The organism is uncultured Albimonas sp. (assembly GCF_963977235.1).
In the GTDB taxonomy this organism is placed as follows: Bacteria; Pseudomonadota; Alphaproteobacteria; order Rhodobacterales; family Rhodobacteraceae; genus Albimonas.
This window is the reverse complement of sequence record NZ_CAXBOD010000029.1, coordinates 1-56,823: the sequence shown is the minus strand read 5'-3', so window position 1 is coordinate 56,823 and position 56,823 is coordinate 1. Positions and strand designations below refer to the sequence as shown.

40 protein-coding genes and 1 tRNA gene are annotated in these 56,823 nt (G+C 72.1%); 21 read left to right on the top strand and 20 right to left on the bottom strand.

Annotated features, from left to right (window positions below):
- Positions 1-216: 216 nt before the first annotated feature.
- From AAC134_RS14120 to AAC134_RS14110, 3 genes are all read left to right on the top strand, one after another.
- Positions 217-291, top strand: a tRNA-Gln gene (locus tag AAC134_RS14120).
- A gap of 1,034 nt (positions 292-1,325) precedes the next feature.
- A complete protein-coding gene (locus tag AAC134_RS14115; protein ID WP_339949745.1) occupies positions 1,326-2,819 on the top strand; it encodes a DUF1254 domain-containing protein in 1,494 nt (497 codons plus the stop codon).
- A gap of 128 nt (positions 2,820-2,947) precedes the next feature.
- Entirely contained in the window at positions 2,948-5,356 is a 2,409-nt protein-coding gene (locus AAC134_RS14110) for an arylsulfatase (RefSeq protein WP_339949743.1), read from the top strand.
- On the opposite strand, the gene AAC134_RS14105 is transcribed toward AAC134_RS14110, so the two are convergent.
- Both AAC134_RS14105 and AAC134_RS14100 read right to left on the bottom strand, forming a co-directional pair.
- On the bottom strand, positions 5,296-6,018 hold the full coding sequence (locus AAC134_RS14105; protein ID WP_339949742.1) for a hypothetical protein: 723 nt from the start codon (positions 6,016-6,018) through the stop codon (positions 5,296-5,298). The two genes, AAC134_RS14110 and AAC134_RS14105, sit on opposite strands and share 61 nt — an antisense overlap.
- A gap of 128 nt (positions 6,019-6,146) precedes the next feature.
- Positions 6,147-8,141 carry an alpha/beta fold hydrolase gene (locus AAC134_RS14100; RefSeq protein ID WP_339949741.1) on the bottom strand — a complete coding sequence of 665 codons (1,995 nt, stop codon included), beginning with the start codon at positions 8,139-8,141 and terminating at the stop codon, positions 6,147-6,149.
- 176 nt (positions 8,142-8,317) lie between these two features.
- Between AAC134_RS14100 and AAC134_RS14095 the strand changes: the two genes are divergently transcribed.
- The 4 genes from AAC134_RS14095 (at position 8,318) to AAC134_RS14080 (ending at position 17,254) form a co-directional block, all read left to right on the top strand.
- Positions 8,318-15,295, top strand: a complete 6,978-nt coding sequence (locus AAC134_RS14095) for a calcium-binding protein (RefSeq protein WP_339949740.1) — start codon at positions 8,318-8,320, stop codon at positions 15,293-15,295.
- 52 nt (positions 15,296-15,347) lie between these two features.
- Complete coding sequence (locus tag AAC134_RS14090) at positions 15,348-15,917, top strand: hypothetical protein (RefSeq protein WP_339949739.1); 570 nt, start codon at positions 15,348-15,350, stop codon at positions 15,915-15,917.
- A 26-nt stretch (positions 15,918-15,943) separates the two neighbouring features.
- Complete coding sequence (locus AAC134_RS14085) at positions 15,944-16,456, top strand: hypothetical protein (protein ID WP_339949738.1); 513 nt, start codon at positions 15,944-15,946, stop codon at positions 16,454-16,456.
- A gap of 84 nt (positions 16,457-16,540) precedes the next feature.
- Positions 16,541-17,254: a hypothetical protein gene (locus AAC134_RS14080; RefSeq protein WP_339949737.1), complete on the top strand. Its 714-nt coding sequence runs from the start codon at positions 16,541-16,543 to the stop codon at positions 17,252-17,254.
- Positions 17,255-18,077: 823 nt separating this feature from the next.
- Here AAC134_RS14080 and AAC134_RS14075 read toward each other — a convergent pair.
- From AAC134_RS14075 to dctP, 3 genes are all read right to left on the bottom strand, one after another.
- A complete protein-coding gene (locus AAC134_RS14075) occupies positions 18,078-19,421 on the bottom strand; it encodes a TRAP transporter large permease subunit (RefSeq protein ID WP_339949736.1) in 1,344 nt (447 codons plus the stop codon).
- Complete coding sequence (locus AAC134_RS14070) at positions 19,418-19,963, bottom strand: TRAP transporter small permease subunit (protein WP_339949735.1); 546 nt, start codon at positions 19,961-19,963, stop codon at positions 19,418-19,420. The genes AAC134_RS14075 and AAC134_RS14070 overlap by 4 nt, the downstream gene beginning before the upstream one ends.
- Before the next feature lie 125 nt (positions 19,964-20,088).
- Positions 20,089-21,123: a TRAP transporter substrate-binding protein DctP gene (dctP, locus tag AAC134_RS14065; protein WP_339949734.1), complete on the bottom strand. Its 1,035-nt coding sequence runs from the start codon at positions 21,121-21,123 to the stop codon at positions 20,089-20,091.
- A gap of 199 nt (positions 21,124-21,322) precedes the next feature.
- Between dctP and AAC134_RS14060 the strand changes: the two genes are divergently transcribed.
- The 4 genes from AAC134_RS14060 to AAC134_RS14045 are packed head-to-tail and all read left to right on the top strand — an operon-like array spanning position 21,323 to position 26,409.
- Positions 21,323-23,236 carry an NAD(P)/FAD-dependent oxidoreductase gene (locus AAC134_RS14060; RefSeq protein ID WP_339949733.1) on the top strand — a complete coding sequence of 638 codons (1,914 nt, stop codon included), beginning with the start codon at positions 21,323-21,325 and terminating at the stop codon, positions 23,234-23,236.
- 43 nt (positions 23,237-23,279) lie between these two features.
- A complete protein-coding gene (locus tag AAC134_RS14055; RefSeq protein WP_339949732.1) occupies positions 23,280-24,047 on the top strand; it encodes an SDR family oxidoreductase in 768 nt (255 codons plus the stop codon).
- Entirely contained in the window at positions 24,044-25,666 is a 1,623-nt protein-coding gene (locus AAC134_RS14050; protein ID WP_339949731.1) for an AMP-binding protein, read from the top strand. Before AAC134_RS14055 ends, AAC134_RS14050 begins: the two co-directional genes overlap by 4 nt.
- A 35-nt stretch (positions 25,667-25,701) precedes the next feature.
- The gene (locus tag AAC134_RS14045; protein ID WP_339949730.1) at positions 25,702-26,409 is read left to right on the top strand and encodes a TetR/AcrR family transcriptional regulator; all 708 of its coding nucleotides are present in this window, start codon (positions 25,702-25,704) and stop codon (positions 26,407-26,409) included.
- A gap of 412 nt (positions 26,410-26,821) precedes the next feature.
- On the opposite strand, the gene AAC134_RS14040 is transcribed toward AAC134_RS14045, so the two are convergent.
- The 4 genes from AAC134_RS14040 to AAC134_RS14025 form a co-directional block, all read right to left on the bottom strand.
- Entirely contained in the window at positions 26,822-28,000 is a 1,179-nt protein-coding gene (locus AAC134_RS14040; RefSeq protein WP_339949729.1) for a M20 family metallopeptidase, read from the bottom strand.
- Positions 27,997-29,667 (bottom strand): hydantoinase B/oxoprolinase family protein, encoded by a 1,671-nt coding sequence (locus tag AAC134_RS14035; RefSeq protein ID WP_339949728.1) that lies wholly within the window; start codon positions 29,665-29,667, stop codon positions 27,997-27,999. Before AAC134_RS14035 ends, AAC134_RS14040 begins: the two co-directional genes overlap by 4 nt.
- Positions 29,664-31,673, bottom strand: a complete 2,010-nt coding sequence (locus AAC134_RS14030) for a hydantoinase/oxoprolinase family protein (RefSeq protein ID WP_339949727.1) — start codon at positions 31,671-31,673, stop codon at positions 29,664-29,666. Before AAC134_RS14030 ends, AAC134_RS14035 begins: the two co-directional genes overlap by 4 nt.
- Positions 31,674-31,737: 64 nt before the next feature.
- On the bottom strand, positions 31,738-31,905 hold the full coding sequence (locus AAC134_RS14025) for a hypothetical protein (protein ID WP_339949726.1): 168 nt from the start codon (positions 31,903-31,905) through the stop codon (positions 31,738-31,740).
- Positions 31,906-32,057: 152 nt separating this feature from the next.
- Here AAC134_RS14025 and AAC134_RS14020 point away from each other — a divergent pair, with 152 nt between their 5' ends.
- Positions 32,058-32,891 carry a polysaccharide deacetylase gene (locus AAC134_RS14020; protein ID WP_339949725.1) on the top strand — a complete coding sequence of 278 codons (834 nt, stop codon included), beginning with the start codon at positions 32,058-32,060 and terminating at the stop codon, positions 32,889-32,891.
- Between the two features lie 34 nt (positions 32,892-32,925).
- Here the strand turns inward: AAC134_RS14020 and AAC134_RS14015 are convergent, their stop codons facing one another.
- The 10 genes from AAC134_RS14015 to glmM all read right to left on the bottom strand — a co-directional run bounded on the left by AAC134_RS14015 (position 32,926) and on the right by glmM (position 45,138).
- The gene (locus tag AAC134_RS14015) at positions 32,926-33,714 is read right to left on the bottom strand and encodes an IclR family transcriptional regulator (RefSeq protein WP_339949724.1); all 789 of its coding nucleotides are present in this window, start codon (positions 33,712-33,714) and stop codon (positions 32,926-32,928) included.
- A 50-nt stretch (positions 33,715-33,764) separates the two neighbouring features.
- On the bottom strand, positions 33,765-34,502 hold the full coding sequence (locus tag AAC134_RS14010) for an ABC transporter ATP-binding protein (protein WP_339949723.1): 738 nt from the start codon (positions 34,500-34,502) through the stop codon (positions 33,765-33,767).
- Complete coding sequence (locus AAC134_RS14005) at positions 34,499-35,479, bottom strand: branched-chain amino acid ABC transporter permease (RefSeq protein ID WP_339949722.1); 981 nt, start codon at positions 35,477-35,479, stop codon at positions 34,499-34,501. Before AAC134_RS14005 ends, AAC134_RS14010 begins: the two co-directional genes overlap by 4 nt.
- On the bottom strand, positions 35,476-36,354 hold the full coding sequence (locus tag AAC134_RS14000) for a branched-chain amino acid ABC transporter permease (protein ID WP_339949721.1): 879 nt from the start codon (positions 36,352-36,354) through the stop codon (positions 35,476-35,478). Before AAC134_RS14000 ends, AAC134_RS14005 begins: the two co-directional genes overlap by 4 nt.
- A gap of 205 nt (positions 36,355-36,559) precedes the next feature.
- A complete protein-coding gene (locus tag AAC134_RS13995) occupies positions 36,560-37,789 on the bottom strand; it encodes an amino acid ABC transporter substrate-binding protein (RefSeq protein ID WP_339949720.1) in 1,230 nt (409 codons plus the stop codon).
- A 113-nt stretch (positions 37,790-37,902) separates the two neighbouring features.
- The gene (locus AAC134_RS13990; RefSeq protein WP_339949719.1) at positions 37,903-38,655 is read right to left on the bottom strand and encodes an ABC transporter ATP-binding protein; all 753 of its coding nucleotides are present in this window, start codon (positions 38,653-38,655) and stop codon (positions 37,903-37,905) included.
- A gap of 428 nt (positions 38,656-39,083) precedes the next feature.
- Positions 39,084-39,497 (bottom strand): RidA family protein, encoded by a 414-nt coding sequence (locus tag AAC134_RS13985; protein ID WP_339949718.1) that lies wholly within the window; start codon positions 39,495-39,497, stop codon positions 39,084-39,086.
- A gap of 92 nt (positions 39,498-39,589) precedes the next feature.
- Positions 39,590-41,380, bottom strand: coding sequence for a DUF898 family protein (locus tag AAC134_RS13980; RefSeq protein ID WP_339949717.1), 1,791 nt, complete (start codon positions 41,378-41,380; stop codon positions 39,590-39,592).
- 281 nt (positions 41,381-41,661) lie between these two features.
- Positions 41,662-43,296: a long-chain-fatty-acid--CoA ligase gene (locus AAC134_RS13975; RefSeq protein WP_339949716.1), complete on the bottom strand. Its 1,635-nt coding sequence runs from the start codon at positions 43,294-43,296 to the stop codon at positions 41,662-41,664.
- A gap of 492 nt (positions 43,297-43,788) precedes the next feature.
- A complete protein-coding gene (gene glmM, locus AAC134_RS13970) occupies positions 43,789-45,138 on the bottom strand; it encodes a phosphoglucosamine mutase (protein WP_339949715.1) in 1,350 nt (449 codons plus the stop codon).
- A 214-nt stretch (positions 45,139-45,352) separates the two neighbouring features.
- Between glmM and AAC134_RS13965 the strand changes: the two genes are divergently transcribed.
- The 3 genes from AAC134_RS13965 to AAC134_RS13955 all read left to right on the top strand — a co-directional run bounded on the left by AAC134_RS13965 (position 45,353) and on the right by AAC134_RS13955 (position 48,664).
- The gene (locus AAC134_RS13965; RefSeq protein WP_339949714.1) at positions 45,353-45,670 is read left to right on the top strand and encodes a DUF2849 domain-containing protein; all 318 of its coding nucleotides are present in this window, start codon (positions 45,353-45,355) and stop codon (positions 45,668-45,670) included.
- Between the two features lie 95 nt (positions 45,671-45,765).
- A complete protein-coding gene (locus AAC134_RS13960; RefSeq protein ID WP_339949713.1) occupies positions 45,766-47,421 on the top strand; it encodes a nitrite/sulfite reductase in 1,656 nt (551 codons plus the stop codon).
- The gene (locus tag AAC134_RS13955; RefSeq protein ID WP_339949712.1) at positions 47,408-48,664 is read left to right on the top strand and encodes a phosphoadenylyl-sulfate reductase; all 1,257 of its coding nucleotides are present in this window, start codon (positions 47,408-47,410) and stop codon (positions 48,662-48,664) included. Before AAC134_RS13960 ends, AAC134_RS13955 begins: the two co-directional genes overlap by 14 nt.
- A 360-nt stretch (positions 48,665-49,024) precedes the next feature.
- On the opposite strand, the gene AAC134_RS13950 is transcribed toward AAC134_RS13955, so the two are convergent.
- Positions 49,025-49,453: a rhodanese-like domain-containing protein gene (locus tag AAC134_RS13950; protein ID WP_339949711.1), complete on the bottom strand. Its 429-nt coding sequence runs from the start codon at positions 49,451-49,453 to the stop codon at positions 49,025-49,027.
- A gap of 110 nt (positions 49,454-49,563) precedes the next feature.
- On the opposite strand from AAC134_RS13950, the gene ftrA reads away from it, so the two are divergent.
- The 6 genes from ftrA (at position 49,564) to acnA (ending at position 56,695) form a co-directional block, all read left to right on the top strand.
- Positions 49,564-50,544, top strand: a complete 981-nt coding sequence (gene ftrA / locus AAC134_RS13945) for a transcriptional regulator FtrA (protein WP_339949710.1) — start codon at positions 49,564-49,566, stop codon at positions 50,542-50,544.
- Positions 50,545-50,734: 190 nt separating this feature from the next.
- Positions 50,735-51,238, top strand: a complete 504-nt coding sequence (locus AAC134_RS13940) for a YbjN domain-containing protein (protein WP_339949709.1) — start codon at positions 50,735-50,737, stop codon at positions 51,236-51,238.
- A gap of 69 nt (positions 51,239-51,307) precedes the next feature.
- Positions 51,308-52,144, top strand: a complete 837-nt coding sequence (proC, locus tag AAC134_RS13935; protein ID WP_339949708.1) for a pyrroline-5-carboxylate reductase — start codon at positions 51,308-51,310, stop codon at positions 52,142-52,144.
- Positions 52,145-52,571: 427 nt separating this feature from the next.
- Positions 52,572-53,027, top strand: coding sequence for a TIGR01841 family phasin (gene phaP, locus AAC134_RS13930; protein ID WP_339949707.1), 456 nt, complete (start codon positions 52,572-52,574; stop codon positions 53,025-53,027).
- 170 nt (positions 53,028-53,197) lie between these two features.
- Positions 53,198-53,572 (top strand): tRNA-binding protein, encoded by a 375-nt coding sequence (locus AAC134_RS13925; protein WP_339949706.1) that lies wholly within the window; start codon positions 53,198-53,200, stop codon positions 53,570-53,572.
- 357 nt (positions 53,573-53,929) lie between these two features.
- Positions 53,930-56,695, top strand: coding sequence for an aconitate hydratase AcnA (gene acnA / locus AAC134_RS13920; RefSeq protein ID WP_339949705.1), 2,766 nt, complete (start codon positions 53,930-53,932; stop codon positions 56,693-56,695).
- Positions 56,696-56,823 lie beyond the last annotated feature (128 nt).

Below are 56,823 nucleotides of genomic sequence, written 5' to 3'. Positions count from 1 at the left end.
TTCGAACCTCCGACCCCTGCCTCCCGAAGACAGTGCTCTACCAGGCTGAGCTACACTCCGAACCGAGCGGCGAGAACCATGCGTCCCCGCTGCGGCGCCGGAGGTAGCAGGGCGCCGTGCCGGGCGCAAGGCGTTTCCGCTGTCGCAGGGCGCCCGCGTTCGCGCCGCGCAGGGCCTTGCCGCTCCGCGCGCTCGCGGTTAGGTTCCGCCGCGCTTTGGGGCGTCGCCAAGTGGTAAGGCAGCGGTTTTTGGTACCGCCATTCGCAGGTTCGAATCCTGCCGCCCCAGCCAAGATCGCTGACCCTGCGTTTGCAGCGCCTTGATCTGGTATTGAGATCGAGTGTCGAGACGCCTGCTCATTCGAGCCGACACCTGCTCGTGAGGTCTGTGCGTCAATGGCGAGCGGGTCCATCCGAAGGCGACCGAGGCCCACCTCCGACCGGGTTGCTCTCCAGGCGAGTCAGGCACGGCTACGGCGAGCGGACGCGTCGCTAGACTGCCGAGGCTCGCCGGGAATCGCGATGCGTTGTTTGCAGGAGCGGTCGCGCAGGCGAAAAATCGCGCCCACGCGGAATGCGGGGCCATTCTTGACGGCGTCGCCGCTTTTGACTCGGTTTCGGATTGGTGGCCGGCATCTGCCGCGCAATCAGTTTATTGGGCGTGGGCATTCACGGAATATGCTCACGACATCGGGCAGCGCGCCGGCTCAGGATCTGATACGTCACATCTACATGATCGGGGCGCCCATATTCATGGCGCACCTCGTGCGGAGGGCGCCTGGTCGAAGCGCAAGCAGGCCGGGCTCGCATCCCGTGAAGATGGCTCAGGACGACCTTCCGCGCCGCAGGTCTTGCGCCTGCTCGACCGGATCGGCCGCGAGGTCGCGGCGCAGGGCGCCGCCGGTTTCCCAGCTCCCGATTCCCTGATCGAGACAGATCGATGTTCGCCGCCCGCCCCGGGAGGACAGCCTGGACGGGCGATGAAGCAGAGGAAGGGACTGAAGGCGCCGGCCGTCGTCAGCAGGTCCGGCCGCCCCACGGCCAACCCATTCAGGCCGCCCGGCCGATCGTCGAGGGAACGGAGGTTTTCGCCCCGCCTGCGGGTCCGAAGCTCGCAGACGTCGAGAAGGCGTTCATGGACCGCCTTCGGCTGCTTTGGCAGCCAGCCGTTCCGCCCGCCACCCGGCGGGCCATTTGAATGAACAAGAATAAATCTTTGAGAATGCACGCTGGCGGGCTGTTTGGCGCCGAAACTTCCTTTACGAAAGTAACCCGTGCAGGCTCCCGCGTCGGGGCCTTCGCCGACTGAGAGAACTGGAGGGCGTGGTGAGTTTGGAACGTGTGACGAAGGGTCTCCTCGCAGCCGTGTTGGGTGGGGGCGTCGGCCTCGTCCAGGCGGCGCCGGCCGCCGCGCAGGAGGCGCTGCCGGCCGATTTCTCGCCCGAATACCGGCTGGGCGTGCCGACCGACGACACCGCCCGGAAGATGCTCGACGAACTCGACTACCAGCGCGCGGTCCAGGTCTACCTGTGGGGGCTGCCCGCGGTCGGGATGCAGCAGTACCGGATGTCCAACGCGCAGGGCATGGGCGGCGGCTCGGACCAGTGGAAGGTCGGGTATCTGGGCGATCTGATGAGGGTCAACGTCGGCCACCTGACCGGCAATCCGGACTCGATGTATGTCGACTATTTCTTCGACACGCAGGACGGGCCGATCATGGCGGAGGTTCCCGCCGCCCTGCCGGGTTTCATCGACGACATCTGGGAAAAGCCCGTCGTCGACGTGATCCCCGCGGTCTCGGCCAGCGGGCGCTACCTGATCGTGCCGCCGGGGTGGGAGGGCGAGGCCCCCGGGGACACGGTCGTGGTCCGCCCGGCCACCTACGTCAGCTGGATGCTGCTGCGCGGCAATGTCGAGCGGACCGAGGACGGGCCCGACACCTCCGCCGCCGTCGCGCTGATGGAGGAGGAGCTGAAGATCTATCCGCTGAGCGCGATGGACGATCCCTCGGCCCGCCCGACGCTCGAATTCTTCAACATGAGCGGCATGGATCTGGACCGGATCCCGCCGGAGGGGCTCGCCTACTGGGAGCGGCTGGCCGAAGTGGTGAGCGAGGAGCCCGGCACCCAGACCGACGCCTTCGCCATGGGCCTGATGAAGGCCATCGGCCTCGCCCCCGGCCAGCCCTTCGAGCCCGACGACCGGATGCGGAAGATCCTCGAGCGCGCGGCGGTCACCGGCCAGGCGATGGCGCGCTCGATCGCGTTCAAGAGCGACGGCCCCCCCGAGCGCTGGCACTGGCCCGACCGCTTCTACAGCGAGGCCTACATGGGCGGCAGCCCCGCCTTCGAGATCGACGGCCACGTGAACCACGATTCGCGCACCCAGTTCTTCTACCTGGCCTGCGGAACCAGCCAGCTGATGAACTCGACCACGCCGGGGGTCGGGCAGGCCTATCCCTGGGGCACCCGCGACGCCGAGGGCGCGCAGCTCGACGGGGGCCAGAGCTACCGGATGCATCTGCCCGCGGACATCCCGGCGAAGCTCTACTGGTCGGTGACGGTCTATGACACGCAGAGCCGCTCGCAGCTCGACAACGGCTCGGACTTCGCGCGGATCTCGACCTTCACCCAGCCGAAACAGAACGCCGACGGCAGCACCGACCTCTATTTCGGACCCGAGGTCCCGGAGGACGAGGCGGCGAACTGGGTGAAGACCGTCCCCGGTAAGGGCTGGTTCTTCCTGTTCCGCCTCTACGGCCCCGAGCAGGCGTATTTCGACCGAAGCTGGAAGCCGGACGACCTGGTCCGGCTCGACTGAGCCACCGCCCTGCGCCGGCCTCGGCTGGCGCAGGGCGTCCCGAGATCCTTGATTTCAAGTGTATTCCGCTGCGTAATGACCTGGTCGGCCGCCCCGCGCGTCCGACGCCGCTGAGAAGGATGCGCATCATGTCGCCGACCCCAGAGGCCAGGCCCGTCCTCGCCTTCCGCCCGGCCCCCGCGCCGACTTTCCCGCGCGTGACCGCGGCGATCGTGGCGCTCGTCGCCCTCGCCGTCGCCGCTCCGGGCGCCCAGGCGCAGACGTCGGCCGCCTGGCCCGACCGCTCCGCCCTGCCGCAGCCGCTGGAGCCCTTTACGGGCGAGATCGGCCGGACCTACCAGGACTCGACCCCGCACTGGCAGGCGCCGATCGCGGCGCCCGAGGGCGCGCCCAATGTGGTGATCGTCCTGCTCGACGACGTCGGCTTCGGGCAGACCGGAACCTTCGGCGGCCAGATCCCCACGCCGGCGCTCGATCAGCTGGCCTCCGAGGGGCTGTCCTACACCCGCTTCCACACCACCGCGATCTGCGGCCCGACCCGGGCGGCGCTGCTGACCGGGCGCAACCATCACGTGGCCGGCAACGGCTTCCTGATGGAATGGGCGACCGGGTTCCCCAACTACTCGACCATGATCCCCAAGAGCACCGCGACGCTCGGCAAGGTGCTCAGGGAAAACGGCTACGCCACCTGGTGGTATGGCAAGAACCACAACACCCCGGACTGGGAGACGACGGTCGCGGGCCCCTTCGATCGCTGGCCCACCGGCCTGGGCTTCGACTATTTCTACGGGTTCAACGCCGGCGAGACCGACCAGTATTACCCCGTCCTGTTCGAGAACACGCTGCCGGTCGAGCCGGAGACCACGCCCGACGAGGGCTATCACCTGCTCACCGACATGACCGACCGGGCGATCGAGCGGATGGCGTTCTTCAAGTCCGTAGCCCCGGACAAACCCTTCTTCATGTATTTCGCGCCGGGCGCGATGCACGCGCCGCACCAGGCCCGGGCCGAATGGCGCGAGCCCTTCAAGGGCGCCTTCGACGACGGCTGGGACGCCTATCGCGACGCCACCTACCGCCGCCAGCTCGAAAGGGGCCTGATCCCCGAGGGCACGGAGCTGACCCCGCGCCCCGAGTGGGTTCCGGCCTGGGACACGCTCGACGACACCCAGAAGCGCGTCTACGCCGCGCTGATGGAGAACTACGCCGGCTACATGGCCTTCACCGACCATGAGGTCGGCCGGCTGCTGGCCGCGGTGAAGGCGTTGCCCGACGCCGAGAACACGATGGTGATCTACATCGTGGGCGACAACGGCGCCTCGTCCGAGGGCGGCCAGGACGGCACCTTCAACGAGATCGCCTCGCTCAACGGCATCCAGAGCTCGCTGGAGGAGATGCTCCCCGAGCTCGAGACGGTCGGCCAGCCGGGCTCGGAGCCGCATTACCCGATGGGCTGGGCCTGGGCCGGCAACGCTCCCTTCCAGTGGGTGAAGCAGGTCGCCTCGCACCTGGGCGGCTCGCGCAATCCGATGGTGGTCAGCTGGCCGGCGCGGATCCAGCCCGACGACGCGCCCCGCCAGGCCTTCCTGCACGTGATCGACGTGTTCCCGACCGTGCTCGAGGCCGCGGGCATCCCCGCGCCCGAGACGGTGGACGGCATCGAGCAGAAGCCGGTCGAGGGCGCCTCGTTCCTCGCCAGCTTCGAGAACCCGGACTTCCCGGGCCGCAGCAGCCAGCATTTCGAGATCCTCAGCAACCGCTCCTTCTACAAGGACGGCTGGAAGGCGAACGCCCAGCACACGCTGCCCTGGCGCCAGGATCTCGCTCCGGGGAACTGGGATGCGGACGTGTGGGAGCTCTATTACCTGCCCGACGACTTCTCCGAGGCCAACGACCTGGCGGCCGGGAACCCCGAGAAGCTCGAGGAGCTCAAGGCCGGCTTCGAGGAGGCGGCGCGCCGTCACGCGGTGCTGCCGCTCGACGACCGCGGCGCGGCGCGCCTTGCGGTTCCCAAGCCGCCGGCGCCGGGCGCCGACGCGTCGGGGAAGACCTTCACCTACCACGCCGGCGCGATGCGCATTCCCGAACCCGCGGCGCCGCCGATGAAGAACAACGCCTGGACGCTGACCGCCACCATCTCGGCCGAGGGCGAGGCGACGGAGGGCGTGGTCATGGCCTTCGGCGGGCTGGCGGCGGGGCTGACGCTCTACCTCGACCAGGGCGTCCCGGTCTTCGTCTACAACTACTTCGGGGACCGGACGGTCCTGCATGGCACGGCGCCCGTGTCGGGCGAGGCGACGCTCGAGGTCGACTTCGCCTACGAGGGCGGCGACGCCCCGGGCGCAGGCGCGACCATCACTCTCTCCGTCGACGGCGAGCAGGCCGCCCAGGCGCGGCTCGAGGCGACGGTTCCCGGCCGGTTCGGCGCCGACACCTTCGGCGTCGGCGAGGATCCCGGTCAGCCGGTCATTCCGGACTACCAGGCGCCCTTCGCGTTCACCGGCGAGATCGACACCGTGACGATCACGATCCGGTAGCGCCCGGGTCCTCTGCGACCGGCGCCGTCACAGGTCGGCGCCGGTCGGTTGATCGACCGGATCGCCGAAGCGGTCGATATCCGCAGGCTCACGGCGCCGGCGAAAGGCAGCGCGGCCGTGGCTGAGGCCCGCCGTTCCGCGACGACGCCTCTTGGCTGGAGATCGCCTTCGCCAATCTCGGCCCCGTCGCCGCGAACCTGTCCCTGACCGGGGTCGAGCCGTCCCGCCAGCGGGCGGGCATGGACAAGGTCGTCCCCTTCGACGCCCTCCCCACCGACGACGGCGAGAACGTCATCGCCCCCGCGAACCACCGCCTGTTCGGCAAGCTGACGGGCGCGCCCGACCGCGAGGATCGGGGCCGGGACACGGAACTCTCCGGCAACGCCGGCCGCGCAGAGCGCCGCACCTCGTCCGCGCCCCTGATGATCGAAAGCGTCCGCTGGTTGAGGTGCATCCCGGTCGCGAGCCCCGCCCAGTCTGGCGCGAACGGGGCATCCTCCTCCGGCAGGCGCAGGGTCATCGGGCTCGGCGTCGCCGGAGTCATCGATCGTCGAGGATTGCCGCCAGGCTCCCGTCCGCCCATCGCCAGCCCCGATGACCCTGCCGTGCCCGAGCCGCGCAGCCAGCCCGGACGAGCTGACGCGGTTGGACGCGCGCGCCATGGCGGGTCGCGGAGCGGACGCCGCGCGCGCCGCGCCCCGATCCTGCGAGTGACGCTGAGACGGACCCGCTCGCCGCCCGCCTGCGCAGGGGGGATGGAGACCCCTTCTCCCGCCCCGACGCGGCAGGCTCACAGGCGGCGGGCGATGACGTCGGGGTGGGTGTGCAGGATCAGCTGGGCGCCGTCGGGGATCATCTCCAGTTGGCGGAGGGGGGAGCGGGCGGCGAACGCCTCGACCGTGTCCAGGCGCACCACCGGGTCGTGGGCGCCGTGGATCAGGATCTGCTCGCAGCGCGCCGCGTCGGCCGCGTCGGACCAGTCGCGGGTGACGTGGATCGCGTCGCCGGCGAAGGCGGCGGGACCCTGGGCGACGGAGGCGTGAAACCCCGCGTAGAGGATGGCGCGGATCTCGGGGTCCTCGGCCGTGCGCCGGTCGCGGCTGTCGTCGGGGTAGAGGCGGCGCAGGAAGCGATCCTCGCGCCCCGAGCGGATCATCGCCACCCCGCCGCGCACGATCAGCGGCAGCACGTTGGGGGTGAACCGCGCCGTCCAGGCCATCACCCGCTGGCGCGCGGACATGATCCGGAATTGCCGCGCGCTCTGGATCGGCACGCCCCCGGAGACGCAGACCAGCCGCGTCACCCGCTCCGGCAGGCGCCGCGCCGCCTCGTAGCCGTAGAGCGAGCCGGCCATGTGACCCAGGATCGTCACCGCCCCCAGCTCCAGCCGGTCGAGCACCTGGGCGAGGTCGGCCGCCACCGTCGCGGGCAGCGTCTCGGGCGAGGGGGCGGGGCTGGCGCGGCCAAAGCCGGGGCGCAGCGGGACCACCAGGCGCAGGCCCCGCTCCGACAGGCGCCGCGCGAAGGCCTCGGTGACCCGGCCCTCGTCCAGCATCCCGTGCAGCAGCAGCACCGGGCGGCCGTCGGGCGGACCCTGCAGGGCCACCGGCTGGCGGCGCCCGTCGTCGAGCGTCAGCTCCTCGACCCGCCGGGCCTCGTCCCCGGGGCCGAGGCGGCGCGGGGCGGTCTCGGGCGCCGCCCCCGGCTCGGTCGGCAGCGCCAGCGTCGCCACATGGCGCACCACCTCGACCTTGGAGCGCATGCCCATCTTGCGCAGCAGCGTCTTGATCTGCGTCTGCACCGTCGCCAGCGAGGAGCCGCGCCGCGCCGCGATCGCCGCCGGCTCCCGCCCGAGGGCCACGCCCTCCAGCACCTCCAGCTCGGCCGGGGTCAGGGAAAAGGCCTCGCCGAGCTGGCGGGCCATCTGCGGCGTCCACAGGAAGGCGACCTGCGACAGGCGGGCCGAGGGGGTCTCGCCCCCCGCCCCGGCCGGCAGCGCCTCGAGCGAGAACAGCCGGCCCTCGCCCTGAGGCGTGTCGAGCCGCAGCAGCAGCAGCCGCTCCGGGCTGCGGCCGGCGGCATGATCGTCCTCGGCCGCCAGCCGCGCCTCCAGCCGGGACAGCGCCTCGGCCAGCCGCGCCAGCCCCTCGGGGTCAAGCCCCAGCGCCCGCGAGGCCTCGGCCAGCGTCGCGCCGGGCAGGCGGCCGGCGGGCAGCTCGAACGCCGCGCGCGCCGCGTCGTTGGCCGCCAGCAGGCCCCGAGACGAGACGATGAACGCCGGCCGGGGCTCATCCTTCACCAGCTGTTCAGGGTCGAGCTGCGGGCGCGGGCGCAGGCGGCGCATCAGCTCCTCCGCCTGTCGGAAATGCCGTTCGACGGATGGATCTATCAGCCCCTCGAGCCGGGAGGGAACCTCCGCGTCGATGCGCGAGTCGAGCAGCGGTTCCGCCGCCGCCGAGAGGTAGAGACCCCAGGTGCGCATCGTCTCGTCATAGCGCAGCGGGTCGATGGGCAGGCCGTAGAGCGTCTCGATCAGCGCGTCGCGAAGTTCGGGCGAGACGCCGCTCGCGGCGGGGGGCGAGGCGGGGTCCGGGGCGGCCAGCGGAGCGTGCTCCCCGGATGCTCCCGCCCCAGCCTGCGTTGCCGTTTGCGGCCCTGACGCGGGGGCGCGATCCGCCTCGCGCCCGGCGCCGGGGTCCGGCCCCTCGGCCTCCGGCGTCGGGCCTGTCCGATCCGCGTCGCGGGCGCTCTCGGCGCCCGGGCTTTCGCCCTTCGATGGTCCCACGTCCGGTCCGCTCCCCAGCTTCCCCGCGCGCGCCTCCCCGGCCGGCGACGCCGGTCGGCGGGCGCGGCGCCCCCGGTCCGTCATACACCAGTTGGGGTATTGATGAGACCGGTCGATCCGCGCCCCCTGCGGCCCTCCCGCCGGCGCCCGCCGTGCGCAGCGAAAGGCCCGGTTCCATGAGCGACGGTTTCCTCCAGCAGGTGTTCGACACCCTGGGCATCGACGATCTCGCCGATTTTGCGGGCCTTTCGGATCCCTACGATTTCGGCTGGGGCTCGGGACTGTTCCCGCACATGATCGGCCAGCTCGACGAGGTGATGGGGACCGTCGCCGACCAGCTCGAAAACAACGCGCTCGCCTATTCCGCCTCCGAACTGCAGAGCCTGGCCCACGTCGCGGGCCTGCTGAACAACGCCCACGCGCTGCTGACCAGCGCCCAGTCGCTCTACGACACGTTCTCCACCGCCGCCTCGCTGGACGGGCTGACCGGCGGCATGGCGATGCTGGGCAGCATGGCGGGCAACGCGGGGACCGCCATCGCCGCGGCGGGCGCGGCGCTGGGCCTGCTGGGCGCCGCCGTGGGAAGCGGGCCGGTGGGCGCGCTGCTGGCCCTGACCAGCGCCACGATGGGGGGGCTCGGCTCCACCCTGGTGGCGATCCAGTCGGCGGTGGGAGAGTTCAACCAGCTGGTCGAGGCGATCGACGCCGCGCTCAACAGCCGCGGCGCCGGCGGCGCCGAGCCCGCCGACGACAGCCCTGCGGCCGCCATGCCCGACCATGTCGACACCTGGGGCGACGGCCCGCTGACCCCCGACGAGCAGCAGACGATCCTCGACAAGACGGTGACCCCGGGCGAGCCCCTCGTCATCTACCCGCCCGAGGAGGAGGAGCCCCCCGAGGAGATCGACGTCGACGAGGCCCCGATCGAGGATCCCACGACCCCGCCCACCCCCTCGCCCCCCTCGAACTCGGGGGGCGGCCCCGGCGGCTGGAGCCCGCCGGGCGGCGGCTCGGGCGCCTCGGCCCCGGACATGACCTATCTCGAGGGCCTGTTCCCCGGCGGCGGCGGCGGCGACGGGCTCGGGCCGGGCTTTCCCGGCTCGGGCGACACGATCAGCCACGTGGACCCGCTGGTGCTGGACCTGGACGGCGACGGGATCGAGCTGACCTCCCCCGCAGACGCGCCGGTCTACTGGGACGACGACGGCGACGGGGTGGCCACGCTGACCGGCTGGGTCGACCGCGACGACGGCCTGCTGGCCCGCGATCTCGACGGCAACGGCCGGATCGAGACCCAGGCCGAGCTGTTCGGCACGCGGGAGGAGGACGCGCTGTTCGACCTCGCCACCCAGGACCAGGACCGCAACGGCCGCATCGACGCCGCGGACGAGATCTGGAGCAGTCTGCGCGTCTGGCGGGACCTGAACGCCGACGGCGTCTCCCAGGTGGGCGAGCTTCAGACCATGGAGCAGGCCGGCATCGCCGCCCTGTTCACCGAGCGCGTGGGCGACGGCCGGCTGGTCGAGAACAACGTGATCACGGCGACGTCCCGCTACGCGCTGACCGACGGCACGATGCGCGAGAGCGCCTCGGTCCTGTTCGGCGTGGTCAACCGCCTGGGCCGCAGCGACCCGCCCGAGGACCCCGAGGCGCTGGCCACGGTCGCCTACATGCCCTTCGTGAAGGGCTTCGGCGACCTGGCCGACCTGCCGGTCGCCGCGCTGGGCGACCCGACCCTGCACGGACTGGTCGACGCCCTGATCGCCGACGCGGGCGCCTTGGGCGTGGGCGAGCTGCGCGCGCGCTTCGAGACGATCGCCCTGCGCTGGGCCGGGGTCGACGGGGTCTCGGGCGCGAACGCCCACGAGGAATCCGCGCAGAAGCGCGCCTTCATCGAGGCGGCGCTGGGCGAGCCGCGCCCCGAGGCGACCTCCGAGGTGGACCGGCTCAACACCGAGCATCACTACCGCAGCCTGGTCGACTCGCTGCTGCTGCGCTTCACCCTCGACCTGCCCGAGGCGCAGTTCCTGACCGCCCTGACCGACGCCGACCGCGCCGCGGCCCTGACGAGCCCCTGGGTCGCCCTGCGCGCCCTGGACCAGAACCGCGACACCGGCGCCGTGACCGGCGAGCTGGAAGTGGCGATCCACGACATCCTGCAGGCCGCCGGGCGCAAGGAGACCCGCTCCGAGGCGCTCGACCTGATCGCGGCCACGATGCCGGGCCTGCGGGCGCTGGAGACCGAGTACTGGCCCGCCACCCGCGACGGCGGCTTCGGCGAGGGCGCGTTCGAGGACTACATCCGCGACGCGCTGGCGCAATGGGGCGACGACCCCGGCCTCTCGGCCTTCGCCTACGCGATGCTGTTCACCACCGGCGAGGACCTGGGCGGGGACGGCGCGGACGCGGTGACGCTGCTGCGCTCGGATGACCTGGGGCGCTACCAGAACAACATCCAGGTGCGCGCCCAGGTGGTCGAGGGGCGCGGCGGCGACGACGTGATCGACGCCGACATGCGCATGGGCGCCGGGACTTCGCCGCTGGAGACGGACAACCGCTCGCTGACGCTGCTGTATTCGCAGGGCGACGGCGACGATCAGGTGCTGGCGACCTGGCTCTGGGGCTCGCTGCACATCCACCTGCGCGACATCGACGCCGTGGACGTCAGTTTCCTCCACGACGGCGACGACCAGCTGATCCGCTTCGCCGAGGGCGGCTCGATCCGGGTCGTCGGCGCCCAGGCCGGGGCGCTGGCCGGGCTGACGGTCTACAGCGCCGACGGCGAGGTCCTGCGCGTGGCGTCGCGCCGCCAGGTCGCCGACGAGGCGAACGAGACGCTCTCGGGCGATTTCGAGGCGGAGGTCTACGTGGTCTCGACCGGGCTGGGCGAGATCACCGTGGCCGAAAGCCACTACACCTCCGCCGGCGTGGGCGAGGACCGGATCGAGCTGCGCGACGTGACGCTCGCCGACGCCACGATCCGGCTCGACGGGGCGGACCTGGTGATCGGCTTCGCCAACGGCGATCCCGGCGACGGGGTGCGCGTCACCGGCCAGTTCGCCACCGGCTTCTTCTCCAACACGCCGCAGACAAGGGTGGAGCGGTTCGCCTTCGCCGACGGGGTCGAGGTCGCGGCCGAGGACATGCTGGGCCTGATGCACGCCGCCGCCCAGACCGCGGGGGCCGACACGATCGAGGGGACCCGCTTCGCCGAGACCCTGCTGCTGGGCGCCGGCGACGACCTGCTGCGGGGGCGCGACGGCGCCGACGTCTACCTGCGCCCCGCCGACGCCTCGGGCGACGCGGTGATCGAGGACGCGGGCGCCCATGGCTCGCAGGACCGGCTGGTGCTCGAGGGCGCGGACCTGGCCGACGTCGCGCTGTCCCGGCAGGGCGACGATCTAGTGCTGACCCTGACCGGCGGCTCGCTCACCGTGCGCGACCAGTTCGCCGCCAGCGGCGTGTCCAGCATCGAGAGCTTCGTCTTCGAGGACGCCGAGCTCGATGCGCGCGAAATGCGCGAGCGGCTCGGCCCGGCGCCGGGGGGCGAGACGACCCTGACCGGAACCGCCGACCCCGAGACGCTGACCGGCACGGCTCTGGACGAGACCCTGCGCTCGGCGGGCGGCGCGGACCTGATGCGCGGGCAGGGCGGTTCGGACCTCTATCACTGGGGTCCGGGGGACGGCGACGACGTGATCGACGAGAACGGCGCCCGCGCCACCGCCGACTTCGACCGCGTGTCGATCGCGGCGAGGCCGGAGGAGGTGATCCTCTCGCGCGTCGGCGGCGACGTGGTGGTCGAGCTGCTGGCGACCGGCGAGACGCTGACCCTGCGCCGCCAGCTCTCCAGCGCCGACGGACGCCGGGCGGTCGAGGAGATGGTCTTCGACGACGGCACGCTGTGGGACGGGGACGCGATCGCCGCCGCGGCCGCCCTTCGCGGAACCGACGCCGCCGACAGTCTGAACGGAACCAACCGCGACGAGCGGTTCGTGGGCGGCGCCGGCGACGACGCGATGCGCGGCTACGCCGGCGCCGATGTCTACGAGATCGGCCCGGGCGAGGGCGTCGACCAGATCATCGACGGCCTCTACGGCGGCGAATCGGTCGAGAACGTGCTGCGCCTGAGCGGCCTCGACCTTGCCGATCTGCGCTTCGAGCGGGTGCTGGAGGACGACGGCGGCGCCACCCAGGACCTGTTCATCCGCACCGGCGCAGGCGACGACGGCGTGCTGCTCGAAAACCAGCTGGTCGAGGATCTCTTCGCCGCGATCCGCCCCGTGCAGCGGGTGGAGCTGTCCGACGGCACGGTGCTGGACGCCGACGATCTCGCGGCCCGCGCCGCGGTCTACGGGACCGACGGCGACGACGTGATCTCGGCCTGGGGCCGGACCGACGGGCTGGGCGGCGACGACCTGGTGACGCTGACCACCAGCACGCAGGACGTGGTGATCTGGGGGCCGGGCCGGGGCAGCGACACGGTGCAGGGCTTCGAACACGGCGGCCACGGCGACCGGGTGCGGATCGAGGGCGCCGGCTGGGAGGACCTGAGCTTCAGCCGCGACGGCGTCGATCTGGTGGTCACGCTCGAGGCCACCGGCGAGACGCTGACGCTCGCGCGCCATTTCGACGACATCGCCAACGGCCGCTGGTACGGCGTCTCGGGGCTGCAGGGCGACGACTTCAGCCTCGACCGACGGGGCCTCGCCGAGGCCTCGCTGCCCGATCCCACGCCCGCCGCGCAGACCATCACCGGCGGTTTCGACGGCGAGACGCTGGTCGGCGGGGCCGGCGAGGACGTGCTGGACGGGCGCAGCGGCTCGGACCTCTATCTCTGGCGGCGCGGCGACGGCAACGACGTGATCTCCGACAGCGCGGTGGAGCGCGATGAGAACCCCTCGATCGACACGCTGCTGCTTCAGGACGTGGACCGCGACGGGGTGCGTCTGTCGCGGCCGGGCGGGATCGGCTTCGACCTGGCGATCCGGGTGGTCGAGACCGGGGAGGTGATCACCCTGCTGGGCCAGCTGGCGCCCGATGGGCCGATCGAGTGGCTGCGCTTCGCCGACGGCTCGCGGCTGGCCATCGACACCCTGTCGAGCACGATCCCCTGGATCGCGCCCGACGGGGGCGCCACGCTCGAAACCACCTGGAGCGACGACTCGCTGGTCGGCGGCGACGGCGGCGACCGGCTCATGGGGCGCGAGGGCGCGGACGCCTACGCCTGGGCGCCGGGCGGGGGCGACGACACCATCGACGAGAGCGTCGAGGACTACGTCTTCGGCGAGGCGGACCCGGGCGAGGACCCGCCCGTCACCGTCGTCGAGGTTCCCGGCGAAAGCCTCGGCGACAGCCTCACCCTGCGCGGCGTGAGGCTGGCCCAGATCCAGGTCTCGCGCCAGCCGGGCGGCGACGACATGCTGCTGACCGTGGCCGGCACGGGCGAGGCGCTGACCGTGCGCGACCAGTTCTTCTCGGCCGCCGCGGGGATCGAGATCCTGGCGCTGGAGGACGCCCGCCTCTCCGCCGCCGACCTGGCGGAGATGGCCGGGGCAGAGACCCTTTCGGGCCCCGGCGACCTCTCGGGAAGCTGGATGGCCGAGCGGTTCGTGCTGGCGGCCGGCGACCAGACCGTGACCACCGGCGGCGGCGCCGACGAGATCGTGGTCGCCCCCGGCGGCGGGCTCGACGTGATCGAGGGCTTCCGGCGGGAAGACGGCGGCACCCTGATCCGCCTGTCGGGAGAGCCCTTCGCGAGCTTCGCGGCCCTGCTGGCCGCTGCGACCGACACCGCCGATGGCGTGCGCATCGAGCTCGGCGGAGGCGACGCGCTGCTGCTCTCGGGGATCGAGGCGGCCGACCTCGAACCCTGGAGCTTCGGCTTCGCCCGCGGCCCGATCGCGGCCGACGACGGCGGCGGCGTGCTGATGGGCACCCTGCTCGACGACGTGCTGCGCGGCGGCGCGGGCGACGACGACATCGCCCCGCTGGCCGGCGACGACAGCATCGAGGGCGGCGAGGGGCTCGACCGCCTGCTGCTCTCGGGGGTCGAGGCCGGCTACGCGATCGAGGATCTCGGCGACGGCCGCCTGCGGGTCGAGGATATCGACTCCTCCGACGGCGACGACGGCAGCAACCTGATCCGCGGGATCGAACGGCTGCGCTTCAACGGCGACGGCTCGGTCCTCGACCTGGCGGGCAACGCCCCCCCCACGGCCGAGGCCCTGTCGGCGAGCATGGACGAGGACGGCGTCCTCTCCGGCGCGCTGCCGGGCGCGGACGCCGACGGCGACGACCTGGAGTGGAGCCTGGTCTCGGGCCCCGCGCACGGCACGGTCTCGATCGACGACGACGGCCTCTATCGCTACACGCCGGACGCCGATTTCTCCGGCCAGGACGCGTTCGAGTGGCGCGTCTCGGATGGGGAGGAGGAGGCGACCGCCACCGTCTCCATCGCCATCGCTCCGGTCAACGACGCGCCGGAGACGCTGGCCGCGCTGGATGCGCGCTTCGACGAGGACGACGCCATCGCGGTCGACCTGCTCGACCCCGGACGGGTGCGCGACGTGGACCGTGACGCGCTCGACGTCTTCGCGCTGTCCATCGAGGTCGACCGCCCCGGCGTCTCGGTCGAGGGCTGGAGCCTCGTGGGCGGCGTGCTGACCCTGCCCGAGGGCGCCTTCGACGCGCTCGACGCGGGCGAGGAGGCGGTGCTGAGCCTGTCCTGGCGGGTGGGCGACGGCGCGACCTCGATCGCGGTTTCGGGCGCGATCACCGTGACCGGCGCCGACGATCCGCTGCCGGTGGTCGACGACGACGGCTCGGGCACGGCGGCGGGCGGCGAGGGGGACGAGATGATCGTCACCGGCGCCGGCGGCTACGACCGGGCGTCCGGCGGCGGCGGGGCGGACGTGTTCGCCTTCGGCGCGGAACTGTCGAACGGCGTGCGCGAGCGCGACGTGATCCTCGACTTCGAGGCGGGCGTGGACTCGATCCTCATCGCCACGGGTCATGCCTGGCAGGCGATCTTCACCGCCTCAGGCGCCGTGATCCGGGCCGGCGCGGACGGCGACATGATCCATATCGCCGGCGCCGGCCTGACCTTCGAGGACCTCGGCATCGAGGTCGCGGACTGGGAGGCGCTGGTGTGAGCGCCCCCGTCCCCCCCTTCCCGAACATGCGACCCGACACCGGAGACGCCCCATGATCCCGACCGCATTCCCCCGTGCCGCCCTCGCCGGCCTCGGTCTCGCCGCGGCGCTGCTGGCGGCGCCGGCGGCGGCGCTGCCCCTCGACGTCGATCTCGAGGGGACGCCCAGCCTCGGCGCGGGGACCTTCGACTACATCGCCGCGTTCTCGGAGTTCGCCTCCCTCGACATCGCCTTCGCCAGCGGGCCGGAGACGGGGACGGGGGCGCTGCTGTTCATGGACCTTGCGGACCCGAGCTTCGCCACGGTGGACCTCGACGGGGTCGCGGCCTCGGTCGAGGCCTGGGGCCATGACGACGACCGGATCGAGCTGCGCCTGGCGGGGCTGCCTGCCTATGACGACGGGGCGCTGCTGACCCTGTCGGGCTTCGGCCTCGCGCCCGGGCAGGACCCGTTCGTCGCGATCCCCGCCGCCGGCGACATGACCTACACCGACGTCGTCGTGACCCTGCAGGCGATCGCCCCGCCCTCGACCGGGCCGGGCACGCCGGTTCCGCTGCCCCCTGCGGCGGCCTTCCTTGCGGCCGGCATCGCTTTGCTGGTCCGCCCGCGCCGCCGCCGCTAAGGCGCGGCCCGCGTCGCCGGCGTTCCGTGTGGGAGACGCCGGCGACGCCCCTCCACATTTCCCGTCTCGTGACATCGCCCGTCCTCGGCTCGTTCTGCGGCTCCGCCGACAGCCGCCGCGCCGGCGGCGCAAACCTCGCCAGGGTCTTCGGATCCGGCGCGTCCGCGCGGATGCGGCGTCTGAACCAGCCGATCAACCGCCTCGGCGGGAGGAATCCTCGTCGGTCCGACAAGATCGACGGGATGACCGCGAGCCCATTCGGCGCCACCCGCGGCGCCCCGGCTGATCGCATCGTCGCCGTCGCCGTCGTCCTCGCCAAAGATGAAGCGCTCGATCCCGATCATTGTGTCGCGCAAGCCGGGCGGCGGCGTCAGGATCTCGGCGCCCGAGCCGCCCGAGACGTCATCGTCGCCCCGCGCGCCGCGGGCGGCGCCTGCCCCTCACGGTCCCGAACCGCCGTCTGCATCGTCGAACTACCTGCGCTTCACAGGCGCGGCATACGCGGATTATTGATCGTCCTCAGCGTCATGACCATTTGATCGGCGCTCGCCCAAGGCCCGGAGACCGAGACGCCGCCCCTGTCCGACAGCGGACGGAGCCATCTCGAAACAGTCGGGCGCCGGGTGAACGGCGACGTGGCCTGCTACAGCCCCGAGGGCGCGTTGCCGGAGCCTGCGACGCGCGGACAGCCCCAACAGCCAGAGCGCGACCGGAGCGGCAACCTGACCGCGGACTCGCTCGATCTTCTTCTCGGCGGGATCGCCGTCGCGGTGTTGGCGGGCATTCCCCATCACCTCTGGCGTTTCGGCGCGCCGGCGCCGGCCTCGCCGAGAGCGCGGCCCAACGAGACCTGTCCCGAGGCGACGGCCGCCGCGCTTCCCACGCTGGCCGAGATCCTGGCGATCGACGACAGGAACGCCGCGCTCGTGGAGCTGGCGCGCAGAGCCCTGATGCGCGCCGCGGACCGGACCGGCATGCGTTGGCAGACGAGCTGGATCGCGGCGATCTCCTGTGTCGATTGCCGCGGGACGCCGCCGATCGCCTGCGCCGGAGGAGGTCTTCGTGGGCGACACCGCCGAGCTGCGGCTGTCGCTCGACGGGGCGATCCCGGGCCCGACGGGGGGCTCGCCTGGCCCGCGGGCCTGTCCGGCGCCGCGGTCTTCGCCTTCGACGACGCCGCGGCGCGGGTCGCCGCCGGTCAGCTGATCCAGGACCGCCGGGTGGTCATCGAGCGGTTGGCGCGGCGGGGCGTGCGCGTCCTCGACGCGCGTCCCGGCGAGGCGACGGCGCGGCTGGTGACGGCCTATCTCGAAACCAGGTCGCGGAAGATGCCGTGACGCGGGACATCTCGCGGCTCCTCCGGTCCAGCCGCTTCCGGGCAGAACGCGAGACCGACTGGCGGCGGCTCAAGGCGCCGGTCGCCCCCGCCGAGCGCGCCGGCGCGCACCGCATGGATTTCGCGGCCGCACGCGACCTCGCCGCCTCCGCCTCCGCACCCGCCGGATGCGCCGCGCCTGCCCGTTCCTGCCGGTCGGCTTCCTGGCGATGGCGCTGGGCGTCCTGGCGTGCGGGGCGCTCTGTTTCGAGGATCCGTCGTGGTCCTCGGTGTTCATGCCGAGCGAGCTTGCGAACGGTCGCGGGCCGGGCTCCTCGGCGGCCGAGCTGCGGCCCGCCCGAACCCGAGGGGCTGGCGACCTTCGCTACCTGCCTGTTCGCCCACGCCACGCGCATCGCCATCTTCAGCTTCGGCCGCGGTGCCCGGACGGGGCGGGATCACGACAGCGCGCGGACAAAGGCCAGGACGCGAGGGCGCAGCGCGTCGGCAGGGGGCGCGCATGCCATGAGGAAGCCCGTGCCGACCTTCAGCCCTTGGTCTTCAGCAGCCTGGCCGGCAGCGGCGCGCGTTCGGCGCGATCCGGTCGTCGTCGCCATGCGTCGCCAGTGCGCGGACCGAGCCGGCGCGCAGGCCGGCGGCGCGCCGCACGGGCCGACGCGACGCCCTCCAGATCACGCCGATCGCGAAGACAGGCGGCGGCGCCGGGTTGGACCGGACCGGCGGACAGAGTCGGGGTTCGGAGCCGGCCGGAACCGCCTCATGTCGGCGCATCCGTCCATAGAGCCGGCGCCCCGGTCGGGCCGCGGAGGGGGCCGGAGCCCCGCTCAGTGCATCATCGTGGGCAGCCAGGTGGCGAGACCGGGGAACATCAGCACGAGGCCGATCACGCCGTACATGATCAGGACATAGGGCAGGCAGGCCCGCCAGATCGCGCCCATGCCGACCGACTTCAGCCGCCCGCAGCCCTCCATTTCCGACGCCTGGATCAATATCCCCTTGAGGAAGAACAGGTTCATGCCGAACGGCGGGGTCACGTAGCCGGCCGCGATCGCCATCATCATCAGCACGCCGAACCAGACCTGGTCGACGCCCAACGTCTGCACCACGGGCATCATGATCGGGCTGACGATGAAGATGATCGCCGAGCCGTCGATGAACATCCCCAGCAGCGTGACCACCAGCACGAACAGCAGGATCATCCCCACGGGCCCGATGTCGATGCCGATCATCATGTCGGCCAGCATCCGCGCCGCCCCCGAGAGTTGCAGGAGCCGCGTGAACAGCGAGCCGCCGATCAGCAGACTGACCACCATGATCGAGACCTCGCCCGACGTGCGCAGAGCCGCGAGCAGGCTGCGAAGGCCCATGGACCCCGACAGCACCGCGATCAGCAGCGTGCCGAAGGCGCCGATGGCCGCGGCCTCGGTCGGCGTCGCCACGCCGAACCAGATCGTGCCCAGCACGAGGGCGACCAGCCCCAGGGCCGGCGCCACCTGCCGCGAGGCGCGCAGCTTCTCGGCGAAGCTCGGACGCTCCTCCGGCGGCAGGGGCGGGGCGAGCTCGGGGCGGGCGAGGCAGCGCAGCAGGATCCAGCCGCAGAAGCCCAGCGCGATGACCAGGCCCGGCAGGAAGCCGCCGAAGAACAGGCTGCCGACCGGTATGCCGGTGAAGCCGCCCAGCAGCACGCCGATCACCGTCGGCGGGATCAGCACCCCCAGCGCGCCGCCGGGCGGCAGGCCGCCGATGGCGATGCTCACGTCGTAGCCGCGCCGGATCATCGCCGGGATCGACAGCACGCCCAGCACCAGCACCGCGGTGCCGCCGACCCCGGTCATGGCGCCGATCAGCGTGGCCGCGACCATCGTGCCGACAGCCAGCCCCCCCGGCAGCCCCCCGCTCCACTTGTAGATCGCTTCGTAGAGCTTCGCGCCGATGCCCGATCGCTCCAGGCAGACCGCCATGAAGATGAAAAGCGGAGCGGCGATGAAGATCTCGGTCGTGGTGGTCTCGAAGACCGTGGCAGGCAGGAGCTGGAGGATGAAGGGGCCCTTCAGCAGCACCATCCAGCCGATGGAAACGCCCACAAGCGACCAGGCCACGGGAAAGCCCAGCGCCAGGAACGCCACGAGGTTGGCGAAGATCAGCAGGGTCGCGAGTTCCGTGCTCATGCCTCCGGGCTCCCATGGCCGGATGCGGCGGCGGGGGCGAAGACCGCGACCGCCGCGCGCAGGAACTGGACGACGGCCTGAAGCAGCAGCAGGGCCGCGCCGAGCGGGAGCATGAACTTCACCGGCCACAGCGGCGGCGCGAAGAGGCTGGAGGCGTGCTCGTCCCGGGTCCAGGAGCGCAGGAAGTACTCCCAGCAGGTCCAGGCGACGACGGCCGCGACCGCGATCAGCAGCGCGCCGAACAGCAGACCCAGCAGCGCCTGGCCCCGCGGCGGCAGCGCCCCGGTCAGCACGTCGACCCGCACGTTCAGGTCCTTCCGATGCACCTGCGCCAGGCCCAGCATCACCATGGTCGCCATCAGCTGGACGTTGACGTCCCACGCCCAGATCGTCGGCCGGTTGAAGAGGTAGCGCGAGCCCACCTCGAAGCAGGCGATCAGCGTGATGGCCAGCAGCGCCAGCCCCGACACCGTGGCCGCGGCCGCGCTGAGACGATCGATCGCCCGCGCGAGCCGGGCGGCGACGCCGTCTTGGTGGATCATGGCTCCGGTTCCCTGTGGAGGCTGCACGGCGTCGCCGCGCGTCCGCTCGCGTCGCCCCGGGCGGACGGAGAGGGCGCGCAGCGCGATCCCGCCGGGCGGGGCCCGGCGGGATCGCGGCGGGGGGCTCAGGTCGCGTCGAGCTCCTGGCGCTGGGCGCGCACCAGCTCGACGCCGCGGGCCGCGAGGTCGGACTTGGCCGCGACCGCGTCCCACGCGGCCTGGGCGGTCTCGGACAGGCGGGCCTCGTCCTCGGGCGTCAGCTTCAGCATCTTCATGCCGGCGTCCGTCAGCACCTTCATCTTCTGCGCTTCGGCCGCGGAATAGGCCATCGCCTGCGCGGCGCCGCCGTAGCGGGCGGCGAAGTCGACGACCTGGCGCAGCTCCTCGGGCAGGGCGTCGAAGACGTCGGCGTTGAACACGAACTGGCCGACGCCGGTGTTCCAGTTGGGCTCGTAGATCATCGACTTGCAGAAGTCCTGCAGGTTGGCCGCCGCCACCGCCTCGGCCCCGTAGAGCACGCCGTCGATCGTGCCCAGCTGCATGGCGGTGTAGAGTTCCGCCCCGGGGATCACCACCGGCGCCGCCCCCAGCCGCTGCACGAAGTCGCCGTACACGCCGAGCGCCCGGATCTTCTTGCCCTCGAGATCGCTCAGCGACCCGAGCTCGTCGCGCATCGCCACGCCGTAGGTCAGGCTGATCACGGCGGGGAAGTAGCGGACGTTGAAGCGGGATTCATAGGCCTCGCGGATGATCTCCAGCAGGCCGCGCTCGTAATAGGCGTCGTAGGCCTCCCACGGGTGCTTCCAGGCCATGGGCAGGCCGACCTCGATGTCCGCCTCCGGAACCGAGCCGGAGTAGAACGCGCCGTAGGACTGCATGGCGTCCAGCAGCCCCTGGTCGACGGCGTCCAGCATCTCGGTCACCGAGACCAGCGCGCCGGCGTCGTAGACCTCGAACTTGATGCGCCCGGCGCTCATCGTCTCGACCAGCTCGCGGAAGCCCTGGGCGGTGATCGTGGTGAAGGCCTGGTTCGGCGGGTGAGAGCCCTGGAACCGGAGCGTGTGGACCTTCCCGTCGTCGGCCTTCGCCGCCCGTGCGGCGATCCCCGCCGCCGCAGCGGCCATGCCGCCGGACAGAATCGCACGTCTGTTGTACGTCATCGCATCCTCCCTAATCCCGGGTCGCGACGCCCCGCCGGCGGTTCCGCCGAAGAGCCTTGCGCCCGCTCGTCTTCCCTCGGCGACGGCCCGTCCGGGCCGCTGCGCTTGACGATGTGAATTTTGCATACTACTGGGTATCACAAATGTCCATACCGCTCGAAACGGCAGGCGATCAGGACCATCAGGAGGAGCGACCGAGGTGACCGACGAGGGATCCGACATCCGCAAGCGCCTGGAGTCGGCCGATTGCGTGCCGCTGGCGCTGGCGCTGGCCCAGATGATCGGCGACCCGTCGCCCGTGGAGGAGATCGCGCCCTACGTTCGCGGGCCGTGGGACTACTCCGAATCGATCCCCGACTCGCTGAAGGCGGCGATCCGCGACCGGGCGGCCGAGGCGATGCAGGCCCATGCCCGGGGCCGCCCGCCCGCGCTGCCGCGCCCCGACCCCGCCACGCTGCGCCGGATGATGAGCGTGGCCGTCGGCGAAGAGGTCGGCGAGGACTACGTGCCGATGGCGCTCGAGCAGATGGACCTCGCCTCGGGGGAGGCCCGTCTGGTCGCGCCGCCCGCGTCCCCCGCCGGGGGCCGCCTGCGGGCGCTGGTGATCGGGGCCGGGGTCTCGGGCATCTGCGCGGCGACGCAGCTTCAGGAGATGGGCGTGCCCTTCACCCTGCTGGAGAAGAACCGAGAGATCGGCGGCACCTGGTTCGAGAACCGCTACCCCGGCTGCGCAGTCGACACGCCCAACCACTTCTACCAGTTCGCGTTCGAGCCGAACGACGCGTGGCCCGAATACTTCTCCCACCAGGACAGCATCCTAGCCTACCTCCGTCACTGCGTCGAGAAATACGACCTGCGCCGGAACCTGCGCCTGGGGGTCGAGGTCGAGCGCGCCGAATGGGACGCCGCCCGGCGCCTCTGGCGCGCGACCCTGCGCGACGAGGCCGGCGCGCGCACGCAGCTTGAGGCGGAGATCCTGATCTCGGCCGTCGGCCAGCTCAACCGCCCCTCGGTCCCCGACCTGCCGGGACTGAAGACCTTCGCCGGCCCCGCCGTCCACACCGCCTGCTGGCCGGAGGCGGGGCTGGATCTCGCCGGCAAGCGCGTGGCGCTGGTCGGCACGGGGGCGAGCGCGGTGCAGGTCGGCCCGGCCATCGCGCCCGAGGTCGCGAAGCTGACGGTCCTGCAACGCTCCGGCGCCTGGGTGGCGCGGCGGCCCAACGTCGACCGCAAGGTCTCTCCCGACAAGATGTGGGCGCTGCGGGAGGTGCCCTTCTATGCGCCCTGGTATCGCTTCCAGCTGTTCTGGGGCTTCGCCGACGGGCTCTTCGACGCGCTGCGGATCGACCCCGACTGGGACGACGGCGGCCGCTCGATCTCGGCGCGCAACCTCAAGATCCGCGAGGCGATGGAGCGCCACATCCGGCGCGAGCTCGAGGGTCGGGAGGACCTGCTCGACCGCGTGATCCCGACCTATCCGCCCTTCGGAAAGCGCGTGCTGGCGGACGCCGGCTGGTACCGGATGCTGCGGCGCGAGAACGTGGAGCTGCGCGCCGAGGGCGTCGAGCGGGTCGAGCGCGGCGCCCTCGTGCTGCGCGACGGCTCGCGCGTCGAGGCGGACGCCATCGTCTTCGCCACCGGCTTCCATGCCGGCAAGATGCTGTGGCCGATGGAGATCGTGGGCCGCGAGGGCCGCAGCCAGCGCGACATCTGGGGCGACGACGACCCGCGCGCCTACCTCGGGCTCGCGGCGCCGGAGTTCCCGAACTTCTTCATGATGTACGGGCCCAACACCAACCTGGGCCACGGCGGCTCGGCGGTGTTTCTCGCCGAATGCCAGATGCGCTTCATCGCCGGCGTGCTGCGCGCGATGGTCGAGCGGGACCTGGACACGGTCGAGATCCGGCGCGACGTCCACGACGCCTACAACGAGGACATCGACGCCCGCCTGAAGACGCTGGTCTGGAGCCATCCGGCGGTGACCACCTGGTACAAGAACGCCGGCGGCCGGATCATCACCAACCAGCCCTGGAGGCTGGTCGACTACTGGCGGCTGACCCACGATCCCGACCTGAGGGAATTCGTGGTCGAGGCGACGGAGAAGGCCGGCTGAATCCGGCCCCCGGAAGGCGCGCACGCGCGGGAGGAACTTCGACATGCAGGACGACACCCTGTTTCAGGCCGGCGCCGCGGTGGTGATCGGCGGCAGCGGCGGAATCGGGCGCGCCACCTGCCGCGCGCTCGCCGCCGCGGGCGCCGACGTGGCGCTGACCTGGCGCTCGAACGCCGAGGCCGGCCGCGCCGCCGCCGCCGAGGTCGAGGCCGAGGGCCGCCGCGCCGAGGCGAGCGCGCTCGACGTCACCGACCGCGCCGCCGTCGCCGCCTTCCTCGAGCGCGCCGCGCAAAGCTTCGGCGGCATCCACACGCTGGTGCTGGCCACCGGGGCCGACATCTCGATGACCTACGTGGCCGAGATCGAGGACGACGAGTGGGACCGCACCGTCGCGGGCGACCTGACCGGCTGCTACAACGTCATCAAGGCCGCGGTGCCCCATCTTCGCGCCTCGCGCGGGTCGGTGGTGGCGATGACCTCGGCCGCCCTGCACCGCTACGCTCAGAAGGACGTGCTCTCGGCCGTGCCCAAGGCCGCGGTCGAGGTCCTGATCAAGGGCGTCGCGCGCGAGGAGGGGCGCGCGGGCGTGCGCGCCAACGCCATCGCGCTGGGGGTGATCGACGCGGGCCTGTTCCACCGCCTGACCGAGCGGGTCGACGACCGCTTCCTCGACGCCATGAAGCGCAACACCGCCCTGCGCCGCTTCGGGCAGGCCGAGGAGGCGGCCGACCTCGCGGTGTTCCTCGCCTCCCGCAAGGCCGGCTACATCACCGGGCAGAGCATCGCCCTGGACGGAGGCTATTCGATATGACCGCCTCCGATCCCCGTCCGACGATCTCGGCGATGCTGCGGGCCTCGGCGGCGCGCTGGCCCGACCTGCCCTGCTGGGTGGAGGACGGGCGCGAAACATCCTACGCCGCCTTCGACGCCGAGGTGGACCGGCTGGCCGCCGGTCTATTGGACCAGGGCGTCGGCAAGGGCGACCATGTCGCCGTCTGGCTGCCCAACATCCGCGAATGGATGCTGGCGTTCTGCGCCGTGGCGCGGATCGGCGCGGTGATCGTGCCCGTGAACACCCGCTACAAGACCGAGGAGACCGCCTACGTCCTGGGCCAGTCGGACGCCCGCCTGCTGGTGATGACGCCGCGCATGTGGAAGGCCGACTACCTCGCCATGCTGGCCGAGATCGCGCCCGAGATGGCGGGCCAGCGCCCGGGCGAGCTGTCGCTCGCGGCCTTGCCGCACCTGCGCAGCGTGCTGGTCCTGGGCGACGAGGCGCCGCCGGGCGCCGCGCCCCTCGGCTCCATCCTACGCGACGATCCCGAGGCCGTGCGGCGGGCCGAGGCCGCCGTGGCCCCCTCGGACATGCTGCTGATCTGCTACACCTCTGGCAGCACCGGCGCGCCCAAGGGCGTGATGCACGACCATGGCGTGATCGAGCAGTCGACCCGCGTCGGCCTCGCCATGCATGTCGAGGCCGGCGACCGGGTCATGGCGCACATGCCCTTCTACCATTCGGCCGGGCTCTACATGGCGCTGATCACCTCGCTGTCGCTGGGCGCGGCCATCGTGCCCCTGGTGCAGTGGGAGCCGCGCCGCGCGCTGGAACTGATCCGCGACCATCGGGTGACCATGTTCGGCGGCATCCCGACCCACTATCACGACCTCTGCGCCCTGCCGGACCTCGAGGACTACGACACCTCTTCGCTGAAGGCGGCCTGGATCGGCGGCTCGGCGGTGATGCAGGAGACGTTCGAGCGGATCATGCGCGCCCTGCGCCTGCCCCGCCTCCTGTCGACCTACGGGATGACCGAGAACACCATCTCGACCTCCTTCAACGCCTGGGACGACCCGGTGGAGCTCTGCTGCCGCAACAAGGCGCCGCTGCTGTCGCGCTGCGAGGTGAAGATCGTCGACCCCGAGACGCTGGCCGAGCGGCCTGCGGGCGAGGAGGGCGAGATCTGGTGCCGGGGCGAGACGGTGATGATGGGTTACTACCGCAACCCCGAAGCCACGGCCGCGACGATCACCCCCGAGGGCTGGCTGCGCAGCGGCGACCTCGGCACGCTGGACGCCGCCGGCTATCTCTCGATCACCGGCAGGCTCAAGGAGATGATGAAGATCGGCGGCACCAACGCCTCGCCCATCGAGATCGAGCAGCGACTGGCCGCGCATCCGGCCGTCGCCGCCTCGGTGGTGGTGGGCGTGCCGGACGCGCGGATGGGCGAGGTCGCCTGGGCCTGGGTGCAGCTCAGCGCGCCGGGGGCGGCGGACGCGGCCGAGCTGATCGCGCATTGCGCCCGCGGTCTCGCCGACTACAAGGTGCCGCGGCACGTTGAGTTCGTGAGCGAGTTTCCCCTGACCGCCACTGGAAAGGTCCAGCGCAACGTGGTCGCCCGCATGGCGCGGGACCTGGCGACGACGGGATGAGGGATGACGCGGAAAACGAGCAGCGGGGCGGCAGGATGAGTTCGGACGGCGGGGCGGCGAACAGGGCCAGGCCGGCGGCGGAGACGTCCCGCGCGCCGCGCCGGCGCGTCGGCCGCCCGCCTCGCCGCGACGACGACCCCGCCGCCGAGCGCAACCGCTGGGAAGTCCTGCGCGCCGCCGCGCGCGCCTTCATGCAGCACGGCTACGCCTCGACCTCGATCGACACCGTCGCCGACGTGCTGGGCGCCACCAAGGGGCGGGTCTATTACTACTACCGCTCCAAGGCGGACCTGTTCTTCGACCTGCACCGCGTGGCGATGGAGATGAATCTCGACGCGATCCGTCCGATCGCGACCGGTCCGGGCTCGCCCTCCGAGCGTCTCGAGCGGATGATCCTCGCGCATGTGAAGCTGGTGCTGGACGAGCTGCCCCTGCAGTGCGTTTCGGTTCAGGGCGTTCAGATGCACCTGGCCGGCAGCACCACGCCGACGCAACGCAAGGTGCTGGACCGGCTGATAGAGGCCCGCGACGAGTATGAGCGCCACTTCATCGACGTGATGGCCGAGGGCATCGTCGCCGGCGAGTTCCGCGACTGCGACCCCCGCACCCTGGTGAAGCCTCTGCTCGGCGCGCTGAACTGGATGACGATCTGGTATCGCCCGCGCCCCGGCGACACCGAGGAAAGCCGCCGCCATATCGCTCATGAACACGCCGCGTTCCTGATGCGGGGACTGTTGTCCTGACCCCCTGAAAACGCTCGGCCCGACGGTTCGGACGCGGCGGGAGGCAGGGACGAGGCCGGCTTGCGAGCGGGGGGGACCTCGGGCGCGAAGCCCTCCTGCCGCCGCGCCGCCGCCGGGCCTCGACGGCGATCCGCGCGGCCTTGAGCCATCGGCGGAGCTGCCCGTCGAGCGGCGCGTCCCGGATCATGCGCTGGACGCTCTCGATACAGCCGTCGTGTTCAGGGCCCGCGGACTCGATTCCCCCGGCGTCGAGGCGCAGGCTCCCCATCCGCCGCATCGCCCTCGCCGCGAACTCCGGGCCGTCCCCGCCGACGGGATCTGGGACAGCGCCCCCGCGCCGGCCGGGCGAGGACAGACGGGGTCGCAAGCGCCCCGGGGACGCCCGATCCGCTTGCCCGGACCGCTTGAAGGCTCAGGCGCTGCCGCGCGCGGGGACCCCGGCGTCCTCCAGAAACCGTTCCGACAGCATCATCCCGCGCATCAGGGCCGCGCGGGGGGCGAGCGTGGCGAGGTCGATGTGCTCGTCCTCGGCGTGGGCGCCCGCGCCGCCGCAGCCCAGGCCGTCGAGCACCGGCACGCCCGTCGCCGCCGCGAGATTGCCGTCCGAGACGCCGCCGCGGGCGGACTCGCCCAGCTCCATCCCCAACCCGCGCGCCAGGGTCCGGGCGGCGGCGTAGAGGCGGGCGACCGCCTCGGTCCGCTCATAGGGCGGGCGATTGAGACCGCCGGAGACCTCGAGGCGCACGTCCGGATCGAAGGCGGTCCGGGCCAGCATCGCGGCCTCGGCCGCCTCGGCCTGGGCGACGGTCACGGCGCGCATGTCGACCAGCGCCTCGGCCTCGGCGGGCACCACGTTGGGGCGCGTGCCGCCCGTGACGACGCCGACGTTGAAGGTCAGCCCGCTCTCGCGGCTGGTCTGCCCCTCGATGTCGAGGATCTGGCGCGCGATCTCGCGGATCGCCGAGCGGCCGTCGAACAGGTTGCCCCCCGCATGCGCCGCCCGCCCGTGCGCGCGCAGCACGAAACGCCCCCACCCCTTGCGCGAGGTGACCGCCGCGATGTCGGGGCCGAACGAGGGCTCGGGGATCAGCACCAGCGCGGAGCCGGCCGCCAGCCGCTCGATCAGCGCGCGGGAGGCGTCCGAGCCGATCTCCTCGTCGCCGGTCAGCAGCACCTGCAGGGGGCGCGGGGGGACCAGCCCCTCGGCCGCGATCCGGCGCAGGGTCTCGGTCGCGAGGTAGCTGCCCGCCTTCATGTCGAAGACGCCCGGACCGTGCAGGCGTCCGTCGACCTCGGCGATGGGGCGGCGGGCGAGCGTCCCGACCGCCCAGACGGTGTCGACGTGGCCCATGGCGGTGACCGGCGGCCCGGAACACCCCTCGGGCGCGTAGCGCAGCAGCAACTGGCCGCCGCGCTCGGTCGCGGGGAAGCGGGTGCGCTCCACCGGCAGGCCCTCGAACGAGGCTTCCACAAGGTCCAGCAGCGCGTCGATCAGGTCGGGACGCTCGGAGGGGGTCTCGATCTCGGTCCAGGCGCGGATGCCCGCGATCAGCGGGGCGGGGTCGATCCGGTCGGGGCGCAGCAGGGTCATCGGGCAGGGTCCGTCGCATAGGGGGCGGGGTCGAGGACGAGGCCGTCCTCGAGATCGCGGGCAAGGGCGGCGCGGTCGCGCAAGGCCGGGTCGCCCCAGCCGCCGCCGCCGGGCAGGCGCAGCTCCACCACGTCGCCGGGGCGAAGCTCGAAGGTTCCGTAGCCGGGCAGGGCGATCGCCTCGCCCTCGCGCGTCACGGTCAGCGAGGCGAGCGCGCCGTCCCTCCCGCCCTCGCGCCCGCGGGGAGGCCGCACGAAGCGGTCCGAATAGATCGACAGCGACACGTCGTCGGAGAGGATCGCATAGCGGCGATAGATCCCCATGCCGCCGATGAAGCGCCCGGGCCCGAAGCTGCCGGGGATCAGGCCGGTCGCCTCCATGCGCAGGTGGGGCGAGACCTGCTCGATCGCCTCCACCGGGGTCAGCCGGCAGGAGGACAGCACATGGTCGGTGGCGTGGATGGCGTCATAGCCCATCGCGGCCCCCCAACCCCCGCCGACGATGTCGAGATGCAGGTCGAAGCCACCCGGCCGCCTCCGCGACAGGAAGAAGCCGGTGGTGGCGTTCATGCCCTGCGCGGGGATCCGCTCGGGCACGCACTTGCCCAGCGCGTCGTGGACCGCGTCCAGCGCCCGGCAGGCGGCGGTCGCGCGCGCCCGCACCGGCAGGCCGGGACTGGGATGCAGCAGCGACCCCTCGGGCAGATGCACCTTCAGCGGCCGGTTGCAGCCGTCGTTGGCCGGCATCTCCAGATCCCCCAGCGCCGAGCGCAGGGCGGTCACCGCCGCGGCCATCGAGGAGGCGAAGGTCGAGTTGAACATCGAGCGCGCCTCGGGCGCCGAGCCCGCAAAGTCGATCTCGGCCTCGTCGCCTTCGATGCGCACGCGCGCCCGGATGCGCACCGGCGGCGAGCCGGGGGCCGAGCCGTCGGAATCCAGCCACGCCTCGCCCGTCCACTCCCCGTCCGGCAGGGCGGCGATGCCGGCGCGCATCCGCCGCTCGGAGTAGTCGAGCACCTCGGTCATCGCGGCGTGGACGGCGGCGGGGCCGAAGCGCTCGGCCATCTCCAGCACGCGGCGAGTTCCGACGTGGTTGGCGGCGAACTGGGCGTCCATGTCGCCGCGCCCGATGGTGGGGGTGCGGATGTTGGCGAAGATCAGCCGCTCGACCATGCCGCCGCGCCAGTCGCGGTCGACGTCGATCAGCAGCGGCGGGATCACCAGCCCCTCGCCGATCAGGTCCCGCGCGGCCGAATTCACCCCCGGCGCGCCGCCCCCGATGTCGAGATGATGGGCGGTCGATCCCGCCCAGCCCAGCAGCTCTCCCTCATGCAGGATCGGGGTGAAGACGATGATGTCGTTGAGGTGCTGGCCCCCGGAATAGGGGTCGTTGAGGATCACCGCCTGCCCCGGCCGCGGGTCCGACAGGTCGAGCTGCGCGGCCGCCGCGGCGAAGGAGTGGTTCAGCGCCGCGGTCTGCAGCGGGATCATCTCGGCCTGCGCCACGACCCGCCCCTGCGCGTCGAGCAGCGCGCAGGAACAGTCCCGCGCCTCCCGCACCACCGGCGAGAAGGCCGAGCGGACCAGGTTCGCGCCCATCTCGTCGGCCGCCGCCTGCAGGCCGCGGGCGAGGATCATCAGCCGGGCGGGGGAGAGATCGGCGCTCATTCCGCGCGCTCCAGCAGCAGGTCGCCGGTGGGCAGGCACAGCGCCCGCCAGCCCGGGGGGACAAGGGTGGTCGAGCTTGGCTCCTCCAGCACCGCCGGCCCCTCGACCGCGGCGCCGGGGGCGAGGGTTTCGCGCGCAAGAAACAGGGTCGTCAGGCGCGCGCCGGCGATGGTGGCCTCGCGCCGCTCCGCCTCCGGGCCCTCGCCCGAGGGCAGCGGCGGGCGCACCAGCCCGGTCGAGGGGCGGCGGACCGCGATCCGCCAGCCGGTGCTCTCGGCCGCAAGGTCGGCGCGGGCGTAGCCGTAGCGCTGGCGGTGCAGCGCCTCGAAGGCGGCGCGCAGGGCGGCGGCGTCCATCGGCGCGGGGGGCGTGCGCACCGTCAGCTCGAAGGCCTGTCCGGCATAGCGGATGTCGACGCCCAGCTCGATCTCGCAGGCGTCTGGGTCCAGCCCGCCCTCCTGCGCGATGCGGCGGGCGCGGGCGGTCAGCTCCGCCACCCGCCCGGCGTTCAGCGTCGCGTCGTCCAGCGGGCGCAGGTCGGTCTGCGCCGCGTCGAGCGCGATGTCGGCGATCAGCAGCCCGAAGGCCGAGGCGAGGCCGGGCGACCAGGGCACCAGCACCCGGCGCATCCCCAGCTCCTCGGCGACGCAGGCCGCGTGAAGCGGCCCGCCGCCGCCATAGGCGACCAGCGCGAAGCCCTGCGGGTCGACGCCCCGCGCGGTCGAGACAAGCCGCACCGCGCCGGCCATGGCGCCGTTGACGATGCCCAGCGCCATGTCGGCCGTCGCCTCGGCCGGTCCCATCCCCAGCGCTGCCAGCGCCTGCCGGGCGAGGTCGTCGCGCAGCTCCATCCGACCCCCGAAGAACCGCGCCGGGCGCAGCACCCCGGCGATCACCTGGGCGTCGGTGACGGTGGGCCGGGTCCCGCCGCGGCCATAGCAGGCGGGCCCCGGCTCGGCCCCCGCGCTGTCGGGCCCCACCGCCAGGAACCCGCCCGGATCGACCGAGACGATCGAGCCGCCCCCCGCCCCGATGGTCGCCATGTCCAGCGCCGCGACCCGCACCGGCAGGCCGTCGATCTTCATCTCCGCGCTCACCGCGGGCGTCAGGCCGGGCGCCAGCGCCACGTCGGTCGAGGTGCCGCCCATGTCGAGCGTGATCACGTCGCGCAGGCCGTTGCGCTCGGCGAACCACATCGCCGCCCGCATCCCCGCCGCGGGGCCCGACAGCAGCATCCGCACCGCGTTGGCTCCGGCCATCGAGGCCGGCATCGCGCCGCCGTTCGACTGCATGATCTGCAGCACGCCTCTGCGCCCGCGCGCCTTCAGCCCCGCGTCGAGGCGCCCGACATAGCGCTCGACCACAGGGCCCACGAAGGCGTTCAGCGTGGTGGTCAGGGTGCGCTCGTATTCGCGGAACTCCGGGCTGACCTCGTGGCTGACCGAGAGGGGGATGTGGGGCGCGCGCGCCCGGATCAGGGCGGCCAGCGCCTGCTCGTGGGCCGGGTTGCGCCAGCTGTGCAGCAGGCAGATCGCCAGCCCCTCGGCCCCGGCCGCGATCAGCGCCTGCGCCTCGGTCCAGGCGGCCTCGAGGTCGAGGGGGGCCAGGATCGCGCCGTCGGCGGCGATGCGCTCGGGGACCTCGCGGATCATGGCGCGGCGGATCGGGGGCGTGGGGTGGCGGAAGCGCATGTCGAAGATGTCGTGGTCGCGGTCCGCGCGCCCCATGATCGCGACGTCGCGAAACCCCGCCGTGGTCAGCAGCCCCGCTTTCGCCCCCCGCTGCGTCAGCAGCGCGTTGGTCGCGACGGTCGAGCCATGGGTCAGCCGCGCCGCCGCCGCCAGGTCGGCGCCGGCCTCGTCGAGCACGCGCAGCACCGCCTCCTCCGGCGCCGCGGGCGTCGAGGGCGTCTTGCCGGTGGTCAGCGCGCCGTCGGGGGCCGCCATCACCAGGTCGGTGAAGGTGCCGCCGATCTCGACGCCGATCCGGTCGGGGGGGGCGCTCATCGCGTCTCGCCTCCGCAGGGCGCGCGGCCGACCGGCGGAAGGCTCGCGTCAGGGACCGCCATCGTCATCGGACCTCCCCCGTCGGCAACGCGATGCGGGTCGCGATCGCCGCTGCGACCGCCGCGCCGGGGCTGCGCGCCGGATCGGCCTTGGCGTCGAGGCGCGCGCCGTCCGCGGCGGTGCGGGGCTGGGGGCGCGCGGGCGGGCCGGACAGGACGTGCTGGATGCTCATGACGCTTCCTCGGCAGAATTTCTGTCCGGACAAGCGTAGGAGGGGACATGGCGGTATGCAATACGAGTGAATTGCCATAGCCTGATTCCGGTCGACCGGCGCTCCCTGCCCGGCGCCCGGCGACCAGGACGCTTGCAGGAAGGAGTCTCGGGATGAAGCACGACAAGAGCATCGCCTGGCCCGGCGGCGCGAAATGCGCCGTCATGCTGACCTTCGATTTCGACGCGGAAACGCTCTGGACCGGGCGCGATGCGCGCAACAAGCAGCGTCCGGGCGTCCTCTCCCAGGGCCGCTACGGCGCCACGACCGGCGTTCCCAAGATCCTGGAAATGCTGTCCGAGGAGGAGGTCCCCGCCACCTTCTTCGTCCCCGGCTGGACCGTGGAAAATCATACGGACAAAGTCGAGATGATCCTCAAGGAGGGTCACGAGGTCGGCCACCACTCCTATTCCCACATCTGGGTCTCGGATGATCCCGCCGCCGAGGCCGAGGAGTTCGAGAAGGGGCTCGCCTCGCTCGAGATCGTGGGCGTGAAGCCCAAGGGCTTCCGCTCTCCCGCGGGCGAGGTCTCGGCCGGCCTGCTGGAGACGCAGACGAAGCACGGGCTGCTCTACGACACCTCGCTGATGGACGACATCAACCCCTATCGGCACGTGCTCAAGGACGGCTCCAAGGGTCCGATCGAGCTGCCCTGGCACTGGTCGCTCGACGACGCGCCCTTCGCGCTGTTCTCGATCGCCTCGCCGCGGCCGATCTTCACCAACTCCCACATCCTCGAGGTGTGGAAGGAGGAGTTCCGCGAGATCTATCGCTGGGGCGGGCTGTTCGATCTGGTGATGCATCCCCAGATCACCGGCCGCCCCTCGCGCGTGGCGCTGCTGCGGGAGATGATCGCCTTCATCCGCACCTTCCCCGACGTCTGGTTCGCGACCGGCGCAGACGTGGCCGAGGCCTGGGCGAAGCTGGAGGCCGAGGGCAAGGTCTGAGCGAAGCCGCGCGCCCCGACCGGGGCGCGCGCTCTCAGCCGTTCAGGGCCGAGGCCGCCTGCAGCGCCAGGGGCGCGAAGCGGCGGCGGAACGCCTCCGGCTCCCAGTCCGCCAGCGAGCCGGCGATGTGCACCGCGCCCAGCGGCCGGCCGCGGGCGTCGCGCACCGCGGCGGCGAGCGCCACCTCCCCCGGCAGCGCCTCCTCGACCGCCAGGGCGTGCCCGTCGCGCCGGGCCTCGACGACTTTGGCGCGGATCGCCTCGGGGTCGGTCAGGGTGCGCGGGGTCAGCGGCCTCAGGTCGGAGCGCGCCAGGATGTCGTCCACCTCCGCGTCCGGCAGAAGCGCCAGGCAGGCTCGCCCGCCGGACGTTGCGAAGGTCGGCTGCCGGCGTCCGGCGAGCGTCGCGTAGAAGGTCTCGCGCTTCGACTGCTGGCGGATCATGTAGATGATCGACAGGTTGTCGTGCTCGGCGTCGAACAGCGAGAAATCGACCCGCTCCTCGGCCTCCTTGCGCAGGTCGATCAGGATCGGCGTCGCCCGCTCGATCAGCGCGTTGGACCTCAGATAGTCGAACCCGCGGTCCACCAGCCGGCGGCCCGGCTGCAGACGCCCGTTGGCGGCCTGTTCGAGATAGCCGCGCGCCAGCAGGGTCTGGCCGATGCGCTGGGCGGCGGATTTGTTGATGCCCGCGGCGCGCGCGATCTCGGTCAGCGACAGCGGGCGGGGGGCGTCGGCATAGGCCTCGATCACGTCGAGCGCGCGGCTGACCGACTGCAGGAACAGCCGCTCGTCGACGGCGGGAAAGCGGGGCGCCTGGGTCATGGAACTCCTGCAGGGGCTCGGCCCGCGGGCGGCCGCCCGCGGCGAAGGGATCAGGCGGGCTGGTCTTCCATCGGGACGCCAAGGTAGGCGGCGATCACGGCGGGGTTGTTGACGACCTCTTTCGGGGTCCCCTCGGCCAGGCGCTTGCCGGCGTCGATCACCAGGATCCGGTCGCAGATCGCGGTCACCGCCTTCATGTCGTGCTCGACCAGCCAGACGGTGGCGCCGGCCTCGCGCACGTTGCGCAGGCACTGCACCATCTCGTCGGTCTCGAACGGGTTCAGGCCGGCGCAGGGCTCGTCGGCGAGCAGCAGGTCGGGGCCGGTGGCGACCGCGCGCGCGATCTCGAGCTTGCGCAGCTCGCCCACCGTCAGCGCGTCGGCGCGGCGCTCGGCCAGGTGCGGGATGCCCGCGATCTCCATCGCCTGATCGGCCATGCGCGAGGTGTCGCCCCGGTCGGGCCGCCCGAACATCGCGCCCACGCCCACGTTCTCGCGCACCGTCAGCGCCGGGAAGGGTTTCGAGATCTGGAAGGCCCGCGCCATGCCGAACTGGTTGCGCTTGTAGATCGGCATCCCGGCGAGGTCCCGCCCCTTGAAGGTGATCGTCCCCTCCGAGAGCGGGTGATAGCCGGTGATCAGGTTGAACAGCGTCGACTTGCCCGCCCCGTTCGGCCCGATCAGCCCGTAGATCGCGCCCTTGGGAATGGCGAAGTCCACGTGGTCGGTGGCGGTCAGGCCGCGGAAGCGCTTGGTGACGCCGACGCCCTCGAGGATGATCTCGCTCATGCTTTCGCCTCCTTCCTGGCGCGGCGCTTCCAGGGCAGGGTGGCCCCCGCCCGCAGGATGCCGCCGGGCATCAGCAGGATCGTGGCCACCACCAGCGCGCCGGTCAGCATCAGGTGGATGTCGAGGAAGTCCGACAGCAGCACATTGGTCAGGAACAGCAGCAGCGCCGCCCCGATCACCGGCCCGAACAGCGTGCCGATGCCCCCGATCAGGCAGAACACGATCATGTTCAGCGAGAAGTCGAGCCGGAACACCGAGTAGGTGGTGAAATACCCCAGCGAATAGCCGTAGACCGCCCCCAGCAGCCCCACCAGCGAGGCCGACAGCACGAAGGCCGCGATCTTGTAGCGCTCGGTCGCCACGCCCAGCATCTGGGCGGTGTCCTCGTCCTCGCGGATCGAGAGCAGCGCGTAGCCGAACTTTGACCGCTTCACCGCCCAGGAGACGCCGAGGCACAGCGCCAGCAGCGCGGCGAAGGCGTAGTAATAGAACCGCTCGGGCGCCATGCCCGAGGGCACAGGCGAGGGCAGGAACAGCCCCACGCCCCCCTGGAAGACCGAGAGGTTGTTGGCGAGCTCGGCCACCACCTGGCTGACGCCCAGCATGGCGATGGCGAAGTAGGTGCCCCGCAGCCGCAGCAGCGGATAGGCGATGATCAGCGCGAAGACGCCCGAGACGAGCCCGCCCGCCAACAGCGGCAGGACCATGCCCCAGGGCCCCTCGGCCTGGCCGAAGATCAGCCCGAAATGCGCGGCCGAGAAGGCGCCGACGCCGATCGAGACGGTGTGCCCGAAGCTCCAGTATCCGGCGAAGCCGCCCAGGATGTTCCAGGCGACCGCGGTGGCGGCGGCGAAGAAGAAGAACTGCAGCACGCGGATGTGGAACGGCCCCAGCGCCTGCGGCAGCAGCGCGACCGCGATCGCGGCCGCCGCGACCAGCGCGAGCGCGACCGCCCGTTTCATCGGGGACCGGGTCATCGGGATTCTCCGTAAGCGTTGCCCAGAATGCCCTGCGGGCGCAGCAGCAGCATCAGCACCAGCACCAGGAACATCATCGCCTGGGTCAGCGCGGGGCCGAGATAGGTGGCGGTGTAGGCGTTGATCAGCCCCAGCACGAGCCCGCCGACCAGCGCGCCGGCCGGCGAGCCGATGCCCCCCAGCACCACCACGATGAAGGCGTTCAGCGTCCAGGCGACCTCGGAGGAGGCCGAGAACGGCTGCACGATCCCGATGATCGCCCCCGAGGCCCCGGCCAGCGCCGCCGAGACGCCGAAGGTCAGCCCGTGGATCCGCTTCACGTTCAGCCCCGACAGCGAGGAGGCCAGCGGCTGCTGGGCCACCGCCCGCATCGCCCGGCCGAAATGGGTGCGCGCCAGCATCAGCGTCAGCCCCGTCAGCAGCGCCATCGAGGCGCCGAGCGCCGCCAGCCGCACCATGTCCACCCGGATCGGCCCGAGGGTGACGCTGTCGAAGCTGTAGGAGGGGGTGATCGTCTGCACGTCCGGGCCGAACCACAGCTGCAGCAGGTTGCGGAACACCATCGCCATGCCGAAGGTCACCACCAGCGAGGCCTCGACCGAGGCGCGCGAGATCGCCCAGTTGATGATCGTGCGCTGGTAGGCGTAGCCGACGGCGAACAGGATCGCGCCGATGGGAACGATCGCCAGCAGCGGGTCGATGCCGGCCACCGAGAACAGCAGCATCGCGATATAGGCGCCCGCCACCACGAAGATCCCGTGGGTCAGGTTCACGATGCCGATCACGCCGAAGATCAGCGAGAATCCGACCGCGGCCAGCGAGTAGATCCCGCCCAGCACCAGGCCGTTGATCGTGGTCTGCAGGAAGAGGCTCATGGGGTCTCTCTGGTACTGGGGCCGCGCGGCGCCGGCGCGGCGCGGAGGCGCGCGCCTCGGCCTCCCCTCGGGCAGGATCGGGCCGGCGGGCGGGATCGGACGCCGCCGTCCCGACGGGCGGGGCGGCGGCGGGGCGGGGACGTCGAGGCGGGGACGTCGGCGCAGGGCCGGGCGGGGACGCGCCCCGCCCGGCCCTGCGGACCGGTCAGCCGCGCTCGGACCAGGCCGGGGACGGGTAGATCGGCTCGGCCGTGGCGGCGTCCTTGGGCGAGATGATCGCCATCTCCTCGCCCTGGCGCTGCAGCAGCATCGGGCCCAGCAGCGCGGGATCGCCGTCGCCGTCCTCGGTGAACTTGATGTGGCCGTAGAAGCACTCGAAGTCGATCGCCGCCAGCGCGTCGCGCACCGCGTCCAGCTCCAGCGTCCCGGCCTGCTTGGCCGCCTCGAGATAGGTCACGATGCACGCGGCGCCCGAGGCCATGTGGTAGGCGAGATGGCGGTCGAAATTCGCCTGATAGTAGTCGGCGAAGTCCTGGGCCGAGCCGAAATACGCGCCGCTGTAGGGCGCCGAGGCGTCCCAGTAGGCCTGGGTCACCGCGCCCGACGCATACTGGCGCAGCGCCTCGCCATAGGCCTCGGTCTGCGGCCCGAGCGTCTGGTAGAGCATCGGCACATGGGTGTTGGTCGACACCATCTGCCGCGCGATCAGGATCGAGGTCTGGTCATGCGTGGTGCACACCAGCACGTCGGGGCTCGAGTTGCGGATCGTGGTCAGCACGTTGGTGACGTCCGAGACCTCGGCCGGCAGGTCGATGAAGTCGAGCACCTCGATTCCCTCGGCCTCGATCGCGGCCTTGGCGCCGTCGGCCTGGAACTTCGAGAACGGGTCGTTGGTGTAGATGATCGACACCGACTTCACCGCCGGATCCATCTCCTTGAACATGTTCACCGAGGAGACGAACTGCCGCGAGGCGCGCGGGAAGATCCCGAAGACGCGCTTGCGCCCCTGGGTGAAGATCTGATCCGAGCCGCCGCCCGCCTGCACCATCAGCCGGCCCGCGGCCTCGGTGATCGAGCAGGTCGGCAGCACGATGCCCGACCCGAAGGAGCCCAGGAAGAAGCCCACCCCGTCGTCGACCTGCCGCTGGATCAGCGTGGCCGCGCGCGAGGGATCGGAGGCGTCGTCGAACAGGCTCAGCTCGACCTGATGGGTCTCGCCGCCGATCTCGACGCCGCCCATCTCCTCGTTGACGAACTTCACGGCCGCCTCGTAGCCGCGCAGCACGTTCAGGCCGGTCTCGGCCGCCTTGCCGGTCATCGGGATCGAGCCGCCGAAGGTGATGGTCTTGGCCTGGGCCCGCGCGACGAGCGGGGCGCCCAGCGCGGTGGTCGCGGCGAGGGCCGCGCCGGTCTTGAGCAGCGTGCGTCTGTCCATGGTCGCCTCCTTGCTGGAACCGCTCCGCCGATCTGGTGCGGCGGATGCGGGGATCGTCCGGTGAAACGTCCGCCCGGGGGCCCGCGGGCCCCGGCCGGATCGCGCGGGCGCCGTCAGGCGACGCCGAGATAGGCCGCCTTCACGGCGGGGTCGTTCAGCAGCTCTTGTCCCGGGCCGGAGCGGGCCACGCGGCCCTTCTCCAGAACATAGGCGTGGTCGGCGATCGCCAGCGTCTGGTGCAGGTTCTGCTCGACGATCAGGATGGTGATGCCCTCCGCGTTCAGGTCGCGGATCAGCTTGAAGATCGTGGCCACCAGAATCGGCGACAGGCCGAGGCTCGGCTCGTCCAGGATCAGCAGGCGCGGCCCGGTCATCAGCCCGCGCCCGATGGCCAGCATCTGCTGCTCGCCCCCCGAGAGCGAGCCGGCGTTCTGGCCGCGGCGCTCCTTCAGGCGGGGGAACAGCGCATAGACCTTGTCGAGGTTGGCCGAGACGTCGGCGCGGGCGCGCTGCACGCGGCCGGCGACCAGCAGATTCTCGTGCACGCTCAACTGCTGGAACACCAGCCGCCCCTCGGGAACCAGGGCGAGGCCCCGTTCCACCGTCTCGTGCGCGGGAAGGGTGGTGATGTCCTGGCCGTCGAAGCGGATCGAGCCCGAGCGCGGACGCAGCGCCCCGGCGACGCATTGCACGGTGGTGGACTTGCCCGCGCCGTTGCCCCCGATCAGCGCCACGATGCCGCCCGCGGGGGCCGAGAAGGCGCAGTCCTGCACCGCATGCACCCCGCCGTAGTCGTAGGCGAGGCCCGAGACGTCCAGCAGCGGGACGTCGGGGGCGGTGGCGTGGGGGGCGATGGCGGGGGTCATCGGAGCGACGCGCCTCGTATTGTCTTTAGATACAGTCGACTTGATATGGATTGTTCTTGGTCCGGACCTTTCTGTCAAGCGTTCCGACTCGGGGCGCCGCTCCGCCCCGGCGCCGGCGCCCGGCTCTGACCTCTCGCCGGCCGGCCGGGGGCGCCGGCGGGTCGAAGGGGGCGAAGCCCTGGAATCGTTGCGCCAATCCGGCGCGATGGGGCGCCCGGCGCCGCGGGCCTCCCGGGCTCTCCGGTCGTCCTGGGGAAGCTGCGAGCGCGCAGGGAAATCCCGCCGTCCGCAGAGGGGGCGGCGGGTTTCATCCCGGGACCGGCGCCGAATCCTCGCGGGCCGCAGCGGGCCGCAGCGGGCATCGGCGAGCCGCGGGGGGCCTCGGCGGGCTGCGGTCAGAGGGCGGGGCGGTCAGCGGGCGGGGCCGCTCAGGCCTCGGCCTCGGCCTCGATCATCACCAGCAGGTCGGGGTGGATCAGCGCGGCGGCGCCGACAAGCGTCAGGGGCGGGAGCACGCCGGCCGCGTCGATCCACCCGGCATAGGCGTCGAACTCGGCCAGCAGGGCGCGCATGTCGGTGGTCACGACCCGGACCTGCACGAGGTTGCGTCGCGACATCCCCGCAGCCGAGAGCACCGCGTCGAGGTTCGACAGCGCCGCCTCCAGCTGGCGGCCCATGTCGCCGGGACAGCCGACGCCCAGGCCCACCGGGTCGTCAGGATCCTCCCACAGCTCGCCCTGGCCCGCGATCCGCAGGCGGCGCATGGCGCCCTCGACGACCTCGCCCTGGCTCATCGGCAGGGCGGCGCTCCAGTCCAGGGGATTGACCGGCGTTCGTTTCATGCGGCCGCGTCCTTTCGGACCCGCCCCCGCGCCCGGCGCAGCTTCTAGCGGATCGGGGCGGTCCTGTCTCGCGCAAGACGTGCGCAATTGCGTCAGACGCCGAACAGGTCCAGCGCCTCCTCCATCCCCTCGGCCTCGAGATCCCGCTCCCGCGCGCGGCCGCGCACGGCGTCCAGCAGATGCGCGTCGCGCAGGGTGATCGAGGCCAGCAGATGCTCGGTCCGCCGGCGCATGTAGACGTAGGTCCACAGCCACAGCGCGAAGACCGCCGACAGGAAATAGTCGATCACGATCGCCATCAGCACCAGGCCCTGCGCCCGCCAGCTGTGGAATCCGCCGAAGATCTGCTCGGACAGCGCCTCGCCCATGCCCTCGATGATGCCGCCCTCGCCGGGGTTCTCGACCTCGGCCCCGATGGCGCCGATCATCGGGATCGCGGCCACCGCGGCGATCAGCGCCCAGACCAGAATGCCGGGCCACAGGTTCTTGCGGCTGACGGCCATGTAGGAATCGACCAGGTGCCAGACCGAGAACGTGCACTCGGCCCGCGCGCCGCCCAGCCGGCGGGCGGCGGTGGTCAGGCGGATCTCGGCGGCGCGGTAGACCGCCAGCAGCAGCACCCCGGTCATGATCACCAACAGCCCCAGCGCGATCAGCGCAAGCGGGCCCAGCCGGGCGACGGCTGCGGGCAGGTCGCCCAGCCCCAGCGCCTCGCGCGCGGCGGGGACGACGACGACCGCGACGAGGGCGGCGAAGAACCCCCAGGCGGGAAGCCAGCGCAGCAGCAGCGGCAGGGGCCCGCCCTCGAAGCCGAAGGGCTCGCCCCCCCAGCGCATGGCGCGGGTCATCCGACGCTCGCGCAGCCAGCGCCAGACCGGCCACAGCAGCCCGCCGCTGGCGATCACCAGCGGCGTCCAGACCAGGCCGAGGCCCATCAGCCCCCAGCCGCCGCCGTCCATCCCGAAGCGCACCCCCTTCCAGCGGGTGCGCGAGAGGCGATAGCGCCGCCCCCGGAACGCGGCCAGCGGCAGCAGCGGCGCGATCATCAGGGCCGCGATCAGCGCCGGCGCCGCGATCGCCCCCAGCAGCGGCAGCGCCGCGCCCACGGGGTTGTCGAGGTCGACCTGCGTCCCCTGCAGCGCGCCCGAGACCAGCTCGAGCGACATCATCCCCAGCGTCGCCGCGGCCAGCCAGGCCAGCGCGATCACCCCGCCCAGCAGGATCAGCGCCAGCATCAGGCCGCGGAACAGCTGCGCGCCGGTCCCCAGATACTCCAGCCGCTCGCCGTCGGCCTCGACATGGCTCCACAGCACGCGCCGGGTCTCGGTCTTCATCCAGGGGCGGTAGAGGCCCAGACTCAGCACCGACAGGGCGCCGTGGACGATGGTCACCGCCGACCACAGGCCGCGGTCGTCCTTCAGGTCGGGCCAGGCGTCGCGCGGGGGCGAGGTCGCGGACTGCTCGGCCCGGGCGCGGGCCAGCCGGGCGCGGCGCAGCCGGTCGAGGTGGCGCGCCGACTGGGCCGAGCCGCCGGCCGCCATGGCGGAATGCCCCTCGCCGCCCTTCGCCTCGACCGTGTCCGAACCGGGGTCCGGAGCGGTCGCACCGGGCGCGGTCGAACCGGGCGCGGCCGCGTCGGCCGGCGCGCGGCGGGGGCGGGCGCGGCCCCCCAGCGGACTGGTCGGGCGCGGGCGCTCGGGGGCGGGGGCGGGGGCGGGGGCGGGGAGGTCGCCGTTGGCGTTGGCGGGGTCGGGACGCGGCGCGGGTTCGCGCGCGAGGCGGAGCGCCTCGTCCTCGTCCTCGGCGATCGAATAGAGGTAGGAGGCGCGATCCTGCACGACGTCGCCGAACAGGTCGACGATCGACTCCTTCTCAGATCTCACGCGCTTGCGCGACATACGCAGGTCAGCCCCGACAGGATACGCAACCCGCCGAGCCTACCATGGCATGAGCATGGGATGAACTTGTCCGCGCCCGCCCGGCGATTTTCCCGCGCGGCCGCGGCCGGGGTCGGATCGTCTTTCCTGATCAATCCCTTGCCGGCAGGCGGCGATGGCGGACGCCCTTCGCGCCGGACGATCCGCCCGCGAATCGGTTGCGAAACGGGACGGGCCGGCCCCGCGAAGGGCCGGCCCGGGTCATCGCGGCAAGGCGCGCGCCGCGCTCAGGCGGCTTCGGGGTGGACGTAGCCCAGACCGTTGAGCTTCTTGCGCAGCTCGAGCTTCGAGATCTTGCCGGTGGCGGTGTGGGGCAGCTCGTCCATGTAGATCACGTCGTCGGGGACCTGCCACTTGGCGAAATGCTCGCCGACCAGGGCCAGGATCTCCTCCTTCGGGGGCCGGGCGCCGTTCACGCCGACGATGCACAGGACGGGCCGCTCGTCCCACTTGGGATGCGGCACGCCGATGGCGGCGGCCTCGGCCACCTGCGGATGGGCCACGGCGGCGTTCTCGAGGTCGATCGAGCTGATCCACTCGCCCCCCGACTTGATCACGTCCTTGGAGCGGTCGGTGATCCGCACATAGGCGTTGGCGTCCATGGTGGCGACGTCGCCGGTGTCGAACCACTGGCTGCCGGGCTCGGCGGCGTCCTTCTCCATGTTGTGGTAGCGCTTCACCACGCCGGGGCCGCGGATCCACAGCTTGCCGGGCTGCTTGCCGTCCCAGGGCAGCTCGCTTCCCGCGTCGTCGGTGATGCGCAGGTCGACGCCGTAGGGCGGGTGGCCGACCGAGGTCTGCACGTCCAGCTTCTCGGCCGAGCCGAGCGAGGCGACCTCGGGCTTGAAGGAGCAGACCGAGCCCAGCGGCGAGGTCTCGGTCATGCCCCAGGCGTGGATCACCTGGGCGCCGTAGTCGAGCTGGAAGGCCTCGATCACCGCGCGGGGGCAGGACGAGCCGCCGATGACGACGCGCTTGAGGGTCGAGAACGACAGCTTGTTCTGGCGCAGGTGCTGGAGCATGCCAAGCCAGATGGTCGGCACCGCCGCGGTCAGGGTGACGCCGTGCTCGAGCATCTCGTAGAGGCCCGGCGCGGTCATGTCCCGGCCGGGCATCACCATCGCGGCCCCGTTCAGCGCGCAGGTGTAGGCGAGCCCCCAGCCGTTGGCGTGGAACAGCGGCACGACGGGCATCACCACGTCGTTGGAGCTGAGCGGGATGCAGTCGGGCGTGGAGGCGTAGAGCGCGTGCAGCACGTTGGAGCGGTGCGAGTAGAGCACGCCCTTGGGGTTCCCCGTGGTGCCCGAGGTGTAGCACAGGCCGCAGGGATCGTTTTCGTCGCCGGTCGCCCACTCGTAATCGCCGTCGGCCATGGCCAGCAGCTCGTCATAGGCGATGGCGTCGGGCAGGGTGGTCTGGGGCATGCTGGCCCGGTCGGTCAGCACCACCCATTTCTCGACCTTGCCGAGCTGGGGGACCAGGGGCTCGAGCACCTTCACCAGATCGGGCTCGACCATCACCACGCGGTCGCCGGCGTGGTTGATGATGTAGTCGAGCTGCTCGGAGAACAGGCGCGGGTTGAGCGTGTGCAGGATCGCGCCGCAGCCCGAGACGCCGTACCAGACCTCCATGTGCCGCGGCGTGTTCCAGGCCATCACGCCGATCGCGTCGCCCGAGCCGTATCCCATGTGGTTGAGCGCCTGGGCGACCTTCCTGGCGGCGGCGTGGACGCCGGCCCAGGTGGTCTCGACGAACGGCCCCTCGGCCGAGCGGCCGACGATGGGGCGGTTTCCGTGATACTTGGCGGCGTGGTCGATCAGCGTCGAGACGCGCAGCGGCCAGTCCTGCATCGCTCCGAGCATGGCATCCTCCCTTGATGTCGAGTTCGCGGCGTGCGGGGGCGGAGACTCCCTTCCGCTCCCGGCGCCGCATGATCTGCGAACTTGGGGGAAAACTACCACCGAGCGGAGCGGCGGCAAGGCGCCCGCGACGGAAGGTGGCCGGAATCGGCGAATTCGAAGGGAGTCCCGGCGTCCGCGGGGGCGCCCTGGCGGGCCGGGCCCGCCCTGGCCCCCTTCGGGGGGCGCCGCGACGGGCCGCGCGCCCGGGGCCGCCGTCAGGCTCGCGGCGCGGGTCGGGCGCGGGCGCCTGGGACGAGCGGCGCGTGCGGCGGACCTCGCGAGACCGCCGCAGGGCGCGAGGGTTGCGAGGGGGGCGTGGCCCCGGGGCAAGAGCCCCGGGGGCCGGCCTGCGGCCGGCGGCGCTCAGGCCGCGCGGGCGGGTGCAGGCCACAAGGGCCGCGCGGGCGGAGCGGGCCGCGAGGGCGGCGGGGGCGGAGCGGGGGGCGCGGGGGCTCAGGCCGCGCGGGCGGCGGCGGAGACGGCGGCGCAGATCTCGTCGACGACGGCCTCGACCAGCAGCGGGTCCTCGCCCTCGGCCATCACCCGGATCAGGGGCTCGGTGCCCGACTTGCGGATCAGGACCCGGCCGGCGCCGTTCAGGCGTTGCTCGCCGGCGGCGATGGCGGCCTGCACGGGGGCGGCCTCCAGCGGCGCCTGGCCGGCGGAAAAGCGCACGTTCTTCAGGATCTGCGGCAGCGGCTGGAAGCGGGCGCAGGCCTCGGAGGCGCGCGAGCCGTCCTCGACCAGGGCCGCCAGCACCTGCAGCCCCGCCAGCAGCCCGTCGCCGGTGGTGGCGTGGTCGGACATCACGATATGGCCCGACTGCTCGCCGCCCAGATTGCAGCCGTCCCGGCGCATCCGCTCGACCACATAGCGGTCGCCGACCTGGGTACGCAGCAGCTTCACCCCCTGGCTTTCCAGCCGCCGCTCCAGCCCGAGATTGGACATCACCGTGGCCACCAGCGCGCCGCCCTTGAGATGGCCGTCGCGCAGCCAGCGCTCGGCGATCAGGCACATGATCTGGTCGCCGTCGATCACCTCGCCGCGCTCATCGACCACGATGATCCGGTCGGCGTCGCCATCGAGCGCCAGCCCGAGGTCCGCGCCATGGGCCAGCACCGTCTCGCGGCAGGTCATCGGCGCGGTCGAGCCGACGCGGTCGTTGATGTTCTTGCCGTCGGGATCGACGCCCACGGGGATCACCTCGGCCCCCAGCTCCCACAGCACGGTGGGCGCGGTGCGGTAGGCCGCGCCGTTGGCGCAGTCGACCACCACCTTCAGTCCGTCGAGGCGCAGGTCGCGGGGGAAGGTGGCCTTCGCCGCCTCGATATAGCGGCCCAGGCCATCGTCGATGCGCTTGGCGCGGCCCAGGCTCTCGGCGTCCTCGAGCTCCGGCTCGGCCTCGACCATCGCCTCGATCTCGGCCTCCTGCTCGTCCGAGAGCTTGAAGCCGTCGGGGCCGAACAGCTTGATGCCGTTGTCCTGGTAGGGGTTGTGGGAGGCGGAGATCATCACGCCCGCGTCGGCGCGCAGGCTCTTGGTCAGCATGCCGACGCCCGGCGTCGGAATCGGGCCCAGCAGGAACACGTCGACGCCCACCGAGAGGAATCCCGCGGTCATCGCCTGCTCGAGCATGTAGCCCGACAGGCGGGTGTCCTTGCCGATCACCACCCGGTGGCGGTGGGGCCCGCGGCGGAACCGGCGCCCGGCCGCCTGGCCCAGCTTCAGCGCCACCTCGGCGGTCATCGGATGCACGTTGGCCCGCCCGCGCACGCCGTCGGTTCCGAATAGCGTCCGCGTCATCGCGCTCTCCCCGTCCCGCAACCCTGTGCAAACCACCCTCCGGCGATAGACCGGGCGGGCGACGAGGTCCACGGGGAGGCGCCCCCCGGACCGATAAAACTTTCTCGTCGTGTGAAATAAAGCGTGTTGTCGGATCGCCGTGTGAATTATTGCATCCCACACGGCCTCCCCCTACCTTGCAATGCAACGAAACCTCCGTCACGGGGATTCCATCATGGCCAAGACGTTCAAGCCCGTGGTCCTGACCGCGAACGCCCTCGAAGGGGGCGAGGCGGTCTGGTGGACCGGCGCCGGCTGGTCCCCGCGCTTCGCAGAGGCCTGTCCGGCCCGCTCCGCCGAGGACGCGCGAATGCTCGAGACCCTGGGCCTGGCGCCCTTCTTCGAGAGCCTGGTGGTGGGCCCCTACCTCGCCGAGGTGGAGCTGACCGAGCAGGGGCTGGCCCCCGGCTCCCGCCGCGAGGCGATCCGCGCCGACGCGGCGCCCACCTTCGACTATCTCGTGGGCGCGGGGGCGCGCGAACGGGCCGCGTAAGGCCCCGTTCGCCCCTGACGTCCGACACGACTCGCCGGCCGCGGCCCCCGATCCGGGGCGCCCGCGCGGCCCGCGACGTCCAGCGGAGACGCGGAATGTACCGGTACGACGAATTCGACGCGCAGATCGTGAACGAGCGCGTGGCCCAGTTCCGGGGCCAGGTCGCCCGCCGCCTGTCGGGCGCGCTGAAGGAGGACGAGTTCCGTCCCCTGCGCCTGATGAACGGCCTCTACCTGCAGCTGCACGCCTACATGCTGCGGGTCGCGATCCCCTACGGAACCCTTTCCGCCGACCAGATGCGCCAGCTCGCGATGATCGCCGAGCGCTACGATCGCGGCTACGGGCATTTCACCACCCGCCAGAACATCCAGTACAACTGGCCGAAGCTGGCCGACGTGCCCGACATCCTCCAGCACCTGGCGGACGTCGAGATGCACGCCATCCAGACGTCGGGCAACTGCATCCGCAACACCACCTCCGACCCGTTCGCCGGCGCCGCGGCCGACGAGATCGAGGATCCGCGTCCCACCTGCGAGCTGATCCGCCAGTGGTCGACCCTGCACCCGGAATTCACCTTCCTGGGCCGCAAGTTCAAGATCGCCGTGACCGGGGCCGAGACCGACCGCGCCGCCATCCGCGTGCACGACATCGGCATCCAGATCGTGCGCAACGCGGACGGCGAGATCGGCTACAAGATGTTCGTCGGCGGCGGCCAGGGCCGCACCCCCATGATCGCGCCGGTGATCCGCGAATACCTCCCCCGCCGGGACCTGCTGCCCTGGCTGGAGGCGGCGCTGCGCGTCTACAACCTGCACGGCCGTCGCGACAACAAGTACAAGGCCCGCATCAAGATCCTCGTCCACGAGATGGGCGCCGAGGCCTATGCCAAGGAGGTCGAGGAAGAGTTCGCCCGCATGGACCGCGAGGTGATCGCCCCCGACCAGGAGGAGCTCGACCGCATCGCCGCCTACTTCGCCCCGCCGGAGTGGGAGACGCTGCCCGAGGACTCCAAACGGCTCGAGGCCGGCAAGAAGGCCGACCCCGACTTCGCCCGCTGGGCCGAGACCAACACCCAGCCCCACAAGGCGCCGGGCTACGCCTCGGTGGTGATCTCGCTCAAGCCCGTGGGCGGCGCGCCCGGCGACGCCACGGCCGAGCAGATGCGCCTGATGGCGGCGGCGGCCGACACGTTCTCGCTGGCCGAGCTGCGCATCACCCATGAGCAGAACGTGGTGCTGGCGCATGTGAAGAAGGACGACCTGCCGTCCCTCTACAACATGCTCAAGACGCAAGGCCTGCACGCGGCCAACCTCGGGCTGGTGACCGACATCATCGCCTGCCCGGGGCTCGACTACTGCGCGCTCGCCACCGCCCGCTCGATCCCCGTCGCCCAGGCGATCACCCAGCGTTTTGCGGACGAGGACCGCCAGCGCGAGATCGGGCCGCTGGCGATCAAGATCTCTGGCTGCATCAACGCCTGCGGCCACCACCACGTCGGCCATATCGGGATCCTGGGTCTCGATAAGGCGGGGGTGGAATCCTACCAGATCACGCTGGGCGGCGCGCCCGGCGAGGACGCGGCCATCGGCGCGCGCACCGGCCCCGGCTTCTCCTTCGAGGACGTGCCGGACGTGATCGAGAAGCTGGTGGACCGCTACCTGGCGCTCCGCGAGCCGGGGGAGACGTTCCTCCAGACCTACCGCCGCGCCGGGATGCCGGCTTTCAAGGAGGCGATCTATGCCGCTGCGTGATGCGAACGGCCTGACGCCGAACCTGTGGGTTCGACTCTCCGACGGCCAGGTGGCGCCCAAGGGCGCGAAAGTCATCGTCCCGCTCGAGCGTCTGCGCGAGGAGGGATTCCCTGAGGGCGCGGGCGCCGTCGGCGTGCATGTCCCCAACGACATCGACGCGCGGACGCTGGCCGATCACCTGCCGCGCCTCAGCCTGGTCTCGGTGGCCTTCCCGTCGTTCTCCGACGGGCGCGGGTTCTCCATCGCCCGGCGCCTGCGCAGCTTCGGCTTCCGGGGCGAGCTGCGGGCCGCCGGGCCGGTGATCGCCGACCAGTACCCGATGCTGCTGGCCGTGGGCTTCGACACGATCGAGATCCCCGAGGCGATGGCCGACCGCCAGAAGGACGACGACTGGGCGCAGGCGCGGGACTCCGTCTCGCTGACCTACCAGTCCGGCCTGCGCCGCGGCGCCGTCTCGATCTTCGAGGCCCGCCGCGCCGCGCGGGGCGAGGCCCGCAAGCGCGAGGGCGGCGCCGCCGAGACGCCCGAGCAGATGGCCGCCCGCCTCAACGCCAAATACCGCGGCGCCGAGGCTCAGGACGTGCTCTGGGCCGCCGCCCACAAGGAGTTCCCGGGCGGGCTGGCGCTGGTCAGCTCCTTCGGCGCGGAATCCGCCGCCCTGCTGCACATGGTCAGCCAGATCGACAAGGCCCTGCCGGTCCTGTTCCTCGAGACGGGGATGCTGTTCCCCGCCACGCTCGCCTACCAGCAGAACCTGTCCGAGCAGCTCGGCCTGACCGGCGTGCGCCTGGTGCGTCCCGACAGCGCCGAGGTGCGCGCCGAGGATCCCGAGGGCTCGCTCCACGGTCCCGACGCCGACGCCTGCTGCGACCTGCGCAAGACCCGGCCGCTGGAGCGGGCGCTGGCCCCCTTCCAGGCCTGGGTCACCGGGCGCAAGCGCTTCCAGACCGCCGACCGCGCCAACCTCGAGATGTTCGAGGTCGACCCCGCCGGCCGCCTGAAGCTGAACCCGCTGGCCGACTGGGACGCCAAGCGCATCTCGGAGTACATGGACGCCCACGACCTGCCGCGTCACCCGATGGTGGCCGAGGGCTTCCCCTCGCTGGGCTGCGCGCCCTGCACCACCAAGGTGCGCCCGGGCGAGGATCCGCGCGCCGGCCGCTGGCGCGGCTCGGACAAGACCGAGTGCGGGATCCACATCGTCGACGGCAAGATCGTGCGCGGCAACCCGCAGGCGGCCTGAGCCGTCGCGCTCCGCCCCGTCGCAGGGGGCCTGTCGCATCGCGGAAATCGAAAGGGGGCGGGTCGCAGAGCGGCCCGCCCCTTCTCCTGACTCCCCAGCCGTAGGAGAAGGGACAGGCCAGCGATCCGCCTTGACGCGTCCACCCCATGGACCTGTCAGGGACCGCTTAGCGTCCAGCGGCGCGAGGTTCGCGGCCGGCCGGACACGGCGCGACGGGTGCTCCCCACGAGCGCCCGTCTCCGCGCGTTTCCCATCCGGTCTAATTGCGGCGCAAATGGGGCAGGATTCGCCGTTTCACGCTTGCCGGGGCGAGCTGCCGCAGACTTTCATCAGGCAGGACCGGATTCCGAATGATTATGATCAATTCGGCGCGCCGGACTCGAGGCCGAAGCCCTCGTCCAGCCAGCCCGTCACCCCCCCGATCATCCGCTTCACCGGCCGCCCCAGCCGGGCCAGCCGCACCGCCGCCTTGTCGGCGCCGTTGCAGTGGGGCCCCGCGCAATAGACCACGAACAGCGTCCCCTCGGGCCACTGCGCCATCCGCCGCGCGGTGATCTTGCCATGGGGCAGGTTCAGCGCCCCGGGCGCGTGGCCGGCCGCGAACAGCTCCGGCCCCCGCACGTCCAGCAGCACGAAGTCCCGCGCTCCCGCGGCCATCGAGGCATGGACGTCCCAGCAATCCGTCTCGAAGGCGAGCAGCGCCGAGAAATGCGCCAGCGCCGCCTCGGCGGGGGCGGCCGGCACGGCGGCGACCGCGCTGGGGGCGGGGGAAGCGGCGGGTCGGGTCATGGTCGGCTCCTGTCCTGGCGCCGCGCAGCGCGGGCGTCTGCGGCGAACCTGCCCCCGCGGCCCGTGAAACGGAACTGGCCGAACCGCCATGGTTCGGGCAAATTCCGCCAATGCCCCTGGATCCCGACGACCTCGTGGCCGTGCTCGTCTACGACGGCCTGTGCACCTTCGAATTCGGCCTCGCGGTCGAGGTCTTCGCCCTCGACCGGCCGGAGTTCGCCTTCCCCTGGTACGCCTTCGCCGTCGCCTCGGCCGACGGCCCGCGGGTGCGCGCCACCGGCGGCATCACGGTCGAGGCCGACGGCGACCTCTCGGTCCTCGCCCGCGCGCGCACCATCGTCCTGCCCGGCTGGCGCGACCGCGAGGAGCGCCCGCCTCAGGCGCTGCTCGACGCGCTCCGCGCCGCCCATGCGCGGGGCGCGCGCCTGCTCTCGATCTGCTCGGGCGTGTTCATCCTGGCCGCCGCCGGCCTGCTCGACGGCCGCCGGGCCACCACCCACTGGCGCCACCTGCCGGTGCTGCGCCGCCTGCATCCGCAGGTGATCGCGCAGGACGACGTCCTTTATGTCGACGAGGGGGAGATCATCTCCTCGGCCGGCTCCTCGGCCGGGATCGACGCCTGCCTGCATCTGGTGCGCCGCGACCATGGCGTCGCGGTCGCCAACGCCGTCGCCCGCCGGCTGGTCGCGCCGCCCCACCGCCAGGGCGGCCAGGCGCAATACGTCCCCGCCCCGATCCCCGCCCGCCCCGGCCGCGGCGTCGCCCAGGCGATGGACTGGGCGCGCGAGAACCTCTCCCGCCCGATCGCGGTGGCCGACCTCGCCCGCGAGGCCGCGATGTCCGAGCGCACCTTCCTGCGCCGCTTCCGCGACGGAGCCGGCCTCAGCCCCCGCGACTGGCTCGCCGCCGAGCGCGCCGCCCGCGCCCGCGACCTGCTGGAGGCGAGCGACCTCGCCCTCGACGACATCGCCGCGCGCTGCGGCTACGCCTCGCCCGAGACCTTCCGCGCCGCCTTCCGCAGATCCGCGGGGGTTCCCCCCGCCGCCTGGCGCGCCCGGTTCCGCCGCAGCGCCGGGCGAACCGGCCTCTGAGCCCGGGCGAAGGCGCGCCGCGCTGCGACCGATTTGACAGGCATTTCGCAAAAAACTTGTGGCGCCGCGGAATCGATTGGGCCACCATATCTCGTAGGGAAGCCGCTCAGGCTCCCAATAACGACGCATCCTCTCAGCCCCTAGCGGGGGCGACCTCGCAGGGGCTCTAACTAACGGAGGGGCCGGAGGCATGGACGCGCTCGAGCACGATCTTTCCACTGAAGACCTGCACCCGATCGATCTGGTCGAGACGCTTGCCGAGCGTCGCGACTGGGAATTCGACCGCGTGGGGGCCGACCAGATCGCCATGGCGGTCGAGGGCGTGTGGCGCACCTATTCGGTGAGCCTCGCCTGGTCGGGCCACGACGACATGCTGCGGCTGGTGTCGACCTTCGACATGGACCCGCCGAGCCACCGCCTGCCCGAGCTCTACAAGGCGCTCGACCGGGCCAACGACCAGATGTGGGGCGGCGCCTTCAGCCTGTGGCCCGAGCACAAGCTGATGGTCTATCGCTACGGCCTGGTGATGGCCGGCGGCGGCTGCGCCACCGCGGGCCAGGTCGACGCGATGATGCGCGCGGCGATCGAGAACTCGGAGCGGTTCTACCCCGCCTTCCAGCTGGTCTGCTGGGGCGAGGCCGAGGCCGACGCCGCTCTGGAAATCGCGATCAGCGGAAACTACGGTCGCGCCTGACCGGGCCCGGACCCGCCGCGCCTTTCCGGCCGGATCCCCGCGGGGCGCCGGCCGGAGAGGGAGAGACCGATGACCAAGCCGACCGCCGACCTGACCGCCCTCGCGCCCCGCGGGGTCACCCTGCTGGGCTGCGGCAAGATGGGGGGCGCGATGCTCGAGGGCTGGCTGGCCTCGGGCCTGCCGCCCCGCCTGGTCACGGTGATCGACCCCAAGCCCTCGGACCGCCTGACGGCGCTGGCCGGCGAGGGGCTGAAGCTGAACCCCGAAGCGCCGGGCGAGGCCGACGTCTGCATCCTGGCGGTGAAGCCGCAGATGATGGGCGAGGCCGCGCCGAAGGTGGCCGGGCTGGCCGCGGGCGGGACGCTCTATGTCTCGATCGCCGCCGGCACGCCGATCTCGGCCTTCGAGAAGCTGTTCGGCGCGGACGCGGCCATCGTGCGCGCGATGCCCAACACGCCGGCCGCCGTGGGCCGCGGGATCACCGCGCTGATCGGCAACGCCAGGGTCTCCGAGGCCCAGATGGCCGCCGCCGAGACCCTGCTCGCCGCCGTCGGCGAAACCCTGCGCCTCGAGGACGAGTCGCAGATGGACGCGGTGACGGCGGTGTCGGGCTCGGGCCCCGCCTATGTCTTCCACCTGATCGAGGCGATGGAGGCCGCCGGCGTCGCCGCGGGCCTGCCGCAGGAACTCGCCGCCCGCCTCGCGCGCGTGACGGTGCAGGGCGCCGGCGAGTTGGCCCGCCAGTCGCCCGAGAGCCCGGCGCAGCTTCGCGTCAACGTCACCTCGCCCGGCGGCACCACCGCCGCGGCGCTCTCGGTGCTGATGGCCGAGGGCGAGGGTCTGACCGAGCTTGCAACCCGCGCCGTCGCCGCCGCCGCCGCCCGTTCGCGCGAGCTGGCCGGCTGAGACCTCGCGCCGGGGCGGTCCCGGGGACCAGACTCGGGGGCCGCTCGGGGGCCCGACTCGGGTGCCCCGCGACCGCCCCCGCCGCCCGCAGGCGCGCCGGACCTGCGACGCGGGCGCGCAGTCTGGCGGGGCTGCCGCTCGGCGTCCGCCCGGCGGGGGATCCGGCCCGGGCCCATGGGATCGCGACGTCATCCGCCGTCCTGCAACTCTCTGAATCTCAAGCCTTCGGCCGTCGTCGACCGCTGGCGGCGCGGCTGCGCGGCGGGGCCGGGGGCTCGACCGGGGGGGCTCCATGCTCCCTGCGGCTGGGCAATGGTGCAGTGCACAACAACCTTGACTTGTTTTGTGCGTTGCACCATATGGGGGTCATGCAAGGGGCGCGAGCACAGCGCCCAGACGCGCAGGAAACCGCGAAGGAGCGACCCCGATGTTTGACAAGTTCTATGGCTTCGATGCCGAGAAGATGTCCGAGATGTTCAAGAACCAGGACTTCACCAAGTTCTTCGAGACGGCGCGCATGCCGATGTTCGACATGCAGGCCCTGTCGGCCGTGCAGCAGAAGAACATGGAAGCGCTGGTCGAGGCCAACAAGGCCGCGGCCGCCGGCTACCAGGAGATCTTCAAGCGCCAGGTCTCGATGTTCGAAGAGACCATGAGCTCGCTGCAGATGCAGGCCTCCGAGATGAAGATGGACCAGCTGTCGACCGAAGGCGCCCAGCGCCAGGTCGAGCTGATGAAGGCCGGCTACGAGAAGGCGCTCGCCTCGCTCAACGAGCTGACGGACACCGCCCAGAAGGCCAACACCGAGGCTTTCGAGATCCTCCGCGCCCGGATCGAGGCGTCGATCGAGGAGCTGAAGGCGATGTCGGCCACCAAGGCCTGATCTCCCTCAAGGGATTTCCGGGCGGCGACCGTCCCTACTTGAGCCGCCGCCCGAAACCTGACCGCCCGCACCTCCCTGCGGGCGGTCTTTTCGTGCGGGGCGTTCGCGTCGCGCCGCTTGAGCCCTCCGCCCGCGCCTGCCAGAACGGCGGCTGCAACCCGGAGGACCGCATGCCGACCCAGCCCGATCCGCCCGCCGCCGAGCCGCTCTCCCCCGAGATCAGCTTCGACGATTTCATGAAGGTCGATATCCGCGCCGGCCGCATCGTGCGCGCGGAACCCTTCCCCGAGGCGCGCAAACCCGCAATCAAGCTGTGGGTCGATTTCGGCCCCGGGATCGGCGAGCGCAAGAGCTCGGCCCAGCTGACCGCGCACTACACGCCCGAAAGCCTGGTGGGGCGGATGGTGATGGGAGTGGTGAACTTCCCGCCGCGTCAGATCGGCCCGGTTCGCTCGGAAGCGCTGGTGCTGGGCGCCTATGACGACAGCGGCGTGGTCCTGATCGCCCCCGACAAGGAGGTTCCCCCCGGCGCCCGGATGTGCTGACCGCCCGGCTGTCGGCCTGAGGGGCGCGGGCGCCCCAGCGCGTCCGCTGCGCGGCCGCGGCTGGCCCGCCCTGCGCCCCCTCTCCGGCAGGGACCGCCTCGACGGGGACGGAGGGCGGGGCGGATGCGTCCGCGCAGCGGGCGCGACGGGCCGCCCCCGTCCCGGGCGGGCCGCCGATGCCGGGCGCAAACCGCATACAATTGCATACAGACGTTGCATTGCGGGGCGAATGCGCGTATGGATTCCGCCACCAAGCCGGATTGCCAGGCCCCGGCTGCGCGCGACCGAGTCCCCGACGGGCCAGCCGCCCGCCGGGGAAGACGTCTCCGCGCGCAGCCCGCGTCAAAGGAGACGAACGTGCCGATCATCGTCGGACAGGACACTGCAGGCGCCCGCCGCGAACTCGAGGTCGACGGCCAGAGCATCGCCTACTACTCCATCCCCGCCGCCACCGAAGCGGGCCTTGGCGACTTCTCGAAGCTGCCGGCCGCGCTGAAGGTGGTGCTCGAGAACATGCTGCGCTTCGAGGACGGCAAGACCGTCTCGGTCGACGACATCAAGGCCTTCGCCGAGTGGGCCTCGAACGGCGGCAAGAACCCGCGCGAGATCGCCTACCGTCCCGCCCGCGTGCTGATGCAGGACTTCACTGGCGTCCCCGCCGTGGTCGACCTCGCCGCGATGCGCGACGCCGTCGTGGCGCTCGGCGGCAAGGCCGAGGCGATCAACCCGCTCAACCCCGTCGACCTGGTCATCGACCACTCGGTGATGGTCGACGAGTTCGGCAACCCCCGCGCCTTCCAGCTCAACGTCGATCGCGAGTACGAGCGCAACGGCGAGCGCTATGAGTTCCTGAAATGGGGCCAGGGCGCGTTCGACAACTTCCGCGTGGTCCCGCCGGGGACCGGCATCTGCCACCAGGTGAACCTCGAGTATCTCTCCCAGACCGTCTGGACCGACAAGGACCAGGCCGGCAAGGAGGTCGCCTACCCCGACACGCTGGTGGGCACCGATTCCCACACCACCATGGTCAACGGCCTCGCCGTCCTGGGCTGGGGCGTGGGCGGCATCGAGGCCGAGGCCGCGATGCTGGGCCAGCCGATCTCGATGCTGATCCCCGAGGTCGTGGGCTTCAGGCTGACCGGCAAGCTCAAGGAAGGCGTCACCGCCACCGACCTGGTGCTGACCGTCACCCAGATGCTGCGCAAGCACGGCGTGGTGAGCAAGTTCGTCGAGTTCTACGGCGCGGGCCTCGCCGAGCTGCCGCTCGCCGACCGCGCCACCATCGCCAACATGGCGCCCGAATACGGCGCCACCTGCGGCTTCTTCCCGATCGACGAGGAGACGCTGCGCTACCTCCAGGTCTCCGGCCGCGACGAGACCCGCATCAAGCTGGTCGAGGCCTACGCCAAGGCCAACGGCTTCTGGCGCGACGAGAATTACGATCCGGTCTACACCTCGACACTGGAGCTGGACCTCTCGACGGTCGAGCCTTCGCTCGCCGGCCCCAAGCGTCCCCAGGACCGGGTGCCGCTGAGCCAGGCCGCGCCGGAGTTCGACAAGGTCTCCAAGGAGTACCGCAGCTCCAAGGCCCCCAAGGAGGAGACCGAGACCTGGGCGGCCGAGGGCGGCGCGCCCAAGCCCGATCACGTGCCCGGCCACCCCGGCGCGGACAACTGGGCCAAGGTCGAGGGTGAGGACTACAAGATCCACGACGGATCGGTGGTGATCGCCGCGATCACGTCGTGCACCAACACCTCGAACCCCTACGTGATGATCGGGGCGGGGCTGGTCGCCAAGAAGGCCAATGAGCTCGGCCTGACCCGCAAGCCCTGGGTGAAGACCTCGCTGGCCCCGGGCAGCCAGGTGGTGACCGAGTATCTCGACGCCGCCGGCCTGACGCCGCACCTCAACGCGGTCGGCTTCAACCTGGTCGGCTACGGCTGCACCACCTGCATCGGCAACTCGGGCCCGCTGCCCGAGCATATCTCGAAGACGGTGAACGAGGCCGACCTGGTGGTCGCCTCGGTGCTCTCGGGCAACCGCAACTTCGAGGGCCGGGTGAACCCCGACGTGCGGGCGAACTACCTCGCCTCGCCGCCGCTGGTGGTGGCCTATGCGCTCGCCGGCGACATGAACATCGACATCACCACCCAGCCGCTCGGCCAGACGCCGGACGGCAAGGACGTGTTCCTCAAGGACATCTGGCCGACCCAGAAGGAGATCGCGGACCTGGTCGAGCAGACCGTGACCCGCACCGCCTTCCAGTCGAAATACGCCGACGTCTTCAAGGGCGACGAGAAGTGGCAGGCGATCGAGACGACCGAGGGCGAGACCTACGCCTGGCCGCCGCAGTCGACCTACGTCCAGAACCCGCCCTACTTCCAGGGCATGGGCATGGAGCCGGGCAAGATCGAGGACATCGAGAACGCCCGCGTTCTGGCGGTGCTGGGCGACTCGGTGACCACCGACCACATCTCGCCGGCCGGCTCGTTCAAGTCGGACCACCCGGCGGGCAAGTACCTGCTGGACCATCAGGTTCCGGTGCGCGACTTCAACTCCTACGGCTCGCGCCGCGGGAACCATGAGGTCATGATGCGGGGCACCTTCGCCAACATCCGCATCCGCAACGAGATGGTTCCCGGCGTCGAGGGCGGCTACACCCAGGGCCCCGACGGCGAGACCACCTCGATCTACGACGCCGCCATGGCGTGGGAGGAGAAGGGCGTGCCGCTCGTGGTCTTCGCGGGCAAGGAATACGGCACCGGCTCGTCGCGCGACTGGGCGGCGAAGGGCACGGCCCTGCTGGGCGTGAAGGCGGTCGTGGCCGAGAGCTTCGAGCGCATCCACCGCTCGAACCTCGTCGGCATGGGCGTGATTCCCTTCGAGTTCACCAACGGCCAGAGCCGCGAGACCCTGGGCCTGACCGGCGAGGAGACCGTCTCGATCCCCGGCCTGACCGCGGTGAAGCCGCGCCAGATTGTGACCGCCAAGGTGACCCGGGGCGACGGCTCGACGGTGGATGTCGAGCTGCTGTGCCGGATCGATACCGAGGTCGAGATCGAATACGTCGAGAACGGCGGCGTGCTGCACTACGTGCTGCGCAACCTGGCCCGCGCGGCCTGAGCGGTGTTCGCCTGACGGCCTGAGAGGGGCCGCCTCCGCAAGGGGGCGGCCCTTTTCGCATGCCGGGCGCCTCGGACGCGGGCGCCCCGGCGCGTCCGCTGCGCGGCCGCGACCGCCCCGCCCTGCGT

Excerpts from the sequence above, each read along its gene's own strand:
- AAC134_RS14020 (WP_339949725.1), top strand. The coding sequence starts at position 32,058 with ATGAAGCACGACAAGAGCATCGCCTGGCCCGGCGGCGCGAAATGCGCC.
- AAC134_RS14030 (WP_339949727.1), bottom strand. The coding sequence starts at position 31,673 with ATGAGCGCCCCCCCCGACCGGATCGGCGTCGAGATCGGCGGCACCTTC.
- AAC134_RS14000 (WP_339949721.1), bottom strand. The coding sequence starts at position 36,354 with ATGAGCCTCTTCCTGCAGACCACGATCAACGGCCTGGTGCTGGGCGGG.
- AAC134_RS14050 (WP_339949731.1), top strand. The coding sequence starts at position 24,044 with ATGACCGCCTCCGATCCCCGTCCGACGATCTCGGCGATGCTGCGGGCC.
- AAC134_RS13975 (WP_339949716.1), bottom strand. The coding sequence starts at position 43,296 with ATGCTCGGAGCGATGCAGGACTGGCCGCTGCGCGTCTCGACGCTGATC.
- AAC134_RS14025 (WP_339949726.1), bottom strand. The coding sequence starts at position 31,905 with ATGAGCATCCAGCACGTCCTGTCCGGCCCGCCCGCGCGCCCCCAGCCC.
- AAC134_RS14090 (WP_339949739.1), top strand. The coding sequence starts at position 15,348 with ATGATCCCGACCGCATTCCCCCGTGCCGCCCTCGCCGGCCTCGGTCTC.
- AAC134_RS14045 (WP_339949730.1), top strand. The coding sequence starts at position 25,702 with ATGAGTTCGGACGGCGGGGCGGCGAACAGGGCCAGGCCGGCGGCGGAG.
- AAC134_RS13925 (WP_339949706.1), top strand. The coding sequence starts at position 53,198 with ATGCCGACCCAGCCCGATCCGCCCGCCGCCGAGCCGCTCTCCCCCGAG.
- AAC134_RS14005 (WP_339949722.1), bottom strand. The coding sequence starts at position 35,479 with ATGACCCGGTCCCCGATGAAACGGGCGGTCGCGCTCGCGCTGGTCGCG.
- AAC134_RS13985 (WP_339949718.1), bottom strand. The coding sequence starts at position 39,497 with ATGAAACGAACGCCGGTCAATCCCCTGGACTGGAGCGCCGCCCTGCCG.
- AAC134_RS13960 (WP_339949713.1), top strand. The coding sequence starts at position 45,766 with ATGTACCGGTACGACGAATTCGACGCGCAGATCGTGAACGAGCGCGTG.
- AAC134_RS13965 (WP_339949714.1), top strand. The coding sequence starts at position 45,353 with ATGGCCAAGACGTTCAAGCCCGTGGTCCTGACCGCGAACGCCCTCGAA.
- AAC134_RS14055 (WP_339949732.1), top strand. The coding sequence starts at position 23,280 with ATGCAGGACGACACCCTGTTTCAGGCCGGCGCCGCGGTGGTGATCGGC.
- proC (WP_339949708.1), top strand. The coding sequence starts at position 51,308 with ATGACCAAGCCGACCGCCGACCTGACCGCCCTCGCGCCCCGCGGGGTC.
- AAC134_RS13950 (WP_339949711.1), bottom strand. The coding sequence starts at position 49,453 with ATGACCCGACCCGCCGCTTCCCCCGCCCCCAGCGCGGTCGCCGCCGTG.
- AAC134_RS14105 (WP_339949742.1), bottom strand. The coding sequence starts at position 6,018 with ATGGCGCGCGCGTCCAACCGCGTCAGCTCGTCCGGGCTGGCTGCGCGG.
- glmM (WP_339949715.1), bottom strand. The coding sequence starts at position 45,138 with ATGACGCGGACGCTATTCGGAACCGACGGCGTGCGCGGGCGGGCCAAC.
- AAC134_RS13940 (WP_339949709.1), top strand. The coding sequence starts at position 50,735 with ATGGACGCGCTCGAGCACGATCTTTCCACTGAAGACCTGCACCCGATC.
- AAC134_RS14040 (WP_339949729.1), bottom strand. The coding sequence starts at position 28,000 with ATGACCCTGCTGCGCCCCGACCGGATCGACCCCGCCCCGCTGATCGCG.
- ftrA (WP_339949710.1), top strand. The coding sequence starts at position 49,564 with ATGCCCCTGGATCCCGACGACCTCGTGGCCGTGCTCGTCTACGACGGC.
- AAC134_RS14095 (WP_339949740.1), top strand. The coding sequence starts at position 8,318 with ATGAGCGACGGTTTCCTCCAGCAGGTGTTCGACACCCTGGGCATCGAC.
- phaP (WP_339949707.1), top strand. The coding sequence starts at position 52,572 with ATGTTTGACAAGTTCTATGGCTTCGATGCCGAGAAGATGTCCGAGATG.
- dctP (WP_339949734.1), bottom strand. The coding sequence starts at position 21,123 with ATGACGTACAACAGACGTGCGATTCTGTCCGGCGGCATGGCCGCTGCG.
- AAC134_RS14015 (WP_339949724.1), bottom strand. The coding sequence starts at position 33,714 with ATGACCCAGGCGCCCCGCTTTCCCGCCGTCGACGAGCGGCTGTTCCTG.
- AAC134_RS14075 (WP_339949736.1), bottom strand. The coding sequence starts at position 19,421 with ATGAGCACGGAACTCGCGACCCTGCTGATCTTCGCCAACCTCGTGGCG.
- AAC134_RS13995 (WP_339949720.1), bottom strand. The coding sequence starts at position 37,789 with ATGGACAGACGCACGCTGCTCAAGACCGGCGCGGCCCTCGCCGCGACC.
- AAC134_RS14010 (WP_339949723.1), bottom strand. The coding sequence starts at position 34,502 with ATGAGCGAGATCATCCTCGAGGGCGTCGGCGTCACCAAGCGCTTCCGC.
- AAC134_RS13990 (WP_339949719.1), bottom strand. The coding sequence starts at position 38,655 with ATGACCCCCGCCATCGCCCCCCACGCCACCGCCCCCGACGTCCCGCTG.
- AAC134_RS14070 (WP_339949735.1), bottom strand. The coding sequence starts at position 19,963 with ATGATCCACCAAGACGGCGTCGCCGCCCGGCTCGCGCGGGCGATCGAT.
- AAC134_RS13955 (WP_339949712.1), top strand. The coding sequence starts at position 47,408 with ATGCCGCTGCGTGATGCGAACGGCCTGACGCCGAACCTGTGGGTTCGA.
- AAC134_RS14035 (WP_339949728.1), bottom strand. The coding sequence starts at position 29,667 with ATGAGCGCCGATCTCTCCCCCGCCCGGCTGATGATCCTCGCCCGCGGC.
- AAC134_RS14110 (WP_339949743.1), top strand. The coding sequence starts at position 2,948 with ATGTCGCCGACCCCAGAGGCCAGGCCCGTCCTCGCCTTCCGCCCGGCC.